At 44.7% G+C, this 56,827-nt stretch carries 56 protein-coding genes, 1 tRNA gene, 1 rRNA gene, 1 pseudogene and 1 riboswitch (1 of these 60 cut by a window edge); of the genes and pseudogenes, 41 read left to right on the top strand and 18 right to left on the bottom strand.

Going from position 1 to position 56,827, the window contains the following annotated elements; translation table 11 throughout:
• Window positions 1-398, top strand: the 3' portion of a protein-coding gene (gene kapD, locus AC1DN5_RS15340) for a 3'-5' exonuclease KapD (protein ID WP_029575323.1). The gene continues 220 nt to the left of window position 1, outside the view; only the last 398 of its 618 coding nucleotides appear in the window; its start codon lies off the left edge, out of view; its stop codon occupies window positions 396-398.
• A 24-nt stretch (window positions 399-422) separates the two neighbouring features.
• Here kapD and kapB read toward each other — a convergent pair whose 3' ends face one another.
• From kapB to AC1DN5_RS15325, 3 genes are all read right to left on the bottom strand, one after another.
• The gene (gene kapB, locus AC1DN5_RS15335; protein WP_016938136.1) at window positions 423-809 is read right to left on the bottom strand and encodes a kinase-associated lipoprotein KapB; all 387 of its coding nucleotides are present in this window, start codon (window positions 807-809) and stop codon (window positions 423-425) included.
• 45 nt (window positions 810-854) lie between these two features.
• On the bottom strand, window positions 855-2,138 hold the full coding sequence (locus AC1DN5_RS15330) for a HAMP domain-containing sensor histidine kinase (protein ID WP_366969715.1): 1,284 nt from the start codon (window positions 2,136-2,138) through the stop codon (window positions 855-857).
• 119 nt (window positions 2,139-2,257) lie between these two features.
• Window positions 2,258-3,424, bottom strand: coding sequence for a MalY/PatB family protein (locus AC1DN5_RS15325; protein WP_366969714.1), 1,167 nt, complete (start codon window positions 3,422-3,424; stop codon window positions 2,258-2,260).
• Window positions 3,425-3,510: 86 nt separating this feature from the next.
• Here AC1DN5_RS15325 and AC1DN5_RS15320 point away from each other — a divergent pair, with 86 nt between their 5' ends.
• On the top strand, window positions 3,511-3,771 hold the full coding sequence (locus AC1DN5_RS15320; protein WP_045925833.1) for a DUF1871 family protein: 261 nt from the start codon (window positions 3,511-3,513) through the stop codon (window positions 3,769-3,771).
• Window positions 3,772-3,794: 23 nt separating this feature from the next.
• On the opposite strand, the gene AC1DN5_RS15315 is transcribed toward AC1DN5_RS15320, so the two are convergent.
• Window positions 3,795-4,616 (bottom strand): alpha/beta fold hydrolase, encoded by an 822-nt coding sequence (locus tag AC1DN5_RS15315; RefSeq protein WP_366969713.1) that lies wholly within the window; start codon window positions 4,614-4,616, stop codon window positions 3,795-3,797.
• A 151-nt stretch (window positions 4,617-4,767) separates the two neighbouring features.
• Here AC1DN5_RS15315 and AC1DN5_RS15310 point away from each other — a divergent pair, with 151 nt between their 5' ends.
• The 3 genes from AC1DN5_RS15310 (at window position 4,768) to yugI (ending at window position 7,028) form a co-directional block, all read left to right on the top strand.
• Entirely contained in the window at window positions 4,768-5,268 is a 501-nt protein-coding gene (locus AC1DN5_RS15310; protein ID WP_016938141.1) for an Lrp/AsnC family transcriptional regulator, read from the top strand.
• Window positions 5,269-6,438, top strand: a complete 1,170-nt coding sequence (locus tag AC1DN5_RS15305; protein ID WP_045925831.1) for an aminotransferase — start codon at window positions 5,269-5,271, stop codon at window positions 6,436-6,438.
• 197 nt (window positions 6,439-6,635) lie between these two features.
• The gene (gene yugI, locus AC1DN5_RS15300) at window positions 6,636-7,028 is read left to right on the top strand and encodes a S1 domain-containing post-transcriptional regulator GSP13 (protein ID WP_003152102.1); all 393 of its coding nucleotides are present in this window, start codon (window positions 6,636-6,638) and stop codon (window positions 7,026-7,028) included.
• Between the two features lie 47 nt (window positions 7,029-7,075).
• Here yugI and AC1DN5_RS15295 read toward each other — a convergent pair whose 3' ends face one another.
• A complete protein-coding gene (locus tag AC1DN5_RS15295; RefSeq protein WP_003152104.1) occupies window positions 7,076-7,312 on the bottom strand; it encodes a DUF378 domain-containing protein in 237 nt (78 codons plus the stop codon).
• Between the two features lie 231 nt (window positions 7,313-7,543).
• Between AC1DN5_RS15295 and AC1DN5_RS15290 the strand changes: the two genes are divergently transcribed.
• Window positions 7,544-8,707: an iron-containing alcohol dehydrogenase gene (locus AC1DN5_RS15290; RefSeq protein WP_366969712.1), complete on the top strand. Its 1,164-nt coding sequence runs from the start codon at window positions 7,544-7,546 to the stop codon at window positions 8,705-8,707.
• A gap of 87 nt (window positions 8,708-8,794) precedes the next feature.
• A complete protein-coding gene (locus AC1DN5_RS15285; protein WP_327814431.1) occupies window positions 8,795-9,967 on the top strand; it encodes an iron-containing alcohol dehydrogenase in 1,173 nt (390 codons plus the stop codon).
• 126 nt (window positions 9,968-10,093) lie between these two features.
• Here the strand turns inward: AC1DN5_RS15285 and ycaC are convergent, their stop codons facing one another.
• Window positions 10,094-10,738, bottom strand: coding sequence for an isochorismate family cysteine hydrolase YcaC (gene ycaC, locus AC1DN5_RS15280; protein ID WP_045925828.1), 645 nt, complete (start codon window positions 10,736-10,738; stop codon window positions 10,094-10,096).
• Window positions 10,739-10,841: 103 nt separating this feature from the next.
• Window positions 10,842-11,408 (bottom strand): NADPH-dependent FMN reductase, encoded by a 567-nt coding sequence (locus AC1DN5_RS15275; RefSeq protein ID WP_049627251.1) that lies wholly within the window; start codon window positions 11,406-11,408, stop codon window positions 10,842-10,844.
• A 329-nt stretch (window positions 11,409-11,737) separates the two neighbouring features.
• Here AC1DN5_RS15275 and AC1DN5_RS15270 point away from each other — a divergent pair, with 329 nt between their 5' ends.
• Genes AC1DN5_RS15270 through AC1DN5_RS15260 form a run of 3 tightly spaced genes read left to right on the top strand, consistent with a single transcriptional unit; the run spans window position 11,738 to window position 13,934 of the window.
• A complete protein-coding gene (locus AC1DN5_RS15270; RefSeq protein WP_016938147.1) occupies window positions 11,738-13,090 on the top strand; it encodes a glucose-6-phosphate isomerase in 1,353 nt (450 codons plus the stop codon).
• 18 nt (window positions 13,091-13,108) lie between these two features.
• Window positions 13,109-13,507: a transporter gene (locus AC1DN5_RS15265; protein WP_366969711.1), complete on the top strand. Its 399-nt coding sequence runs from the start codon at window positions 13,109-13,111 to the stop codon at window positions 13,505-13,507.
• 22 nt (window positions 13,508-13,529) lie between these two features.
• A complete protein-coding gene (locus AC1DN5_RS15260) occupies window positions 13,530-13,934 on the top strand; it encodes a YugN-like family protein (RefSeq protein ID WP_366969710.1) in 405 nt (134 codons plus the stop codon).
• Here AC1DN5_RS15260 and AC1DN5_RS15255 read toward each other — a convergent pair.
• Both AC1DN5_RS15255 and AC1DN5_RS15250 read right to left on the bottom strand, forming a co-directional pair.
• Window positions 13,931-14,917 (bottom strand): potassium channel family protein, encoded by a 987-nt coding sequence (locus AC1DN5_RS15255; RefSeq protein ID WP_366969709.1) that lies wholly within the window; start codon window positions 14,915-14,917, stop codon window positions 13,931-13,933. The two genes, AC1DN5_RS15260 and AC1DN5_RS15255, sit on opposite strands and share 4 nt — an antisense overlap.
• The gene (locus AC1DN5_RS15250; protein ID WP_366969708.1) at window positions 14,914-15,168 is read right to left on the bottom strand and encodes a protein mistic; all 255 of its coding nucleotides are present in this window, start codon (window positions 15,166-15,168) and stop codon (window positions 14,914-14,916) included. The genes AC1DN5_RS15255 and AC1DN5_RS15250 overlap by 4 nt, the downstream gene beginning before the upstream one ends.
• A 132-nt stretch (window positions 15,169-15,300) precedes the next feature.
• Here AC1DN5_RS15250 and AC1DN5_RS15245 point away from each other — a divergent pair, with 132 nt between their 5' ends.
• The 7 genes from AC1DN5_RS15245 to AC1DN5_RS15215 all read left to right on the top strand — a co-directional run bounded on the left by AC1DN5_RS15245 (window position 15,301) and on the right by AC1DN5_RS15215 (window position 21,214).
• On the top strand, window positions 15,301-15,564 hold the full coding sequence (locus AC1DN5_RS15245; RefSeq protein ID WP_045925825.1) for a YuzI family membrane protein: 264 nt from the start codon (window positions 15,301-15,303) through the stop codon (window positions 15,562-15,564).
• Window positions 15,565-15,610: 46 nt separating this feature from the next.
• Window positions 15,611-16,288: a zinc metallopeptidase gene (locus AC1DN5_RS15240; RefSeq protein ID WP_007408641.1), complete on the top strand. Its 678-nt coding sequence runs from the start codon at window positions 15,611-15,613 to the stop codon at window positions 16,286-16,288.
• A gap of 42 nt (window positions 16,289-16,330) precedes the next feature.
• Window positions 16,331-17,620, top strand: a complete 1,290-nt coding sequence (locus AC1DN5_RS15235; RefSeq protein ID WP_269774397.1) for a hemolysin family protein — start codon at window positions 16,331-16,333, stop codon at window positions 17,618-17,620.
• 90 nt (window positions 17,621-17,710) lie between these two features.
• Window positions 17,711-19,369 (top strand): glycoside hydrolase family 13 protein, encoded by a 1,659-nt coding sequence (locus AC1DN5_RS15230; RefSeq protein ID WP_366969707.1) that lies wholly within the window; start codon window positions 17,711-17,713, stop codon window positions 19,367-19,369.
• Between the two features lie 121 nt (window positions 19,370-19,490).
• A complete protein-coding gene (locus AC1DN5_RS15225; protein WP_366969706.1) occupies window positions 19,491-19,913 on the top strand; it encodes a secondary thiamine-phosphate synthase enzyme YjbQ in 423 nt (140 codons plus the stop codon).
• Window positions 19,906-20,937: an NAD(P)H-dependent flavin oxidoreductase gene (locus tag AC1DN5_RS15220; protein ID WP_366969705.1), complete on the top strand. Its 1,032-nt coding sequence runs from the start codon at window positions 19,906-19,908 to the stop codon at window positions 20,935-20,937. Before AC1DN5_RS15225 ends, AC1DN5_RS15220 begins: the two co-directional genes overlap by 8 nt.
• 25 nt (window positions 20,938-20,962) lie before the next feature.
• The gene (locus tag AC1DN5_RS15215) at window positions 20,963-21,214 is read left to right on the top strand and encodes a hypothetical protein (protein WP_016938157.1); all 252 of its coding nucleotides are present in this window, start codon (window positions 20,963-20,965) and stop codon (window positions 21,212-21,214) included.
• A gap of 17 nt (window positions 21,215-21,231) precedes the next feature.
• On the opposite strand, the gene AC1DN5_RS15210 is transcribed toward AC1DN5_RS15215, so the two are convergent.
• A complete protein-coding gene (locus tag AC1DN5_RS15210; RefSeq protein ID WP_047477019.1) occupies window positions 21,232-21,969 on the bottom strand; it encodes a protein-glutamine gamma-glutamyltransferase in 738 nt (245 codons plus the stop codon).
• A gap of 125 nt (window positions 21,970-22,094) precedes the next feature.
• Between AC1DN5_RS15210 and tlpB (AC1DN5_RS15205) the strand changes: the two genes are divergently transcribed.
• The 5 genes from tlpB (AC1DN5_RS15205) (at window position 22,095) to AC1DN5_RS15185 (ending at window position 31,096) form a co-directional block, all read left to right on the top strand.
• Window positions 22,095-24,098 (top strand): methyl-accepting chemotaxis protein TlpB, encoded by a 2,004-nt coding sequence (gene tlpB, locus AC1DN5_RS15205; protein WP_445819403.1) that lies wholly within the window; start codon window positions 22,095-22,097, stop codon window positions 24,096-24,098.
• A gap of 184 nt (window positions 24,099-24,282) precedes the next feature.
• A complete protein-coding gene (tlpB, locus tag AC1DN5_RS15200; protein WP_366969704.1) occupies window positions 24,283-26,271 on the top strand; it encodes a methyl-accepting chemotaxis protein TlpB in 1,989 nt (662 codons plus the stop codon).
• Between the two features lie 127 nt (window positions 26,272-26,398).
• A complete protein-coding gene (gene tlpB / locus AC1DN5_RS15195; RefSeq protein WP_016938161.1) occupies window positions 26,399-28,384 on the top strand; it encodes a methyl-accepting chemotaxis protein TlpB in 1,986 nt (661 codons plus the stop codon).
• A gap of 19 nt (window positions 28,385-28,403) precedes the next feature.
• Window positions 28,404-30,506, top strand: a complete 2,103-nt coding sequence (gene tlpB / locus AC1DN5_RS15190; RefSeq protein ID WP_476961510.1) for a methyl-accepting chemotaxis protein TlpB — start codon at window positions 28,404-28,406, stop codon at window positions 30,504-30,506.
• Window positions 30,507-30,571: 65 nt separating this feature from the next.
• Window positions 30,572-31,096, top strand: a complete 525-nt coding sequence (locus tag AC1DN5_RS15185) for a type 1 glutamine amidotransferase domain-containing protein (RefSeq protein ID WP_016938163.1) — start codon at window positions 30,572-30,574, stop codon at window positions 31,094-31,096.
• Between the two features lie 32 nt (window positions 31,097-31,128).
• Here AC1DN5_RS15185 and AC1DN5_RS15180 read toward each other — a convergent pair whose 3' ends face one another.
• A complete protein-coding gene (locus AC1DN5_RS15180; RefSeq protein WP_366969702.1) occupies window positions 31,129-32,115 on the bottom strand; it encodes a Gfo/Idh/MocA family protein in 987 nt (328 codons plus the stop codon).
• A 179-nt stretch (window positions 32,116-32,294) separates the two neighbouring features.
• Between AC1DN5_RS15180 and AC1DN5_RS15175 the strand changes: the two genes are divergently transcribed.
• The 9 genes and pseudogenes from AC1DN5_RS15175 (at window position 32,295) to AC1DN5_RS15135 (ending at window position 40,739) form a co-directional block, all read left to right on the top strand.
• On the top strand, window positions 32,295-33,455 hold the full coding sequence (locus AC1DN5_RS15175) for an AI-2E family transporter (protein ID WP_016938165.1): 1,161 nt from the start codon (window positions 32,295-32,297) through the stop codon (window positions 33,453-33,455).
• 91 nt (window positions 33,456-33,546) lie between these two features.
• Entirely contained in the window at window positions 33,547-34,377 is an 831-nt protein-coding gene (locus tag AC1DN5_RS15170) for an undecaprenyl-diphosphate phosphatase (protein WP_047477030.1), read from the top strand.
• Between the two features lie 126 nt (window positions 34,378-34,503).
• Window positions 34,504-34,576: transfer RNA gene (locus AC1DN5_RS15165), tRNA-Ala, on the top strand.
• A 282-nt stretch (window positions 34,577-34,858) separates the two neighbouring features.
• Window positions 34,859-35,509, top strand: a pseudogene (locus tag AC1DN5_RS15160) (DUF7361 domain-containing protein); the annotation flags it as partial.
• Window positions 35,510-35,599: 90 nt separating this feature from the next.
• The gene (locus AC1DN5_RS15155; RefSeq protein WP_366969700.1) at window positions 35,600-36,532 is read left to right on the top strand and encodes an SH3 domain-containing protein; all 933 of its coding nucleotides are present in this window, start codon (window positions 35,600-35,602) and stop codon (window positions 36,530-36,532) included.
• 831 nt (window positions 36,533-37,363) lie between these two features.
• A complete protein-coding gene (locus AC1DN5_RS15150; protein WP_156524429.1) occupies window positions 37,364-37,798 on the top strand; it encodes an SMI1/KNR4 family protein in 435 nt (144 codons plus the stop codon).
• A 30-nt stretch (window positions 37,799-37,828) separates the two neighbouring features.
• Window positions 37,829-39,580: a T7SS effector LXG polymorphic toxin gene (locus AC1DN5_RS15145; protein WP_366969699.1), complete on the top strand. Its 1,752-nt coding sequence runs from the start codon at window positions 37,829-37,831 to the stop codon at window positions 39,578-39,580.
• Window position 39,581: 1 nt separating this feature from the next.
• Window positions 39,582-40,178: an SMI1/KNR4 family protein gene (locus AC1DN5_RS15140; RefSeq protein ID WP_064778713.1), complete on the top strand. Its 597-nt coding sequence runs from the start codon at window positions 39,582-39,584 to the stop codon at window positions 40,176-40,178.
• Between the two features lie 51 nt (window positions 40,179-40,229).
• A complete protein-coding gene (locus AC1DN5_RS15135) occupies window positions 40,230-40,739 on the top strand; it encodes an SMI1/KNR4 family protein (protein WP_366969698.1) in 510 nt (169 codons plus the stop codon).
• A 118-nt stretch (window positions 40,740-40,857) separates the two neighbouring features.
• Here AC1DN5_RS15135 and AC1DN5_RS15130 read toward each other — a convergent pair whose 3' ends face one another.
• Window positions 40,858-41,061: a hypothetical protein gene (locus tag AC1DN5_RS15130; RefSeq protein WP_366969697.1), complete on the bottom strand. Its 204-nt coding sequence runs from the start codon at window positions 41,059-41,061 to the stop codon at window positions 40,858-40,860.
• A 316-nt stretch (window positions 41,062-41,377) separates the two neighbouring features.
• On the opposite strand from AC1DN5_RS15130, the gene AC1DN5_RS15125 reads away from it, so the two are divergent.
• Window positions 41,378-42,508, top strand: a complete 1,131-nt coding sequence (locus AC1DN5_RS15125) for a Rap family tetratricopeptide repeat protein (RefSeq protein ID WP_327814403.1) — start codon at window positions 41,378-41,380, stop codon at window positions 42,506-42,508.
• Between the two features lie 1,159 nt (window positions 42,509-43,667).
• Entirely contained in the window at window positions 43,668-43,988 is a 321-nt protein-coding gene (locus AC1DN5_RS15120) for a hypothetical protein (protein WP_064778717.1), read from the top strand.
• A gap of 57 nt (window positions 43,989-44,045) precedes the next feature.
• On the opposite strand, the gene AC1DN5_RS15115 is transcribed toward AC1DN5_RS15120, so the two are convergent.
• Window positions 44,046-44,687 carry a cupin domain-containing protein gene (locus tag AC1DN5_RS15115; RefSeq protein WP_045925814.1) on the bottom strand — a complete coding sequence of 214 codons (642 nt, stop codon included), beginning with the start codon at window positions 44,685-44,687 and terminating at the stop codon, window positions 44,046-44,048.
• A gap of 214 nt (window positions 44,688-44,901) precedes the next feature.
• Here AC1DN5_RS15115 and hmpA point away from each other — a divergent pair, with 214 nt between their 5' ends.
• Both hmpA and AC1DN5_RS15105 read left to right on the top strand, forming a co-directional pair.
• Window positions 44,902-46,077: an NO-inducible flavohemoprotein gene (gene hmpA, locus AC1DN5_RS15110; protein ID WP_366969694.1), complete on the top strand. Its 1,176-nt coding sequence runs from the start codon at window positions 44,902-44,904 to the stop codon at window positions 46,075-46,077.
• A gap of 140 nt (window positions 46,078-46,217) precedes the next feature.
• On the top strand, window positions 46,218-47,063 hold the full coding sequence (locus tag AC1DN5_RS15105) for a glucosaminidase domain-containing protein (RefSeq protein WP_016938174.1): 846 nt from the start codon (window positions 46,218-46,220) through the stop codon (window positions 47,061-47,063).
• Between the two features lie 32 nt (window positions 47,064-47,095).
• Here AC1DN5_RS15105 and ktrA read toward each other — a convergent pair whose 3' ends face one another.
• The 3 genes from ktrA to cudC form a co-directional block, all read right to left on the bottom strand.
• The gene (gene ktrA / locus AC1DN5_RS15100) at window positions 47,096-47,764 is read right to left on the bottom strand and encodes a potassium uptake protein KtrA (RefSeq protein ID WP_016938175.1); all 669 of its coding nucleotides are present in this window, start codon (window positions 47,762-47,764) and stop codon (window positions 47,096-47,098) included.
• Between the two features lie 159 nt (window positions 47,765-47,923).
• Window positions 47,924-48,463, bottom strand: a complete 540-nt coding sequence (gene bslA / locus AC1DN5_RS15095; protein WP_016938176.1) for a biofilm surface layer hydrophobin BslA — start codon at window positions 48,461-48,463, stop codon at window positions 47,924-47,926.
• 164 nt (window positions 48,464-48,627) lie between these two features.
• Window positions 48,628-49,188 (bottom strand): choline uptake/conversion transcriptional regulator CudC, encoded by a 561-nt coding sequence (gene cudC, locus AC1DN5_RS15090; RefSeq protein ID WP_016938177.1) that lies wholly within the window; start codon window positions 49,186-49,188, stop codon window positions 48,628-48,630.
• Between the two features lie 200 nt (window positions 49,189-49,388).
• On the opposite strand from cudC, the gene betB reads away from it, so the two are divergent.
• The 3 genes from betB (at window position 49,389) to AC1DN5_RS15075 (ending at window position 52,740) form a co-directional block, all read left to right on the top strand.
• Entirely contained in the window at window positions 49,389-50,861 is a 1,473-nt protein-coding gene (gene betB / locus AC1DN5_RS15085; protein ID WP_366969693.1) for a betaine-aldehyde dehydrogenase, read from the top strand.
• 17 nt (window positions 50,862-50,878) lie between these two features.
• Window positions 50,879-52,087, top strand: coding sequence for a choline dehydrogenase (gene gbsB / locus AC1DN5_RS15080; RefSeq protein WP_016938179.1), 1,209 nt, complete (start codon window positions 50,879-50,881; stop codon window positions 52,085-52,087).
• Between the two features lie 71 nt (window positions 52,088-52,158).
• A complete protein-coding gene (locus AC1DN5_RS15075; RefSeq protein WP_366969691.1) occupies window positions 52,159-52,740 on the top strand; it encodes an MOSC domain-containing protein in 582 nt (193 codons plus the stop codon).
• Between the two features lies 1 nt (window position 52,741).
• Here the strand turns inward: AC1DN5_RS15075 and AC1DN5_RS15070 are convergent, their stop codons facing one another.
• Complete coding sequence (locus AC1DN5_RS15070) at window positions 52,742-53,230, bottom strand: DinB family protein (protein WP_016938181.1); 489 nt, start codon at window positions 53,228-53,230, stop codon at window positions 52,742-52,744.
• A gap of 145 nt (window positions 53,231-53,375) precedes the next feature.
• On the opposite strand from AC1DN5_RS15070, the gene AC1DN5_RS15065 reads away from it, so the two are divergent.
• Both AC1DN5_RS15065 and AC1DN5_RS15060 read left to right on the top strand, forming a co-directional pair.
• The gene (locus AC1DN5_RS15065; protein WP_366969690.1) at window positions 53,376-53,906 is read left to right on the top strand and encodes an NfeD family protein; all 531 of its coding nucleotides are present in this window, start codon (window positions 53,376-53,378) and stop codon (window positions 53,904-53,906) included.
• Between the two features lie 19 nt (window positions 53,907-53,925).
• Window positions 53,926-55,455 (top strand): flotillin family protein, encoded by a 1,530-nt coding sequence (locus tag AC1DN5_RS15060; protein WP_441397069.1) that lies wholly within the window; start codon window positions 53,926-53,928, stop codon window positions 55,453-55,455.
• A 30-nt stretch (window positions 55,456-55,485) separates the two neighbouring features.
• Here the strand turns inward: AC1DN5_RS15060 and thiT are convergent, their stop codons facing one another.
• Window positions 55,486-56,067: an energy-coupled thiamine transporter ThiT gene (gene thiT / locus AC1DN5_RS15055; RefSeq protein ID WP_366969689.1), complete on the bottom strand. Its 582-nt coding sequence runs from the start codon at window positions 56,065-56,067 to the stop codon at window positions 55,486-55,488.
• 99 nt (window positions 56,068-56,166) lie between these two features.
• Window positions 56,167-56,267: riboswitch (TPP riboswitch) on the bottom strand.
• A gap of 428 nt (window positions 56,268-56,695) precedes the next feature.
• Between thiT and AC1DN5_RS15050 the strand changes: the two genes are divergently transcribed.
• Window positions 56,696-56,827, top strand: a 16S ribosomal RNA gene (locus AC1DN5_RS15050); the annotation flags it as partial.

Below are 56,827 nucleotides of genomic sequence, written 5' to 3'. Positions count from 1 at the left end.
ACGGCGGAATCACGTTTAATGAATTCATCCGCAAATTAAATGAGCTTGACCCTGATAAAAACTGCACGATCGTCACCTGGGGCAATATGGATATGAAAGTGTTAAAGCAAAATTGCATGTTTAACCACATCCCCTTTCCATTTAAAGGAGAACTCCGGGATTTGTCCCTTGAATATAAAAACTTCTTCGGAGACAGAACTCTGACCGGGCTTTGGAAAGCGGCTGAAGAGTATGGCGATAAAGGGACGGGCACACATCATAAAGCGCTTGATGATGCGCAGACGACTTATAAATTATTCAAGCTTGTCGAACGGGATAAACAATACCTTGAAAAACCGAAACCTCCGACGATCGGCGATCGCGTCGATCTGACTGAACTGTTTCGCCGGGCCACATAAAAAAACCCAATCATGCCGACTGGGTCATAGTCTTTTAAAATAGTCGCGCTCTAACACGGCCAAGTTGGCGAGCGAACGTTCCGCCCATTCTGAGCCGTCCGCTGTGAGCTGATCTTTCAGCCGGGCAGCCGCCGCTTGTAAGGAAGCCGTATAATCAGGAACTTCGCCTTCAAACGGTTTGACCATATGATGCGGTATGTTTGTCTGTTCTCCGAATGCCAGCGCTCTTCTTTCATGAAAAAACGGAACATCCGCCTGCTTCGGATGATGAAGATCTCCTTGAGCGGGATGCGTCAGAACGGCTTTAATTTTTACTAAATAGTGATTGGGCCTGACGTCTGTCACTTCCCCTATGTATACTCCTGTTTTATAAAACCCTTTTACGATTGTGCCGATTTCAAATGAATTCATTGCGTTCACCTCTCTGTTTATTCTATATAAGATCAACGCGATTGGCTAGAGAACAGCTGCCGGAAGCCTGACAGAGGCCGTGGTGCCCGAGTGCTCTCCGCTGGTGAAATAGACGGAGCCTTCATGATGCTGAATAATGGAGAATGTCACAGTAAGCCCAAGTCCGGTGCCGTTAGTCTTCAGCGTATAATACGGCTTGCCGAGTTTTTGAAGTTCTTCGTCGGACATGCCGATCCCATTATCCGTAATCTGAATGAGAATCATCTGTTCCTGTTTTTGGACGGAGACCTCGATATGGCCGTTTTCAGAAGGCACGGCTTCAATACTGTTTTTAATCAGATTAATGAAGGCTTGTTTCAGTTTTTTCACATCCCCGAACACATATAAATCCGGCTCGCTTCGAACAGTAACGGTCACCGATTTAAAATTGGCGTATGACTCCATTAAGGAACCAGTTTCCTTCACAAGCAGAGAAATATCAAACTTTTCTTTTTCATAATCATCCTGCTTCGCCATATCCAGATAATTCGTTATGATCGTCTGAGCCCGGTCAAGTTCGGACAGCACAAGCTTCTGATACCCGGCGTGTGATTTTTCCTGAAGCTGATCGCCGCTGAACAGCAGCTGCACGAAACCTCTGACGACCGTGAGCGGATTGCGGACTTCGTGTGCGACGCTTGCCGCAAGTTCGCTGACGACAGCCATTTTCTCTGAGTGAATCAGCCTTGCCCGCATGGACGCATTCTCATCAATGATTTCAATCAAATAAATGCACAGCACAAGAGCGCTGATCTGAAAAAAAACGGATACTCCCGCCTCATAATATACGGAAGATAGATTTTGAAAGTTGAAAATATTGGTCACGGAATAGATGAAGACAGATGCGGTTAATAAGGCGGCTTCAGTACAGCCGATGAGAAGAGCGAAAATCAGTTTCTTCCGCTTTGAAAAAAAGGGCCATTTCGTTTGGAGCTGGATAGAGATGATGATTAAAAAAGGAATTAAGGATAAGAAAAAAAGAGCGGAAGGTTCAAACCATATGAGCTGGAACAAAACAGACGCTGCTCCTGCGGCAAGTCCTGCGGCAGTTCCGGAATAAAGCAGGCAGACGATAATGGGAATCAGCTGCAATCCGTAACGGACGGAATGAAGCTCCTGGATGGGAAAAGCCGTACATAATAATGAAGATGCCGCTGCAAATACGGCGACCAGCAGGCGGTTCGCTCTCGGCACAAGCAAATCGGGCTTGCTGAGCCAGAAGACTTGATAGAGAAAAATAGGAAATAAAAGAAAAGAGAAGTGAAGCAGATAATCCTTTACAATCTCCATTTATGCGAAATCCTTTCTTATGTAAATATGAACCTATTATAACATCTTTACCGGCAAAAAAAGTATATATTTCTCTAAAGAGAACGCCCTCATCTCTTCTGATAAAGGCGTCCTTTACATTATGAAGCAAGCGCTGCTTTGATTCTCTCAAGCCCTTCTTTTACAGCTGCGGCTGAACAGCCGACATTGAGTCTCATAAATCCTTCGCCGCCCGGCCCGTATTTCGTTCCCGGTTCTAAAATGATTTTCCCTTTTTTGAGCATTCTTTTTTTGAGCTCGGCGTCTGAAAATCCGTATTCGCTGAAATCCATCCAGATCAAATAGGAAGCATCAGGCTTCATCATGCGGACTTTCGGCAATTCTTTTTTAAAAAAGTCCTCAGCTAATTTCATATTTCCCTCAATGTAAGGAATCAGCGCGTCAAGCCAAGGGCCTCCCTTTGTATAAGCCGCTTCGATTGCTGCAACCGCAAATGTGTTGAGATTGGAGATCCCGTTCCGATGCAATGCCGCGGAGAATTTCGCCCGCTTATACCGATCAGGAATGATAATGGCCGATGCCTGAAGGCCGGCAATATTAAACGTCTTGCTCGGCGCGACACAAGTAACGGAAATCCGCGCAAAATCCTCAGACAGAGAAGCAAAAGGCGTGTGCGGTTTTCCGTACAGCATCAAGTCGGAGTGAATCTCGTCAGAAACGACGGTGACGTTATGGGCGGCGCACAGTGATCCGAGCTTCAAAAGCTCATCCCGGCTCCACGCTCTGCCGGACGGATTGTGCGGATTACAGAGAATCATCAGCTTAACTCCTGAATCGCTCAGCTTTTTCTCAAGGTCCTCAAAATCCATGCGGTAGATTCCATTTTCTTCCCGTAAAGGATTATGTAAAACCTGCCGTTTGTTTTCTTCGATCATCTGATAAAAAGGCGTATATACCGGTGACTGGATCAAAACCTCATCTCCCGGTTCGGTAAAGGCCTGGACGGCCATGCTGAGCGCCGTCACAACTCCGGGGCTGAACGTGATGCTTGCGGGATCTGGCCGGTAGCCGTGCCGTGTATCAAGCCATGAAGCGACGGCTTCTTTTGTGTTTTCATCAGGAGACGTATAACCGAATATGCCATGGTCAAGACGGGCTTTTAATGCGTCTGTGACTGCTTCGGGAGCGCGGAAATCCATATCGGCCACCCACATCGGAAGTGCGTCCGATACGCCGAATAACGCTTCCGCCTTGTCCCATTTCACCGATTGAGTGCCAAAGCGGTTTTCTCGAAGGTCAAAGTTCATGTATGTCACTCCTGTTGTATCATTATTTTTCACATCGTATCTATGATAAAATAGATTTTCAAACTTTATTATAAGCGGTGATGAAAATGGAAGAAAGCCAAGCGGTCATGGAAATGATGAAAATCATTGCCAAGTGGGACCCGTTTAAATATGGAGAAGAATTTTATGAGACAGAAGCTGTCGATATCGTTCAGGCCGTATATCGTGAAGACAGCGCCGGCAAGCTGGCAGAAGCCATACAGGACATCTTTGAAGTTTCATTTGAACAAAAGCTTCCGATCGAAGACTGTCAAAAGGCCGCCGCGCAGCTTCTGCTCATAAAAGAAAGCAGCTCCTGCACCCCTTAAAACCGGCGGAAACGCCGGTTTTTTTATTGGACAAATTCAAAAATCCGCTTCGAAACAAACTCAGGACGCTCTTCGGGGACGAGGTGCCCCGTATCTTTAAGCGAATATAAAATAGAATCCGGCAGGTCGTGATGAAGCCGTTTTCCAACTGAAACCGGCACGACCCGGTCTTCTTCCCCCCATATTAAGAGCGCGGGGTTTTGTATTTTCTTCAAATCCTCGGAGTCCAAATCGCCCTCCCTGTGTCTGATGAACCTTGTCATCGCTTTGAAAATCTGGCGGTCTGTAAATGGTTTTTCATAGCCGTCAATCATTTCCTGGTCGATAAGCGTCCGGTCGTGCACGACATTTAACAGGTTTTTCAGCACGCCGTCTTTTGAAAGCCAATACTTAAGATACAGGTCAAAACAAGGGAGGTGCGTTCCGACTATAATCGACGGATGCGAGCGTTTTAAATACCCCGAGCTGCACAGCAGGACGATTTTAGTAAAAAGCTCGGGTTTAAGCAAAGACGCGGATAAGGAAATCTGGCCGCCCATCGAATGGCCGACGAGCGCGGCCCGGCTGATATTGAGCTTTTCCAAAAGTCCGATCAGAAGCTTGGCGAGGTTTGCATAAGTGTATACGAACGTCCGTGACTTTTCCGATTGTCCGAAAGGAGGCAGGTCAACGGCGATAATATCATAATGGTTTCTGAGCAGCGGAATCAGTTTTCTGAAGCTGAAAGCCGAAGATAAAAAACCGTGTACGCAGACGAGCGTCTGTCTGCCGGGATTCTCATAATGCTCGTAATACAGCTCAACTCCGTGTATCGCGGCCCGTTTAATCGGTGAAACAGCTTCCATGAGCGTCTTCTCCGTCCTTTCTGTGTTGTAGTGTAATGGCTTTTTAATTGTCAGATTTTAGCTCTGGTTTCTTGCGGGTTTTTCTTAGCATTTGTCGAAAATCATGATATAATGTCATGAAGATTTTTGATTAAGCAAAGGTGTGAAACGTATGAAGCTGACCGAAAAAGAAACAGAAATATTAGAAATTTTAGACGAAAACAGCCGCGTTGATGCGGAAACGATCGCCAAAATGGCGAACATTCCCGCTGATGAAGTCAAAAGCATCATTGAAAAGCTTGAAAAGGAAAAAGTCATCATTGATTATGCGGCGATGATCGACTGGCGCAAAGTTGACGGGCTGGAAGGCGTCACGGCGATGATTGACGTAAAAGTCACTCCGAAACGAAATGTCGGCTTTGATGAAGTTGCTGAACGGATATACAGATTCCAGGAAGTCGAATCAGTGTACCTGATGTCAGGGGTGTATGACTTATCTGTCGTCATCCGCGGCAATACGATGTCAGACGTGGCGAGCTTCGTTTCTGAAAAACTGTCCACCCTTGAGTCTGTCGTTTCCACGACAACGCACTTCATCCTGAAAAAATATAAGCATGACGGCAAAGTCTTTGAAAGCGGAGACGATGACAAAAGAATCGTGGTGTCTCCGTAAATGGAAACGAAGACTTCTTATTTATCGGATTATGTGCAGCAGATTAAACCGTCAGGCATCCGCAAATTCTTTGATCTGGCCGCTACGATGGAAGGCGTCATTTCACTGGGAGTGGGAGAGCCTGACTTTGTGACGGCTTGGAACGTGAGGGAAGCGAGTATTCTTTCTTTAGAACAGGGCTACACGGCTTATACCGCAAATGCGGGTCTTTATGAATTGAGAGAAGAGATCAGCCGCTATTTAGATCAGCGGTTCGGCCTGAATTATTCGCCTGACAGTGAACTGATTGTTACGGTAGGGGCAAGCCAGGCGCTTGATCTCGCTGTCCGCGCCATTATGAATCCCGGAGAGGAAATGTTAATTCCCGAACCGTGTTTTGTCGCATATGAATCACTCGTGACGCTGACGGGGGCGAAGCCGGTGCCGATTCAGACTGTCGCTGCAAAAGGTTTCAAAGCATCCCCGGCCGATTTTGAAGCGGCCCTGACGGACAAAACGAAAGCGCTGCTTCTTTGCTCGCCGTCAAACCCGACCGGTTCCGTCTATTCGAAAGAAGAACTTGAATCGATCGCTGCCTTCGCTGAAAAACATGACTTGATTGTGCTTGCCGATGAAATTTATGCCGAGCTGACGTATGATGAGCCATTCACGAGCATGGGGGCCATCCGCGGCATGAAGGAGCGGACGATTCTGATTTCAGGGTTCTCCAAAGCATTTGCCATGACGGGATGGAGACTCGGATTTACGGCGGCGCCTCCCGTAATCAGAGATGCCATGCTCAAAATTCATCAGCACGCGATGATGTGCGCGCCTTCTATGGCGCAGTACGCAGCGCTTGAAGGTTTGAAAAACGGTCAGGAAGACGTCGAACGAATGAAAAAAAGCTATCGGAGACGCCGAAATCTGATTGTGGAAACATTGAACGAAATCGGACTCGGCTGCCACCATCCCGGCGGAGCGTTTTACGCTTTTCCTTCCATTCAATCGACAGGCATGAGTTCAGAAGAGTTCGCGGAACAGCTGCTTCTTGAAGAAAAAGTAGCCGTCGTTCCGGGGAATGTATTCGGCCCGAGCGGCGAAGGGTACATCAGATGCTCCTATGCAACATCTATTGAGCAGATTCAGGAAGCGCTCGTCAGAATCAAACGGTTTGTTGAAAAAAGGGCATAAAAAAAGATACGAACCCGGTTCGCATCCAAATAAAAGGGGGGGAATACTAGAAAGCCTTCGTAATCATAGTATACCCACCTTTTTCTGTGCTTAAACATCATCATACAAAAAAGTTCCCTTTGCGAAAAACAAACTTGTATGATATAATTTTAAATTGCGTATAAACTGTATTTAATTTAACTTAGGAGTTGTTATGAATGGCAGCAAAATTTGAAGTGGGCAGTGTTTACACTGGTAAAGTAACAGGATTACAAGCGTATGGTGCGTTTGTTGCATTAGATGAAGAAACTCAAGGACTTGTTCACATTTCTGAAGTCACTCACGGTTTCGTAAAAGACATTAACGAGCACCTTTCTATCGGTGACGAAGTACAAGTAAAAGTTCTTGCAGTTGACGAAGAAAAAGGTAAAATCAGCCTTTCTATCCGTGCGACTCAAGCAGCGCCTGAAAGAAAAGAAAGCAAGCCAAGAAAACCGAAAGCGGCTCAAGTTTCTGAAGAAACATCTGCTCCGCAAGGTTTCAACACACTGAAAGATAAGCTTGAAGAGTGGATCGAACAGTCTAACCGCAAAGACCTTATCAAAAAATAAGCATCAAAAAAAGCACCGGATATGTATGTTCGGTGCTTTTTTTATGTTTATCTGACTTCTGGATTTGCCGCTTCCTCGCGGGATGTTTCTTCGTTCGGCTTAAACAGCAGGCCGAGATTGATGAGACCGGCGATGCCGACAAGGCCGTAAATAATCCGCGACAGAGCTGATCCTTGGCCGCCGAAGATGGCTGCTACTAAATCAAATTGGAAAAATCCGATCAGTCCCCAGTTAATCGCGCCGATAATTGTTAAAACGAGACAGATACGCTGAATAACACTCATGTAAACAACCTCCTCTATGAATTCGTGAAACAGTTATAGATTGTGACAAAGCAAAGAAACTATGCATGTTTCATTCTCCGCCGTGTAAAAACACACACTGTCTCATGCTGTACCAGTGCCTTTCCCGTGAACCCGCTGTCATGAAACTGTGTGATGTGCCGTCAAAAAAGCGGATTGCTTTACATTGAACGTCAACTTTCTGCATAATATAAATCCAAAGGAGGAGATGTCATGCAAAACTTTACATATTGGAATCCGACAAAATTGATTTTCGGAAAGGGAGAGGTTGAAAAGCTTCCAGAAGAAATCAAGCCGTACGGAAAAAACGTGCTGCTCGTATACGGAGGCGGCAGCATTAAGCGCAGCGGTCTTTATGATCAAGTAACCGAGCTGCTGAAAAAAGCAGGAGTTACGGTACATGAATTGGCAGGCGTAGAGCCGAATCCGCGTGTCTCAACGGTGAACAAAGGTGTTGCGCTCTGTAAAGAAAACAACATCGATTTCTTATTGGCCGTCGGCGGCGGAAGTGTCATTGACTGCACGAAAGCCATCGCCGTGGGCGCTAAATATGATGGTGATGCGTGGGATATCGTCACGAAAAAACACCAGCCGAAAGAAGCGCTGCCGTTCGGAACAGTGCTGACACTTGCGGCGACCGGTTCGGAAATGAACGCCGGATCAGTGATCACAAACTGGGAGACACAGGAGAAATACGGATGGGGAAGCCCGCTCGTTTATCCTAAATTCTCTATTCTTGATCCGGTAAACACATTTACCGTTCCGAAAGACCACACCATTTACGGCATGGTCGATATGATGAGCCATGTGTTTGAACAATATTTCCACCACACGTCAAACACGCCGTATCAGGACCGGATGTGTGAATCACTTCTGCGCACGGTGATTGAAACAGCGCCGAAGCTGATCAATGATCTGGAGAACTATGAGCTTCGTGAGACCATTTTATATACAGGCACCATCGCATTAAACGGAATGCTGTCAATGGGCGCAAGAGGGGATTGGGCTACACACAACATCGAGCATGCGGTGTCAGCGGTGTACGATATCCCGCACGCCGGAGGTTTGGCGATCCTGTTCCCGAACTGGATGAGACATGTGCTCAAAGAAAATCCGGCCCGCTTTAAGCAGCTTGCCGTCCGTGTTTTTGATATTGACGAGGCAGGCAGATCAGATGAAGAGATCGCGCTTGAAGGGATCAGCAAGCTGTCTGCTTTCTGGACGAGCCTCGGCGCTCCGAACAGACTCGCTGATTATGATATTTCAGATGAAAAGCTGGATACGATTGCAGATAAAGCGATGGCAAACGGTGCATTCGGACAGTTCAAATCACTTCAGAAAGAAGATGTGCTTGCGATACTGAAGGCATCATTGTAATAGAATAAAGGGGGCGGCCGAACTGGCAGCTCCTTTTTTTCTGTGTTATAGTAATTCCCTTACGATTTTTTTTGGAGGTTATGATAAATGGAGAACTTTACGTACTACAATCCGACGAAACTGATTTTCGGAAAAGGTCAAATCGACCAATTGAAAAAAGAGCTGAAACAATACGGGAAAAACGTGCTGCTTGTATACGGAGGCGGCAGCATTAAGCGAAACGGCCTGTATGACCAAGTAACAGGCATCTTAAAAGAAGAAGGCGCAGCCGTTTATGAGCTTGCGGGCGTTGAACCGAATCCGCGTCTGGCAACGGTGAATAAAGGAATTGAGCTGTGCAGACAGCATGAAATTGATTTTCTTCTTGCAGTCGGCGGCGGAAGCGTCATCGACTGTACAAAAGCGATTGCGGCCGGAGCGAAGTATGACGGAGACGCATGGGACATTTACAGCAAAAAAGTAACGGCACAGGACGCGCTTCCGTTCGGCACGGTGCTGACGCTTGCGGCGACAGGCTCTGAAATGAACCCTGATTCCGTTATCACAAATTGGGAAACGAATGAAAAATACGTATGGGGCAGCAATGTCACTCATCCGCGTTTCTCTATTTTAGACCCTGAGAATACATTCAGCGTTCCGGAAAACCAAACCGTTTACGGCATGGTGGATATGATGAGCCACGTATTCGAACAATACTTCCACAATGTTGAAAATACGCCGCTTCAGGACAGAATGTGCTTTGCGGTCCTTCAGACGGTGATTGAAACAGCGCCGAAACTTTTGGAAGACCTCGGGAATTACAAGCATCGCGAAACGATTTTATACGCGGGTACGATCGCTTTAAACGGCACGCTGCAAATGGGCTATTTCGGCGATTGGGCTTCCCACACGATGGAGCACGCCGTATCAGCGGTTTATGACATCCCTCACGCGGGAGGACTTGCGATTCTGTTCCCGAATTGGATGAGATACACGCTTGATACAAATGTAGACCGTTTTAAAAACCTCATGCTCAACATGTTTGACATTGATACCGAAGGCAAAACAGATAAAGAAATTGCTTTAGAAGGAATCGATAAGTTATCAGCGTTCTGGTCAAGCCTCGGCGCGCCGTCCCGTCTTGCGGATTATGACATCGGCGAAGACAAGCTTGAGCTGATCGCAGATATCGCCGCAAAAGAAATGGAACACGGCGGATTCGGCAATTTCCAAAAACTGAACAAAGATGACGTGCTTGCCATCCTGAAGGCGTCTCTGTAAGATCACATCCTGCAGATCTATCGGATTTTCTATGAGTGAATCAGGAGCAAGTGAAACACTCCTTGCACTGAAACAACTATGGAAAGTAAGAATAAAAAAGAGCGCTGATTAAATCAGCGCTCTTTTTTATGCATTCTGTGTACTAAGATCTCGCTGCGCCCCCATATAGCTCCCCATTAAGTTTTGGTAACCAGGAAGATGACTGGAAATTAATGCGCCAAACCCTTCAACATCGTTGCGCCAATCACGTTGTAACTCGCATGCTACACTAAACCAGTTCATAAGCTGTGCGCCCCCATGAGCCATACGGGTTAATGATGCATCTGCTACTTGCTTACTGAATGTTCCCGAAGCATCTGTCACAACAAACACTTCGTAACCTGCTTTGATTGCGGAAAGTGCAGGAAACGCAACGCAGACATCTGTAACTACACCTGCGATAATAAGTTGTTTTTTTCCAGTCGCTTTAATGGCTTTCACAAAATCTTCGTTATCCCATGCATTAATTTGTCCTGGACGCGCTATTTTTGGTGCATCAGGAAAGAGATCCGTCAATTCCTGCATGAGTGGGCCATTAGGTCCGTTTTCGAAACTCGTTGTTAAAATAACCGGTAAATCAAAGAATTTAGCCGTATCGCCAAGAGCCAATACATTATTCTTAAATTCATCAACACCATAGTCACGTACTAGACCGGAAATAAGGCCGGTTTGATGATCCACCAAAAGAACAGCAGCATCATCTTTTGAAAGACGGGAATAAAGATCAGACATTTTATCATCCTCCTTAAATTCATTAAGTAAGTTTGTCAAAGGCATCTAAGAATTATGTAGAAAGCTTCTGAGGTGACTTTTAGTGAGGGTTATGATCCTTCTATTAATCTAGAACGGGAACCGGAGCATGATCAATCCAATGGATGAACTGTTGTAAATAGCGTTGAAGATAACGGTTTGTTTGTTCATCCGTAAGTATATTTTGAGTGGAATCAATTTTCTTATGGACTTGCGAAATCAGCATTTTTTGAAAGGGCAGCACATTGACTTGCATAGCTTCGAGTACTTCTCTCATTTGCATTTGGCTAAAGGCAGTACCGAACCCTCCGGGGGTTGCTCCGATTAAGCCAACCGGTTTTCTGTTGAACACAGAAGAGGTCCGAGGCCTCGATGCCCAGTCCAATGCATTTTTTAATACCCCCGGCATTCCGGAATTGTACTCTGGACTTACAATGATGACGCCGTCAACGTCTTGTATATCTGCTCTAAAGGATGTTACGGATTCTGGCGCTCCGGCCATTTCTAAATCTTCGTTAAAAAAAGGAAGACGGTCTATTTCAATCCAACGAAATTGCGCCGAATGATCCAAGTCAATCAATGATTGAGCAATTGCTCGATTATACGAGTTTTTTCGTAAACTTCCACAAATAAGACCAATGGTTTTAGTCATAAAGTCACCTCCCGGTTTGAAATTATTTTCATCTTAACATGATAACCCAAATATAGACACTATTTTTAAAAATGGAAGTATTTGATTTATCGTGCGTGCATTCACCTTTACTGCATTTTTCGTCATCTGATTAGTGATCCTTCTCACCATGCATACAAATATAACGTTCTGTACAATACCTATCTCAAAACCGAGATATTGTATGAAAAAATGAATGCGTCTTTAGCGCAAATCCCGTACCCGTCAGGCCTTCTTCATGACTTGATTTAGAGGTAGAGTTCATATAAAGTGGAAGAGAAAACAATTCACCGTGATGGAGGGACAAGCAAATGACGCATGTACGCTTTGATTACTCAAGAGCGTTACCTTTTTTCAATGAACATGAACTTACATACGCACGTGATTTCGTAAAAACGGCACACCATAATATCCATGAAAAAACAGGCGCCGGAAGCGACTTTTTAGGCTGGGTGGACCTCCCTGAAAACTACGATAAAGAAGAATTTGCGCGCATTAAAAAAAGCGCTGAAAAAATCAAATCAGATTCAGACGTGCTTCTCGTCGTCGGAATCGGCGGTTCATACTTAGGCGCCCGCGCGGCGATTGAAGCGCTCAACCATTCTTTCTATAACGTCTTGCCGAAAGATAAACGCAAAAACCCTCAAGTCATCTTTATCGGCAACAATATCAGCTCAACTTATATGAAAGACGTTATGGATCTTTTGGAAGACGCTGATTTCTCTATCAATGTCATTTCTAAGTCAGGAACGACGACGGAACCTGCCATCGCTTTCCGGATTTTCCGCAAACTTCTTGAAGAAAAATACGGAAAAGAAGAAGCGAAAGCGCGGATTTACGCGACAACTGACAAAGAGCGCGGCGCTTTAAAAACGCTTTCTAACGAAGAAGGATTCGAATCATTCGTTATTCCTGATGATGTCGGCGGACGTTTCTCCGTTCTGACTGCGGTGGGTCTTCTGCCGATTGCGGTAAGCGGGGCTGATATCGACGAAATGATGAAGGGCGCGTTTGATGCAAGCAAAGACTTTTCCAGCTCGGAATTAGAAGAGAATGCGGCTTACCAATATGCCGTCGTCCGCAACGTTCTGTACAATAAAGGCAGAACCATTGAAATGCTCATTAACTATGAGCCAGCCCTGCAGTACTTTGCAGAATGGTGGAAGCAGCTCTTCGGTGAAAGTGAAGGAAAAGACGAGAAAGGAATTTATCCTTCCTCCGCTAACTTCTCAACAGACCTTCACTCTCTCGGCCAATACGTGCAGGAAGGCAGACGCGATCTGTTTGAAACTGTATTAAACGTAGAAAAACCGAAGCATGAGCTGACAATTGAAGAAGCGGAAAATGATCTCGACGGCTTAAACTACTTAGCCGGCAAAACGGTCGATTTCGTCAATAAAAAAGCGTTCCAAGGTACGATGCTGGCTCATACAGACGGAAAAGTGCCGAACTTAATCGTCAACATTCCGGAGCTTAACGCATATACATTTGGATATCTCGTCTATTTCTTTGAAAAAGCAGTGGCAATGAGCGGTTATCTGCTCGGAGTCAACCCGTTTGATCAGCCGGGTGTTGAAGCCTACAAGGTGAACATGTTCGCGCTTCTCGGCAAACCGGGCTTTGAAGAGAAAAAAGCAGAGCTTGAAAAACGCCTTGAGAAATAAAAAGAATGGCTGGCCCGCATGACGGGTCAGCCTTTTTTAAACCGTGAAAGGTGTGATGATGAATTGACACGGCTCTTATGTAAGCATACCGTCATTTCCTTCTGTTCCGCTGCTATTGTCTTTTTTGCGCTGAACCCGTCCTCTGCTTCCCTCTTACAAACGATCTTTTTTTTCGCTCTTCCCCTCGGCTTGTTTACGGATATGGTCCGGCTGAAACTGAAGATGGGCCGGATGCATTCGCTCATTACGAAGTGCTGTCTGTATGCCGTCGTTTTCCTCATTTCGCCGGATGCCGCTCTCTCCGCAATTGTGACGTATGTTCTGATTGAATGCGCCGTTACCTCTTTTCAGCGTCTGTCTGCTGCTCCTGATTCTTTGCGGAAGCCGTATGAAGATATCGCAGACGGGGGACGCTAAAGACTAAAAGGAGCGTATTTACATGATCAGCATACCATCTTCACTTGAAGGACAGTCTTTTTTACTCCGCGAATTGGAACAGGTGCTGAAACCGATCGGTTATACCATCGGAGGCGGCTGGGAATATGACCGGGGATTCTTTGATTACAAAATTTCCGATCAGGACGGCTATTTGTTTCTCCGTATCCCTGTTGAAGCAAATAAAGGACGCCTTGATGAACGGGGAACGGCCGTTACAATCGGCACACCCTTTTTGCTGAGGCACGTCTATCAGCAGGAAACGGATGATGCAGCAGGGGGCGGAGTTTTTGAATCATTATTCAACCAATTCTCCGAGCCGAAACGCCGGGGTGCGGCAATTGACCGCTCATATATAGATATCGGCATCTCGCTCGTGAAAGAGCTGGAAGATGTCCTGCTGCATTAAAGCGCCAAAAAAAGATCAGTACTGAGCACCTGGTATGACAGAGGAGGGGTCAGCATCGGCCCCTCTTCTTTTTGTATGCCGATAATCGTTGTATTCCGTTTGAGATAATAGCGCGCACAATCATGATAAGAGGAGCCCTTTAATTCCTCGGGGACGGGAATGATGCGAACCTTTTTCTCCAGCGTCAGGTCGGACAGCGTCTGCGGCTTGGCAAGCTGCATCTTGACCCGGTAATGCTCAAACATCACCCGGCTCGACAGGCGTGATGTGCACAGAATCTTATTGGCTCCTGCACGTTCGGCGTTTTTGACATACCGTTCCGTTAAAATTTCCACGATACAATAAACGGACGGATGCAGCCCTTTGATGGCGAGAAGCGTTAATACCGAAAGCATATCAGCTTCGGATTCATTTTTCTGCTGGTCTGCTGTCAGAATGACGGTATCGGCTTCCATAATATTCGCTTTATTGAGCGTGCTGTCATCAGCGGCATGTCCGCGGATGAAATGGACATTTTCAATAAGCGGCCCTTCCCTTAATGAATCATCAATCAGGACGACAGTTTTTGACGGTGCGATGTGCTGCAGTTCTTTCAGCAGCATATGCGACTTCTCATTCCATCCGATAAGAATGACGTGCCCCTTGCCTTTAAAGGCGACCTTCCCTTCGATATAACGGTGCTGTTTGCTGAACACGGCTGAAGAAAGCGTAGCGAAATAGGCGGTCACAAAACTCGCTCCGCTTAATACAAGCACCATGGCGGCAATCTGCCCGAGCGGAGTCTGCGGAACATAATCGCCGTAACCGACCGTGGCTACCGTAATAACCGCCCACCAAACCCCTTCAAACACAGACGTGAATTGCTTCGGTTCAAGCATGTAAATCAATTGGCCGAACAATAAGATCAAGGCGATAATGATCAGTCCGATCCGGATATATAACGGCCATCTCAGCCAGGAAATAAAGATACGGTTTGATTTCATTCGGCCTGCTCCTCTTTCGACAAAGAGATGGACAAAATCTGCTTAATAATGGTGTTTAATTTTTCATTCAGCTGTTCCTGCCCGTATGAGTCACGCGCCTGTTTGATTAAATCGGCCGTCTCCTCTTCAAACTGAATGAGAGGTTCGTCGTTTTCCGATTCATTATAGAGCTGGATGAAGGCGTCAAGCCCCTCATTCATTCTGTCTATCGCATTGCTCAGCTGTTCTTTTTCGCCATTTGTCACTTTCATGATGGATCACACCTGTATCTTTTTTATACAGTATGTCCCAGTTCGTTTGATGTCTTTCAAAAATCAGCGAAAACATATTCACCTTCATTTTTTCATATGATAAAGAAAGCGGACCGAAAAAGGGTGAGTCAGATGACAGTCATTCAAAAACTGCTGGCGGCGCTGGCCGGAGCGCAGCTGCTCGCTTCAGCGGCCGTATTGCTTATTTTCGATTTAAATGGATATGATCATATGTCCGGCAGCTTTTCATGGCTCGCTTTCGCAAAAGGGACTGTCGGCACGTTTCCGTTTTATACCGCAATGGCCGGATGTGTTCTGATTTTGCTCGGAGGATTGATTCCTGTCAGAAAAAAGAAGCGGATTTCTGTACAGGAAAGCGGGCAATCATTAAAATAATATATAAGCAGATCGTACGATATAAGAGAAAAAGGAAGAGGATAATATGCTGTTTGTCTTTTTAACAATTGCTGCATTGGGATTGTCGTTTTGGGCACAATTTAAAGTGAAAAGTAATTTTCAGAAATACTCAGACGTGGAAGCTTCCAGTCAGCGGACCGGGGCGGAAACGGCAAGACGGATTCTTGATATAAACGGTTTATATGATGTGCCGGTAGAACCGGTAAGAGGCACTTTAACAGACCATTACGACCCGACGGAGCGGGTGGTGCGTTTATCTGAGCCGGTATATTACGGCCGCTCCATTTCCGCCATTTCCGTCGCTTCCCATGAAGTCGGACATGCTTTGCAGCACCAGGAATCATACGGCGCGCTTGTGCTGAGGCACAAAATTTTTCCGGTCGTCAATTTTGCCTCAGGGGTCGCCCCTCTGCTTTTCTTGGGCGGAATGCTCCTTGGCAGCTTGAATTTAATCGGGCTTGGCATTATTTTGTTTTCTGCCGCTGTTTTTTTCCAGCTTGTCACACTGCCTGTCGAGTTTAATGCCAGCGCGAGGGCGAAGCGGATTATCGTGTCGGAAGGATTCATTCGCAACAGTGAAGAACACGGCGTGAATAAAGTGCTGAACGCCGCTGCGCTGACGTATGTGGCTGCGGCGCTCGTTTCATTATTCGAGCTGCTTCGTTTTGTGATGATTTTCTTAAATGGTCGTGATGAGAATTAACACGAAGGAGGTGGCCCCTTACCGTTTGCGGTAGGGGTTTTTTTGCTTATATTAAAACTGATTCTCATTATGCTGTTAATCGGATTAACGGCCATCTTTGTCGCTGCGGAATTTGCGATTGTCAAAATCCGCGGTTCAAAAATTGCGGAGCTGGTTGAAACCGGAGACAGCCGGGCGCTTGCGGCGCACCGGGTGATTACAAATCTCGACGAGTATTTATCAGCGTGCCAGCTCGGCATTACGATTACGGCGCTCGGACTCGGCTGGCTCGGCGAACCGACGATTCAGCGGCTTCTTCATCCTGTTTTCAGTCTGATCGGAATGCCGTCATCCATTACGCACGTCGTCACGTTTATTGCGGCGTTTATCGCCGTCACGTATCTGCACGTCGTCATCGGGGAGCTTGCGCCGAAAACGATATCCATTCAAAAAGCTGAAGCCGTCAGTCTGTGGACGGCAAAACCGCTCATCCTCTTTTATAAAGTGATGTATCCGTTTATCAAGCTGTTAAACGGCTCAGCCGGATTTTTGGTCAAGCTGTTCGGATTTCATTCGGTGAAAGAACATGAAGTCGTGGTCAGTGAAGAGGAATTGCGGCTGATTTTGTCTGAAAGCTATAAAAAAGGTCAAATCAATCAATCCGAATTCCGTTACGTCAACAAAATATTTGAATTCGATAACCGTGTCGCCAGAGAAATCATGGTGCCGCGCACCGAAATCGCCGCCATCTCGCTCGAGCAGTCAGTTGATGAAGCCATTCATCTGATCATCAACGAGCGGTATACGCGATATCCGGTCATTAAGGAAGATAAAGACCACATTCTCGGCATTATTAACAACAAGGATTTATTTAAAGCGTATTTTCTCGGCCGCTCCATCGAGTTAAAAGAAATTATGCGTCCGGTCATCAGAGTCATTGAAAGCATCCCTGTTCAAGAGCTGTTGATCCGCATGCAGAAGGAGCGGATTCATATGGCGATTCTTGTTGACGAATACGGAGGTACGGCGGGACTTGTGACTGTCGAAGACATATTGGAGGAAATCGTCGGCGAAATCCGTGATGAATATGACCAGGATGAAATGCCCCACATCGTCAAAAAAGGCGAGCATCATTATGTGATGGACGGAAAAGCGCTGATAGAAGAGGTGAATGATCTTCTTGATATCGCGATCGAAAATGAAGACATAGACACGATTGCGGGCTGGCTCCTCACACAAAAAATGGAGCTGAAAAACGGTGATGTGTTTCATGCTGAAGGGTGCGAATTCAAGGTGCTTGAAGCAGAAGACCACCATATCCGCTTTGTTGAAATTAAAAAAACAGATTTCTGAGCCTCCTGCTTTTGCAATGAGGCTTTTTTTGCGAAAAAAATGCTTCTTCATCCCGCTCCTTCATATGCTGTAAAGAAAGGAGTGGACGGTATGAAAACGGATTGGTGGAAAACGGCGTCCGTCTATCAAATTTATCCCCGCAGCTTTATGGATTCGAACGGGGACGGAATCGGCGACATGAACGGCATCAGAGCAAAGCTTCATTACATAAAAGAGTTGGGGGCTGATGTGATCTGGCTTTGCCCCGTTTTTGACTCGCCGGGCGCCGACAACGGCTACGATATTCGAAATTACAAACAAATTGCTGAAGAATTCGGGACGATGGAGGATTTTGACCGGCTCCTCGCGGATATCCATGCGCTCGGCATGAAGCTGATTATAGACCTCGTCGTCAACCATACGAGTGATGAACATCCTTGGTTTATCGAATCGCGCTCAGCGAAAGATTCTGAAAAACGGGACTGGTACATTTGGAGAGACGGAAAAAACGGCAAAGAGCCGAACAATTGGGAAAGCATTTTCGGCGGATCGGCGTGGGAATATGATCAAAAGACAAACCAGTATTACCTTCACCTGTTTGATAAAAAACAGCCTGATTTAAATTGGGAAAACGAAACGATGAGGCAGTCCGTTTATGAGATGATCCGCTGGTGGCTTGATAAAGGCATTGACGGCTTCCGGGTGGATGCCATTTCTCACATCAAGAAAAAAGAAGGGCTCCCTGACATGCCGAATCCGGACGGTCTCCCGTATGTCCCGTCCTTCCCGTATCATATGAATACAGAAGGCATCGTGGATCTCTTAAAAGAGCTGAAGCGTGAAACATTTTCACATTATCCGATCATGACGGTCGGCGAGGCGAACGGGGTGACGGCTTGGGAGGCAGCTGATTGGGCCGGTGAAGAAAACGGCGTCTTCCATATGATTTTTCAATTTGAACACCTCGGCCTTTGGGATACGGATGATGATCAAGGCATTTGCATCCCGGCGCTTAAGCGCATTTTGTCCGACTGGCAGAACAGCCTTGAAGGAAAGGGCTGGAATGCGTTATTTATGGAAAATCACGACCAGCCCCGATCCGTTTCGGTATGGGGTGACGAACGGTTTTTGACAGAAAGCGCTAAGGCACTTGCCGCGATGTATATGCTGATGAAAGGCACGCCGTTTATTTACCAGGGACAGGAGCTCGGCATGACCAATGTGTCGTTCCCATCCATTGAAGATTACGACGACGTCACAATCAAACAGCTGTATGAAAAAGAGACGTCCCGCGGCGTTCCGCATGAAAAAGTGATGAAGACGATCTGGAAGAAGGGCCGGGATAATTCACGGACACCGATGCAATGGAGCGGGACGGCGAACGGCGGGTTTTCTGATGTTTCTCCGTGGCTCGGGGTGAATCCGAACCACACATGGCTGAACGCTGCATCGCAAATGAAGGATGAAACTTCCGTATACCATTTCTACAAACGGCTGATCGCCCTCAGGAAAGAACATGACGTATTGATCAGCGGAACTTATGAATTGCTGCTTCCAAAAGACCGGCAGATTTATGCCTACTTAAGAAAAAACGGAACAACAACCGCCCTGATCATCACCAATCTGTCTAAAACTCCCGCATTATACAGGCACCCCGGTTATCCGCTTGCCGCCGATGCGCTCGTGCTCGCAAACATGGAAACACCGCCGCATCGGCATGTGACATCCTTCCTTTTAAAGCCTTATGAGGCCCGCGTATATATATGGTGAAAAACTTCAGTTTTGGGGCTGAAGTTTTTTATGATCTGCGTTTATCATCGCGATCCGACAGGAAAAGACAAATACAGAAACGAATATGGGAAAGGGAAAGAAAAAGAGAGGAGGCATTCATATGCTGAAACAATTGCAGATTCAAACAAACAGACGGGATGAAATGATCGACATCACACATGAAGCCGAAGCGTTTCTCCGCGAAACAGGCGTGAAAAACGGTTTGGCGCTCATATACTGTCCCCATACCACCGCCGGCATTACCATCAATGAAAATGCCGACCCGGATGTGAAAAAGGATATGCTCCGCAGGTTTGACGAAGTGTATCCGTGGAAGCACGAACTGGACCGGCATATGGAGGGAAATACGGCGGCACATATGAAGGCGAGTACAACGGGCGCATCCCAGCATGTCATCATAGAAGGCGGGCGCCTGATCCTCGGAACGTGGCAGGGCATTTATTTTTGCGAATTTGACGGTCCGCGAAACAGAACATGTTATATCAAAATCCACGCTGAAGCGGAGGCAGCCGCAAATGAGTGAATGGATGGACGCATTATCATTAACAAAGCCGGTCATTCAGGCGCCGATGGCCGGAGGGCTTGTCACGCCGCGCCTGGCTGCGGCGGTATCAAATGAAGGGGCGCTCGGAAGTCTCGCTTCAGGGTACGTCAGCCCGCCGGCGCTTGAAAAACAGCTTATCGAGATGAAAGACCTGACCGGCCGCTCCTTTCAAGTGAATCTGTTCGTCCCGGAAGAAAGGAAGATGCCCGAGGAGGAACTGGTTGAACAATGGAAAGCGCGCATCCCGAGGGCAAAAGACGCCAAGCCGTTCTCCGATCTGAAAGAAGAGTGGAACGATTTTGAAGAAAAAGCGGAGCTTCTGATCCGTTACGGGGTCAAAGCGTGCTCATTCACCTTCGGCCTGCCGCCGGAAGAAACGGCGGAAAAGCTGAAGAAAAACGGCTGCTTCCTGTTCGGCACGGCGACAACGCCGGAGGAGGCGAAGGCTTTTGAAGAGCGGGGAATGGACGCCGTTATCCTACAAGGAATAGAAGCCGGGGGACATCGCGGATCGTTTCTGCCGGTTAAAGGAGAACCGGCTCTCGGTCTTATGGCGCTCATTCCGCAGGCTAAAGACGCGCTGAATATCCCGGTCATTGCGGCAGGCGGCATTTTTGACCGCCGCGGGGTGCAGGCGGCCCGATGTTTGGGTGCGGACGGCGTTCAAGTCGGCACGCCGTTTCTCCTTTGTGAAGAAAGCAGCGCTTCACCGGCATATCAAAAAGCCATTGCCGAATCAAAAGGAGCCGACACACGGCTGACCACCTTGTTTTCGGGAAAACAGGCGCGCGGAATTGTGAATCAGTTCATGAAAACATATGAAGCTGACGAGGGAAAAACGCTGCCTTATCCGCTGCATAATACGCTCACAAAGCCGATGCGCGGGCATGCGGCTCAATCGGGAGATGCGGAGTACATGTCTTTATGGGCGGGCCAGTCCGCCGCGAAACTTGAAGGGCCGACAGATGTGAAAGCCGTTTTGGACCGCTTGTGCCGATCATAATCAAGATGCTGTGAGGTGATGGAAGATGAAGATTCTTCAAATGTCCTATAAAAAAAGAGGAAATATTGAATTTGTCTTTGAAGATTTTCCGCATTCCAAAGTCACCATGGCGCCGATTAAAGGGTATTACTTTGTCCGTGCCATTAAATGGAGCAGACGGGACAGAGCCGTCACCAGCCATGATTTAGAGAAGTTTGAATGGGCGGCAAACCAAGCGCTCGGCACGACGGCTTTTTACCGAAAAAGAAAAGCATTTCACATCCCATCGTCACATTGACAGACGATGGGATTGTTTTAATGCATCATCCGATATAGCGCGGGCGCATCAAGCCTTGTCGCCTGAGAAAGCAGATAAGCTGACTGCACGGCATCTCTTTTTCTTAAAGAATTCAATTTCTGGATAATCTGTTCAGCGGTCAGAATCCCGAGACCGTGGGCGAAATATTGGTCATTCCCCATCACAATGACATTTTCTCCCCGCCACTGGGCCTTTGCAGGATTAAAATCAGGGTTTTTAAAATATAAACAATCTCCCCTTAAAAAGTGGCTGCCGGTTTCTGTGTAGATCGGCAGATGCTCATAGTGCCAGTCATACAAAGTAATATCCCGGAAAAGGCGGTCAAACCGTTCTTCACCAATGGTCTTTAAAACGGCCAGATAATAAATCACGACAATGGCCGTCGCGCATTCAAATGCATAAAACGCCCCGTTTTCAACAATATCCCGAATCGCTTTTGAAGCGGGAATTCTGTACTTCAGCTCCAGGGCTCCTTCCGGCGTCAGTCTCCAATAAGCCGTATTTCCGTATGTTTTGGCGAAAGTTGCAAATTTTGCACCTGATCCGTGCAGTTCCCTTGCGGCTTCCACAATATGGCGCCGCACCCGGGCTTCAAACATCAGTTCAGCAATCGATCCGTAATCAAATTGTACGGGAGAATGGGTCAGTTCATTTAGATACGGAACAAGGCTTTCTTCCGTCTGCCAGTTCGCAATGTCCTGGGGCCGAAGCACTTGGCCGGAAATGATAATCATCTGCGCGCCCCCCCTATCTTTTTTTATAAGATATGCAGGAAGCTTGGGAAATGAAAATCAAGTCATAAAAAAGGAGGAAATGTTAACAAAATGTGAAGTCTGAGCCGATATATAAGGTATCACACATGAGGGAGCAGCTTAATATGAAAAAATTCATCAATTGGTGCACAAAGGCATCGATTTCACGTAAATTAATCATTTCATTTATCGTGATCTTAATCATACCGATTCTCGTGTTAGAATTCAGTTCATACCATACGGCGAGCAATTCGCTGGATGATCAGATTTCAGGCAACGCGAAAAACAACATCGAATCTTTTAACACAACCATTACAAATGATATCGGCGCAAAAGCAAAGGCGATTGAATTTTTCAGTGAAACCTTAAAAGGGTCATCATTCTCAAAGAAAAACATGTCCGCTCTTGAAGAAAAGTTCGGGCAATACACGTCTATTCATAAGGACGTAGCCCGTATTTACGGAGGAACGGAAGACGGCAGCTACACACAGGCGCCGAAGGAAAATATTTCGGCTGATTACGATCCGAGAACACGCACATGGTATAAAGACGCTGTAAAGGCCGGCGGCACGCTCGTTGTCACCGATCCTTACACCGCGGCAAGCGACGGCAGCATGGTCGTCACTGTGGCAAAGCAGATGCAGGACGGAACAGGCGTAGTGGCCATGGATATTACGATTGACCAGCTGCTGAAACAGATGCAGGGAATCAAAATCGGGCAAAAAGGCTTCGTGTTTATCACATCTAAAAATAAAACCTATGTCGCGCATAAAGACCACAAACCGGGCGATAAAGTCTCAACCCCGTGGCTGAACGAGGTATACAGCAAAGACAGCGGGATTATTTCATACAAGCTTGATGATGAAAATAAAAAAATGGCATTTACGACAAATAAACTGACCGGGTGGAAAATAGAGGGGAGCATGGAGCTCAACGAAATTAAAGACGCCTCACAACCGGTGCTGACGATGGGAATGATCGTCCTTGCAGCATCCATTATCATCGGGGGAATTTTAATTCTGTTTATTGTCAGATCCATTACATCACCGCTGAAACGTCTTGTCCGCTCGTCTAAACAAATCAGCGGCGGAGACTTGACTGAAACCATTGAGATCCGCTCGAAAGATGAACTGGGCGAACTGGGCGCAAGCTTTAATGAAATGGGAGAATCTCTGCGCGGACTGATCAGCGCGATCCAAAGCTCGGTCGACAACGTGGCTGCGTCATCAGAAGAGCTGACTGCTTCAGCTTCGCAGACAAGCAAAGCGACAGAGCATATTACGATGGCGATTGAGCAGTTTTCAAACGGGAACGAAGAGCAGAGTGAAAAAGTCGATTCAAGCTCAGCCAAGCTGAATCATATAAATGACGGGCTCGCCGCCGTTTCCCGCACATCATCATCCATTACGGAAGCATCTAAGCAATCGAAAGAAGCTGCCGGCACCGGGGAAGAATATGTGCAGCAAACCGTCGGGCAGATGAATCTCATCAATCAATCCGTCCAGCAGGCGGAAGCTGTTGTAAAAGGTCTTGAGGCCAAATCAAAAGACATCGCTCATATTTTAAGAGTCATCAACGGCATTGCCGATCAGACAAACCTGCTTGCATTAAATGCAGCCATTGAAGCGGCAAGAGCCGGTGAATACGGGCGGGGCTTCTCAGTAGTAGCGGAAGAAGTGAGAAAGCTTGCCGTCCAATCCGCCGGTTCTGCAAAAGAGATTGAAAAACTCATTCAGGAAATCACGTCTGAAATTAATACGTCGCTTCACATGTTTACATCCGTTAATGAAGAAGTGCAATCAGGACTTGCGGTGACGGACCGAACAAAAGAAAGCTTCCAGAATATCTTCGGCATGACAAATGACATCGCCGAGAAGCTGCAATCCATGAACGGCACGGTTGAACAGCTGTCAGACAGCTCTCAGCACGTCTCAGCCGCGGTAACCGATATTGCGGACGTTTCACGGGAAAGCGCAGCAAGCATTCAGGATATTGCCGCATCCGCAGAAGAACAGCTTGCATCTATGGAAGAAATCAGCACATCCGCCGACACTTTGGCGCAAATGGCCGAAGAACTGCGGGAATTAACGAAACAATTTAAAATCAACTAGTAAAAAAGGACGCTTTCCGGATGGAAGGCGTCTTTTTTTATGGCTTCATCGGGAAAATTAAATAAAAAGTCTTGCTTGTAAAAAGAGCATATAGAACTATTTTTCATTTATGACTAAATTTTCAATGTAATAAAAAGGGAGATTGCCGATATAAACAGTAAATGATTGAAAGAGGTTTACAAAATTGAAAAAAACAGCAAAAAACATCGCAAAAAAATCAATAGCCAGAAAACTCATCATTTCATTTTTACTGATCTTAATCATTCCGGTAGCAGTGCTGGCTGCCAGTGCCTATCGTTCGGCTGCCTCATCCGTTGAAAATCAAATGATGGAAAGCGCCGAAGGGAATGTGCAAATCTTAAACAATATGATTGATGACCGGATCGGGACGTTTACAAAAAGCTCAGCATATTTCAGCGAATGGGCGACAAGCGCAAAATTTAAAGAAAAAAACCAAACGGAAATGAAAGACAGATTCAAGCAGTTCATAGAAAGCAATGATAAAGCTGCCGCCGTATTTTCAAGCAGCAAGGATGGCACGTTTACACGTTATCCTCATGCCGATATGCCGGCCGATTTCAATCCGCTTGAGAGAAACTGGTACCAAGAAGCCATGGAGAATAAAGGCCAAACGATCATCACGGACCCTTACCAGTCCATTTCAAACAAAAAGATGGTCGTCACCATGGCCCGTGCGGCTCAGGACGGCTCAGGGGTCGTCGCCATTGATATTAAAATCGACGATCTCATTACCATGACAAAAGAAGTCAATATCGGAAAAGAAGGATACGCCTTTATCCTCAGCAAAAATAAAAAAGCCGTTGCCTACAGCAATGAAAAATCCGGCGCGGCGGTATCGGGAAAATGGGTTGATACATTATACAGCGGGGAAAAAGGCGATTTTGAATATACGATGAACGGAAAAGCGAAAAAAATGGCGTATGTCACCAATGAGGCGACAGGCTGGAAAATCAGCGGAACCATGTCCGTTGATGAAATCAAGGACGCGGCAAGACCGGTTTTGATTACAGCCATTATCATTTTGGCCATAGCGGTTGCCGCAGGAATGGTTTTCATTTATTTTGTCATCCGCTCTATTACAAAACCGTTAAAACGTCTCGCAGCGTCAGCGGAAAAAATCAGAAGCGGAGATCTGACGGAAACCATTGATGTCAGCTCTCAAGATGAGCTTGGCGTGCTCAGTAAAAGTTTTAATCATATGACAGATTCACTCCGGACGCTTATTCAGGGAATTCAGGACTCTGTTGAACATGTCGCTTCCTCCTCAGAGGAGCTGACGGCTTCCGCCGAGCAGACGAGCAAAGCAACGGAACATATCACCCTTGCGATTGAACAGTTTTCTAATGGAACGGAAGACCAAAGTGAGAGCATTGAAAAAGCGACAGCCCAGGTGAATGACATGAAAGACGGGCTCAGCGATCTGGCGGAAGCGGCAGCCGTTGTAACGGAGACTTCTATTGAATCGGCGGAGGTATCCGGTGCCGGAGAGCGGCTTGTTAAGAAAACAGCAGGCCAGATGGACACCATTGATCAATCCGTAAGTAAAGCGGAACAAGTCGTAAAAGGGCTTGAGCACAAATCGCAGGACATCACCAGCATTTTGCGCGTCATTAACGGCATAGCCGATCAAACGAATCTTCTCGCTTTAAATGCAGCCATTGAAGCGGCAAGAGCGGGAGAATACGGACGCGGTTTTTCAGTCGTTGCCGAAGAAGTGAGAAAGCTTGCCGTTCAATCAGCCGATTCGGCAAAAGAAATCGAAACCTTAATCCATGAAATCGTTAAAGAAATTCATACATCGCTCGGAATGCTGGAATCCGTCAATCACGAGGTGAAAAGCGGACTTCAGCTGACGGACGAAACGGAAAAAAGCTTCCGGGACATTTCCGTCAAAACAAATCAGATTGCCGGTGAACTGCAAAATATGAATGCAACCGTAGAACAGCTCTCCGCCGGATCTCAGGAAGTATCGAACGCTTCAGAGGATATCGCGGCCGTCTCCAGACAAAGCGCGGCCGGCATTCAGGACATTGCGGCTTCTGCTGAAGAGCAGCTCGCCTCTATGGAAGAGATCAGTTCATCCGCCGTCACGCTCGAAAAAATGGCGGAAGAATTACGCGAGCTGACAAAACGCTTTAAAATAAGTTTTTAATTAAGTCTAAAAGACTACTTTTGTAATAGGAAAAAAGTATGTTTTGTTATATTTCTTCTTTTTGGATATGTATATTTACCCATAATCGCCGATATGAAGGGTAAACACGTAAGAGGAGATATAGCAGATGAAAAAAATCATGCAAATCATCAAGCAGAGATCGCTTACAAGAAAACTGCTCATTTCTTTTTTGGCCATTCTTATTCTGCCGATTTCAACGCTGGCTTTTATCGCATATCAATCGGCGGTAAGCACGCTTGACAAGCAGATGATGGGAAGCGCATTAGATAATGTGCAGCAGATTAATGATATGATCAATACCAGCATCAGCCAGAAGGAAGACGGAACGGCATATTTCAGCGATTGGCTCACCAAGGATCGGTACAAGCCGAAAAACCAATCGCAAATTACCGATAAATTCACAGAGTATATGAAAATCAATAAAGATGTGGAATCCATCTATACGAGTGACACGGAAGGCCATTTCACACGGTATCCCGATCTGCAGATGCCTAAAGGATATAATCCGCTTGAAAGGGACTGGTATAAAAAAGCCGTGGAAAACAAGGGGAAAGTTGTTGTAACAGATCCTTACCGCACGGCTTCCACCAATACGATGGTCGTGACGATCGTCCAGCAGACGAAAGACGGCTCAGGGGTCGTCGCCATCAATATGAAAATCGAAGAACTTCTGAAAACGACAAAGAAAGTAAAACTCGGAAAATCCGGCTATGCTTTCATCCTGACGAAAGACAAAAAAGTGGTCGCCCACCCGAACCGCACGTCAGGCACAGCATTAGACGGAGATTGGGCTGAACAGCTGTACGGCAGCAAAAAAGGTGATTTTCAGTACAAATACGACGGCCAGGAAAAGAAAATGGCTTATGATACGAACGAGCTGACAGGCTGGAAAATCAGCGGAACGATGTATCTGGACGAAATTCATGAAGCGGCGCTGCCGATCCTTCATCTGTCCCTGCTCGTTCTGGTGTTAGCAATTGTCATCGGAACCATCGTCATGGTGCTGATTATCCGTTCAATCACAAAACCGCTCAAGCAGCTTGTGACATCATCGAAACAGATCAGTGAAGGCGATTTAACCGAAACGATCGAGATTCAGTCAAAAGACGAATTAGGAGAGCTTGGCAAAAGCTTTAACAATATGGCAGCTTCACTCAGGTCTCTCATCCATGCCATTCAGGATTCCGTGAATAACGTCGCGTCTTCCTCAGAGGAGCTGACGGCTTCAGCGGAGCAGACAAGCAGGGCAACCGAACATATCACACTGGCAATCGAACAATTTTCTAACGGAAATGAAAGCCAGAGTGAAAAAATTGAAAGCGCCGCGGAACATATTTACCAAATGAACAGCGGGCTCAAAGATATGGCGAAAGCATCTGCTGTCATTACCGAATCCTCTGTCACATCAGCGGAAGTCGCCAATTCAGGCGGAAAGCTCGTTCATCAGACAGTCGGTCAAATGAACGTCATTGACCGGTCAGTGAAAGAAGCTGAACAAGTGGTGCGCGGGCTTGAAACAAAATCAAAAGACATTACAAACATTCTCCGTGTCATTAACGGAATCGCCGATCAGACAAATCTGCTTGCGCTGAACGCGGCAATTGAAGCCGCGCGTGCCGGTGAATACGGCCGGGGCTTCTCCGTCGTCGCAGAAGAAGTGAGAAAACTTGCGGTGCAGTCTGCCGATTCAGCGAAAGAAATCGAAAGCTTAATTATAGAAATCGTCAACGAAATCAATACATCTCTCGGCATGTTCCAATCCGTCAACAAAGAGGTGGAGAGCGGGCTGGATATTACGAATCAGACCGAAACGAGCTTCAGGCGGATTTCGGAAATGACGAACCAGATCGCCGGAGAAATTCAAAACATGAATGCCACGGTAGAACAGCTGACAGCCGGTTCGCAGCAGATTTCAGGTGCTTCCGAGCAAATCGCGTCCATCGCAAAAGAAAGTTCAGCCAGCATTCAGGATATCGCGGCATCCGCCGAAGAACAGCTGGCTTCCATGGAAGAAATCAGTTCGTCTTCAGAAACGTTATCCCAGATGGCGGAAGAATTACGTGATATGACGAAACAATTTAAAATAGAATAATAGTCCATAGAACACCCAAATGTGCTGTTTGGGTGTTTTTTTTAGTTTTTTTAATAAATCTTTTGTCCTAGCTGTCGATAATAGATTTAGCTTTTCAAAGAAGGAGACTGAAAAAATGAAACAACTGATACATTGGATCAAACAGCCATCCATCAGCAAGCCGCTTATCGCGGCATTTTTAGCCGTATTGGTGCTTCCAGTCGGCATACTTGCCTATTTCAGCTACCAAACGGCAGGAAGTACATTAGAAAACGAACTGACCCACAGCGCGCAAGGAAATGTCAGCGAACTGAACAGCGTGCTGGAAAACATGCTCGAAGGCAAGCTGAAAGGACTTGACTATTACAGTGAATTAATCACAAAGGACAAAATGAACAAAAAAAATAAATCCGACCTGCTTGAAAATATGAAGCAGTATGTCACCGTAAATGACGATGTCACATCAATTTATGCCGCGTCCGCCGACAAAGCGTTTGTGACATATCCGTCCGCTGACGTGCCGTCCGATTTCAATCCGCTCACACGCGAGTGGTATACAAAAGCGGTTGAAAAAAGCGGACAGCCGGTGTTTACCGAGCCTTATAAGGACGCTGCAACCGGACAAACGGTCGTTACGATTGCCCAGCAGACAAAAGACGGCTCAGGCGTTGTAGCGCTGGATATGAAACTGGGCGACCTTTTGAACGCTTCCGAACGCGTACAGATCGGTCATAAAGGATTTGCTTTCATTACAACGGGAGATAAAAAATACATCGCCCATCCGACCATCAAAGCGGGAACGGAAGGCTCCGGAGAGTGGACGAAAGAAGTATTTTCTAAATCAAGCGGATCGTTTGAATACACGTTTGAAGGACAGCAAAAGAAAATGGCCTTCACGACAAATAAACTGACGGGCTGGAAAATCGCCGGCACATTCTTTGTCAGTGAGATACATGACGCAGCCGCGCCTGTCATGAAAATGGCGCTGATCATTCTTGCGGTTTCTCTTATCGTCGGCGGGATTTTAATCTTCTTTATCATTCGCTCGATTTCAAAACCGCTCAAAAAACTTGTCTCGACATCAGCTAAAATCAGTGACGGCGATTTAACCGAAGTGATTAACATCAGGTCGAAAAATGAATTCGGTCAGCTCAGCCAAAGCTTCAATGAGATGTCGGCATCACTCCGGTCTGTCATCGGCGTCATTCAATCATCCGTCGAACATGTCGCTTCTTCATCCGAAGAGCTGACGGCATCTGCCGGTCAGACAAGCAAGGCGACCGAGCATATCACACTTGCGATTGAACAATTCTCAAACGGAAACGAATCACAAAGCGAGAAATTGGAAGAAAGTGCTGATCACCTGTCCCAAATGAATACGGGCATTGCCGAGACGGCGAATGTATCGGCGGAAATCACCGAATCGGCCATTCAAACCTCTGATACGGCCGGAAGCGGAGAAAAATTAGTGGCGAAAACGGTCGGCCAGATGAAAACAATTGATCGTTCCGTACAGCAGGCGGAAGCCGTCGTAAAAGGACTGGAAACGAAGTCGCACGACATTAAGAGCATTCTGAACGTCATTAACGGCATTGCCGATCAAACAAACCTGCTTGCTCTAAACGCGGCTATCGAAGCAGCCAGAGCCGGCGAATACGGACGCGGTTTCTCCGTCGTTGCGGAAGAAGTGAGAAAGCTTGCTGTCCAATCAGCCGACTCCGCCAAGGAAATCGAAACGCTGATTCAGGAAATCGTCAAAGAAATCGCCACATCGCTTTCTGTATTCCAAGCAGTGAATCAAGACGTGAAAGAAGGCCTTGATATTACGGACCAAACGGCCGAAAGCTTCAAAAAAATCTCGGAAATGACGACTCAGATTTCAGGCGCTTTGCAGCATATGAACGGAACGCTTGAGCAGCTTGCGGCCGGGTCGCAAAACGTGACAAACGCGGTGGAGCACATTACCTCAGTCGCCAAAGAAGGGTCCGCCGGCATTCAAGACATCGCCGCGTCAGCCGAAGAGCAGCTGGCTTCCATGGAAGAAATCAGTTCCTCTGCTGAAACGCTTGCGCACATGGCAGAAGAACTGCAGCAGGTCACACGGAAATTTACGATTCAGTCTGAAGGCGAAGAACAGCTGTAACGAGCTGTTTCTTTTCCTCAGCTGAAAAAAGCGATACACTTGAAAAAAAGAAGGGAGTGGCAGTGATGAGATTAGAAGGCAAGAAAGTCATAGCGCTTGTCAGTGACGACTTTGAAGACTTAGAGCTTTGGTATCCCGTCTACCGGATGAGGGAGGAAGGCGCGATCGTCCATTTAATAGGAGAAGAAGCCGGCCGTTCATACAAAGGAAAATACGGCGTGCCCGCGACGGCGGATTACGATTTTAAGAGCCTGATTATTCAGGAGTATGATGCCGTGCTCGTGCCTGGCGGCTGGGCTCCTGACAAACTGAGAAGATATCCGGAAGTTTTGGACATCATCCGTACGATGAACGAGCAGAAAAAGCCGATCGGCCAGATCTGCCACGCTGGCTGGGTGCTCATATCTGCCGGAATTCTCGCAGGAAAAAAAGTAACGAGCACGCCCGGCATCAAAGACGACATGACAAATGCCGGGGCACAGTGGCTGGATGAAGCTGTCGTAACTGACGGCCACATTGTATCAAGCCGCCGCCCGCCCGACCTTCCGCAGTATGCAAAAGCGTTCGCTGACTTGTTAGCGTCCAAATAAAAAACATCCGCCCGAAACCCGGGCGGATGTTTTTAGTTTTGATCGGCGGGAAAGACAATTCCGATTTGTTTTCTCGCTTCTTCCATAATGCTTGCCGTAATGAAAGAACGTTCAAAGGTATTTTCGGAAGACTCCTGCTGTCCGTTCCGAAGAAGGCTGATGAATTCAGCCGTTTCATAATACATCGCCGGTTTCAGATCAGGAACGGAAATGTCCTCCATCCGTCCGTCACGATAGCGGATTTCCGCCCGCTCCGGCCCGTGAATGCTGTCCAGCACGATTGTACCGTTTTCACCCTGGATTTCCGCCGGGGCAAACGAATTTGAAATTTTTGAATGCATCAGCACCGCTTCAAACCCGTCGTATGACAAAATAACCGTGCCTTCGCCGTCAACGCCGGATGCTAGTTTGTGACCGGTCGCAATGACGTTTTTCGGTTTGCCGAACAGGACGACGGCCGGATAAATGCAGTATACGCCGATGTCCATTAACGAACCGTTCGATAATTCAGGCTTAAACGCATTAAGCACCGTTCCGTTTTTATATGCATCATATCGTGATGAATATTGGCAGTAGCTTGCTGTGAATCTCCTGATCGGCCCGATTTTATGTAAGTGGTGTTGAAGCATGCTGAAGTTCGGCAAAAACGTCGTTTTCATGGCTTCCATCAAGAGAACGCCGTTTGATTTGGCTGCGTGAATCATGTCTTCCGTTTCCCTTGCGTTAGACGCAAACGGTTTTTCGCACAGCACATGCTTGCCGTGTTCCATAAAAAGGATCGCCTGCTCTTTGTGAAATGCATTCGGGCTGGCGAGATACACCGCGTCATAGGCTTCGCTTTCCGCCATTTCTCTCAGGCTGGTGAAATAATGAGCTGCGCCGTGCTTGCCGGCAAATTCCGCCGCGCGTTCCTCAGTTCTGGAATAAACCGCCGTTAATTGAAAATCATCAATAGCAGAAGCCGCTTCCAGAAATCGTTCTGTAATCCAATTCGTTCCGACTGTTGCAAATCGAATCATTGCTATCGCTCCTTCTATGTATTGGCTTACATTATAGCTTTTTTTCAAAGAAACATAAATGGAAAAAAGACTGTCCGCCAAAAGTATAGGAAAAATTCCCATAGAGACCGGTTATTATTTTTCATTACAGGAACGATAGTGTACAATTTAAGTAAAATACATATGATGGAGGAACAATAGTGGAAACATTGCAAACATGGGGCGGCAGATTTAAACAGTTTTTCTTAGACAATAAATTTGTCTTGTTTTTGCTTGTATTGCTGCTCATCGGTCTCAATATCCTTGTCTTTATGAAGACATCTTTTATTTTCACACCCATTATCGTCCTGCTCAAAACGATTGCGCTCCCCGTTATTTTGACAGGAATTGTTTATTATCTGCTTAATCCGATTGTAGATATATTGGAAAAAATAAGAGTGAAAAGAGTCTATTCCATCCTGCTCCTTTACCTCGTTATTATAGGGCTGATTACAATTACGATCGTTTCTATTATTCCGTTTTTAAAGGAACAGATCATGAGTTTGATCGACAATCTGCCGAAATATGTGGACATCGTTGAAGATCAGACGAAAAGCCTGATCGGAAGCGATTTTGTAAATCAGGCGCAAAAGACGATGAATATCAACATTTCCGATCTTGCCAATAAAGTATCGGCGCAGGCGGCGACAATTGCAAACAGCACATTTACCGGAGTCGGGAATTTTATCGGTGCGCTGACGGAAGTGATTATTTCAATTGTGACCGTGCCGTTTATTCTCTTCTATTTGCTGAAAGACGGCAAAAAACTGCCAATCTATATCTTGAAATTTGTGCCCACCCGTCTGAAAGAACAAACGTATACGATGCTGAGCGAAATGAACCACAGATTAAGCTCCTATATCAGAGGACAGGTCATCGTCAGCTTCTGCATCGGGTTTTTATTATTTATCGGCTATCTGATTATCGGACTTGATTATGCGTCACTGCTTGCGGTCATTGCCGCTTGTACGAGCGTTGTTCCGTATTTAGGGCCGACCATTGCCATTACGCCGGCGATTATTATCGCTTTGGTCACTTCGCCCCTTATGCTGCTGAAGCTTGCGATTGTATGGACCGTTGTCCAGCTCGTGGAAGGAAAATTAATTTCTCCGCAGATCATGGGGAAAAATCTTCACATTCACCCGATTACTATCATTTTTGTTCTTTTAACCGCCGGAAAGCTGTTCGGGGTTGTCGGCATTATTTTAGCCATCCCGGGCTACGCGGTCATCAAAGTGGTCACGACCCATCTGTTTGATTGGTTCAAAATGCGCTCGCATTTATATGAAGAAGAAAAAAATGATGAAGTATCGAAGTCATAAAATCGGAACCGACATGATATTTATTATAAGACAGGCTTTCCTTCAGAGGAGAGCTTCTCTTTTGTAAATGATAAATGAAGGGAAGAATAGGATGACACTATGGGAGATGTTCACAGCAGCCGTTTTGGGAATCGTGGAAGGGCTGACGGAATACGCGCCGGTTTCTTCCACGGGACATATGATCATAGCGGATGACATCTGGCTGAAATCCGGAAGCCTGATGAATCCGGAAGCCGCCAATTCCTTCAAAGTGGTGATTCAGCTCGGTTCGATCCTGGCGGTGGCCATTGTGTTTAAGGATCGGATATTAAATTTACTCGGCCTCAAAAAAAACGTGACGCGCGACCAGCAGAAAGGATACAGGCTGACCATTGCGCAAATCGCTGTCGGTCTTGTTCCGGCCGCAGTGCTCGGCTTTTTATTTGAGGATTTCATTGACCGTTATCTATTCTCCGTCAGAACGGTCGCTTACGGACTAATTGCCGGAGCCGTGCTTATGCTGATTGCGGACTGGATCAATAAAAGAAAAGATACGATCAATACGGTAGACAGAATCACCTACAAACAGGCTTTCTGTGTCGGTTTATTCCAATGTCTCGCCTTATGGCCCGGCTTTTCCCGATCAGGCTCAACGATTGCCGGAGGTGTCATTCTAGGCTTAAATCACCGGGCAGCCGCAGACTTTACATTTATCATGGCCATTCCGATTATGGCGGGTGCAAGCCTTCTGAAGCTGGTGAAATACTGGAGCAGTCTTTCTCCTGACATGATTCCGTTTTTTCTTGTCGGTTTTATCTGCGCCTTTGTCGTCGCTCTCTTAGTCGTCAAATTTTTTCTTCGGCTTATTAATCGGATTAAGCTTGTCCCGTTCGCCATTTACCGTGTCATCCTCGGCATCATTTTAATCATGCTCGTGCGGTAAACGAAGAGGCCCCTCGGAGGGTCTTTTCTATGTTTGAAAAACGTCTCGGAAAAATGTAAGCAAACTGAATTTTCGGCTTGAAATTCGAAGGGAACTCGTCTATAATAAAACATGACGTTACCGCACGGGGCCATAGCTCAGCTGGGAGAGCGCTACGCTGGCAGCGTAGAGGTCAGGGGTTCGAGCCCCCTTGGCTCCATACTAATAAATCTTGATCTAAAGCCATTCTTGAGAATTTCAAGAGTGGTTTTTTATTTGCTCTAATCTATAATTGGCAACAAAACGGAAACATTTGTGTCTGAGTTTTTAAAGTGGCAACACGGTATCTTATATTAAGAAAAGAAACAAAAAAATAACCCCCATCACAGGAGGTCACAGTTTTATTGATCGCTGCAGGTTATCTATAAGTTTCTTCTTGGTCTTAGACATGATGTGTACATAGGTGTCGTAGGTAAAGCTTGATTTTGCATGTCCCAGTCCAGAAAACTCCTACCTCCCCTCTCATTCTGTTGAAGTGAAAGGAAGTCTCGATGGAAAAGTTAACGGACTTTATACAATATCTACAGAGACAAAGCCTATTGCGCCAGAAGCGGGAACAATTTGGATCGATCCAAAGACTAATAAACAAGAACTTTTTAATGGTGAAGAGTGGATTGTGTCTTCTGCGGGCTCGGCTGATTCATTAAATGGTTATACGGGCTTCACCAGTATCCACGCCTAATTCAATACCTGTACGTAATGACCAAGGAATCATTACAGGTTCCATAGATGGCAACGCTGAGTTTCTTGGTGGTAAACTACACTCAGAATATGCGTTATCCTCTGATGTTCCTCAGATGGCAAAAGGAACGTATGTAGGCGATGGAACAATTAGTAAACAAATATTGCTGCCTTTCACTCCAACACATGTGAAAGTGTGGCCAGTCTCTTCTAATGATTCCATGTTATTTTAATTGATGAGACAGAAGGTTATACGTATCAGGTAAATGAAATGGGAATATCCCTGGTTGGGGAAACTCTACATATGGAAGTATAAACGAAATTGGATTTATAACAGGCTCAGACAGCAATCAAACAGGGAATAAATTAAACGTCAAGTATATAATGGGAAGCATATAGGCATGTACATTAAACAGGCGTATCCTTATTGGATACGTCTGTTTATCTATTAAAACCCACTTTGTGGTAAAATTATAAATAAAAAACAAAGGGGCAATCTTTATTGACTACATCATCTTTACAATCTCAAATTAATATCAACACTCGTCCTTTGCAAGATGCCATAAATGCAGCTTTCAAAACACAATTAGAGCTAATTGAAACTCTAAAAAAACAAAATGTTGCTTTAAACAGAATTAATCTCCTACCTAAAATCTACACTTTGGATGTCTTAAAAGCAACAAGGGTTGAGACTGCAAAGATTGAAGCTGCAATGAATCAGATGAGAGTGATGTTCAGCCCCAAGTACAATGGGAAATATATTCAACACTTAAGAAATAGTTTAATGCATGACTTAGGTTCCAATAGATTTCAGATAGCAACATACATGCAGCAACTTAGAACAGTATTCAATGACCAAGCTATTCTAAATTCAAGCATATATGTTACAAATGATGAAATCTCTTCTGAAACCATAAATGAGATCGAAGAAATTTCTGATTATGTTGAAGAAACAGTAATATCTTTAACAAATGATAATTCAATTACAAGAAGAGAATACTTTGAAAGATTTAATGATTATTGGGTTATCCTCATATCAATTATTAACAATAATAAAAACACAGCAGTCAAAGCACTGCTTTCGGTGTTTGTTGCTACGGTATTATATCCTGTTGGTGAAGCACTGACAAACAAGTATATAGTAGATGAATTCATTGACAAAAAACCAGAAACAGTAATCGAAGCTAAAAACGTTTTAAAAGACATCCCAATGAATAAAGAACTTAAAACCAATTACAGAATGGTTATAAAAGATACATTAGTAGTTAGAACACGTCCCAAAACAAAATCAAATGTAGCGTACGTCTTAGACAAGTCATCAATTGTCTTTGTTGAAGAAAAGAAAAAGAATTGGAGCAAGGTTCTCTTTCGTAATGAAGCTGGTGAGGATCAAAGCGGATGGGTTTATACCCGCTATATTAAAAAGCTTGATTAAAACTGATTCCCTTTTTTGTTTCAACTTTCTTTCTAAATAAAATTCTTCTTTTATGCCAAGACTTGACCGTTTTCATACGATAATAAAAATACCTTGTAAATTATAAATTATTTTACCGCTTTATTCCATAGTAGAAATTGTGTCATGATGGATTTTGGTAGATAAAGTGTTTAACAGAAAGAGTGAGGGGATCAGCAATGAGTGACAAAAAATATGAATCTATACACTGGTTTACGTCAGTACTAGCGTTTTTATTAATAATTTTGAATAGTTTTTTTATAAAAATTGAGGGTGTAACTGTTGGTATTGCGATTGTATACATAGTGATCATTGGAATTGTTAGGAGTACATGGAAAAAAGCTTAGTGTGAAAAATATTTCTCTACCCAAAGGAAGTGTACCCATACCCCATTTGTTTATGGGAGCTTAAGTGCATTCATTTGTTTTATTACTGCCGTGGTTTTAGCTAATCATGACAACATACCTGGAATGTGGCTTGCTTTATTCGGAGTTTTAGCTGACATCATTAACCGCTTATTTGCAAAGAGTCAATATAACCATTTCTTCATTATAATTCCCCCAATTTTGTTTGTTCTGTCTCTATATATCGGACAAACCTTCCTAATTATAATTATAAAACCAAAGATTGTAAAATTCATTTTGGCATTTTAGGACAATCAAATACAGTTGTGTGGTGAAATTTGGTAGTATAACCTTAGAGGAGGGAATTTAAATGGAAGAAGGAAAGTTAATTCGCATGACTCTTAATGGGATAATGGAAGCTGTTTCGAAATACGGAACTTTTCCTATGTTCCAACATGGAGGGCATGTCATGGAAGATGCTGCTTTTCAATTCAGAGATCCAGCCAGTCCTCTAGAAGTTAGCAGTTTAGAAAAAAAGTTTGGGGTAACTTTACCTAATGATTATAAAGAGTTTCTATTCAATCACAATGGAATGGAAATGTTTAATGGTGTTGAGCTTCTTAGCACAGAAGGGATAATTGAATTTAATGAAGTTCAAGACTTCCCTAAGGGCTATATCCTAATTGGATACCACTATGATGGCAGGTATGTTGTTGACACAAACAAATCAAATAAGGGATTAGGATATATGATGTATCTAGATTCAATTGATGACATTGAAGATGCGGTATATTTAGACTCTAACTTTGAGATTTGGTTTGACATGTTGGTGTCTTCAAATGGAACAAAATATTGGGAAGTGACCCCGAAAACTCAAGAATACTATAAATATGTTTCAGAATAGGAAATAAGATTAAGTGGAAAGGAGACGTAAATGAAGGTTTTTGAAGCATCCTCGTTAATCTCAGCAGCGGAAAAGCGAGCAAAAGAATACGATAAGGTCAGGGAACAATTTATCAATCTCAGAAAAGCATTTCAGGGAATGGCTGATCTAGATGACAGTGAGTTTTCGGGCAAAGGTGCTGATAACATCAAAGCATTCTTTCAAGATCACGCTAGTGTCACAGACAGCTGGCTTGATCTGATCGATATGAAAATTGCGTTTCTAAACAGTATCTCAGGAAAAGTAGCTGATGCAGGATTAGTCGATTCGTTTGTGGAAGAGTCATTTTTAGAACATGAGTTGATTCATGCGAAGAATAAATCAAAAGCCATCATGCAAGAGCAGTGGAATGAAATGAGGGATATTCTTAATGAGATAAGCGATATTGTTCATCTTGAGGTTTTCTCGACAGAGGATGTCGATCAAAAGCTGGATTCAGCTGATAAAAAAAGAAGCGAAACGATACATAAACTCGGCAAGCTTGATCACGATCTAACCAGAGAATACGCAGAAACCGAAGCGAACGAACAGTTCATCCAAGCCGACTTTCAGCAGCTCCAAAACGCCACAGGCAAAGGAAAAAGYGCCACGCCGCTTCACTACAATGCCAAGGCGTTCCGTGAAAGCGACATCCATAAGAAAAAAGGCGAGATTGAAAGACACTCCGATGCTTATCTGACGATTAAAAAGGAAGAAGCGAAAGAGCGGGAAATCAAGGATTTGAAGAAAAAGCTCGCTGACGGTGTGACCGATCCGGATGAATACTTAGAGATTGCGAAGAAAATCGGTTACGAGAACCTTGAACCTTCCCAGCAGCAGTATGTGATTCAGCTCGAACAAGCAAAACAGATGGAAGAAGCCGGAGAAGTGACTTGGGATATTTTAAAAGGAGCCGGCGTTGGTTTATATGATGTTGGGAAAGATACGGTAACCGGCTTATGGCAGCTGATCAGCAAGCCTGATGAAGTTGTTGAAGGTATCGTAGGGGCAGTTGCTCATCCGATTAACACGTATAATGCCATTTCTACAGCTATTGAGGAATCGTATCAAAAAGATATGGTAAATGGAGATGCGTATTCCCGATCAAGATGGGTGACATATGCGGTCGGTACAGTAGTTACCTCTGTAGTAGGCACAAAGGGAGCCGGTTCACTTACAAAAACAGATGTAGCTGGAAAAGTCAGCTCTAGAGTCAGTAAAACAAGCCAAAAGATGAAAGATGTCTCAATTGCTGATTTATTGCCTTATAATCCCCGTTACGATGTTGTTCCGGCTGGAGGAGTTCCTTATAATGTAGTTAATAGTGAAAATTTAAAGGATCGTCTGCTTAAATTAATTGAATCAGCAAATCCTAGAACGGTATTACCAAGGAATAAAGGTCAGTGGGAAGGTACACCTGGTGACGGGAAATGGTATTCCGACATACCTGAAGTAAAAGCAGCAACTAAGGGAGAACCAATTACTTTTAAAGATGGACGTCCTGATTTTACTCCATGGACTGTTGCAAACATTAAGTTTAAACCTGGTGAATTAAATGGAACCAAAAAAGATTTTAGGCTTGTATATAAGAAAATTAAAGAGATCAAGGGATTTAAGTCCCAGGCACAGGCGAAAAAATGGCTGTCACAACAGGGACTTACCCCGCACCATTTGGATAGTATCACAATACAACTAGTGCCTAGTGTGATTAATAACAAAATACCTCATATTGGAGGAGCTTCTGATTTAAGGGGAGGGTATTAGCATGAGTTTCAATAAAATTGAACAAAAGTTAAAAGAATTTACGATAGATGCTGAAATAGATTTCAACATTAATACAAACGAGCAACTCAAAGAAATTGAAAGAAATATAGGTAATCAATTGCCTTCCGACTATAAAGATTTTTTGAAGAGATATGGAGGCTGTTATTTAGAAAGTAAAAAAACAACAGATGAAGTTGAGTATGACGTTTGCTACAAACCTATAGAGAAAGATCCTTGGATGGGCAAGGAAGATGATACACAATTATTAGAGAACTTCTATGGTTTAGCTAACGATCATAACAGTCTTCAAGAAGCAATCAACACCTATTCTGATCGCTTTCCTAGGAATATTATTCCTATAGCAAGCTCAGCAGGTGGTAATGAAATATGCATGGACATCGACAATGAGAAGGTTTTGTTCTGGGATCATGAATTAAGTCACCCTGATAAAGACTTTTTCTTAATTGCCAACTCTTTTGAAGAGTTTATTCTAAGTTTAGTAGATGAACCAATTGAATCTGATGAACATGGGAGTGATGTGGAAGTTGAGATTTTAGACAATGATTTTGGAAAATTGCTCTTTGGCAAGGACAACTAGGCCTTATTTTTTAAAAAGCTCCTTAAATAAAAGTAATGCAAAGGTGTGGACTTGAGTATTGAAATGTTAATCAAGAAGATTGCTTCTACACCGGACTGCCGGCTGTTTGAAGCTGATGGTCTCCCGACAATAGATGAGAAGCATCGACTGCCAAAAGATATTAGGGAATTTTATGAACAATGTGGTGGAGCAGTTTTATATGAAAATGCGGATTATCAAATATATATATTACGACTAGCTGAGTTTAAATTGGCTAATCTCGTTATTGTTGGGGAACTTTGTGAAGAAGATATTTCATCCGAGTGGTATATTGTTTGTACGGATGGAAAAGGAGAATATCTGACAATTGATTTAAATGAAGATCGTAAAGGTAAGTGTTACGACAGCTTTTTTGATCGACATGGAATTGTTGGTGAAACACAGGTAATAGCCACTTCATTTACTGATTTAATTCAACGGTTGCTTGATAATAAGGGACGGCATCGGTATTGGCTAAGTGATAATTTTAGTACATTGGGCAAGTCCTTCACCATGCCGAAAACCGCCAATCATCGCGCCTAAAAAGTATAAACGCCATATTATAACTCCCGCTTTTGGAAAGTTGTGCAAGTAACAAATTAGGGTACATTTATCTGGTTTTAATCTGTTTAGACAGGATAAGTCGAATATTGACAAAAAATTATGACCACAAATTCAAAGCAAGAGTCGAAAACCCCCAAGCTAATATACCGAACATCACAGAGAACCTAAGACAAGCTTCAAATTTTGTAAGCCCTCGCTCTCTTTTTGTTTTACCTAATTTCCAATAAACAGCATATCCGGAGAACACCAAAATGATTACTCCGAGTCGTGTCATATTTTCTAAAAATTCTATACCATCCATTGATTTTCACCTCGTTTATTTATGAGAAAAAAATAAAGTAGACTTGTAGAGAGTCTACTTATAAACCAATTCCAAAGTACACATTTTCATAAGCTTAAAACATTTGAGTGATAAAGTAAGGCGCATTTTAAAATGACACATCCTTAATCCTCCCAATTATATTCCCCATGCATTAGTTTTATTATCGCAAATGGAATGGACGATTCCAACAGTTATGTGAAAATAAGTAATCTGGCAGACCGTAAACAAATTGCGGTTTTTTATCCAAACATAATTTGGAAATGTTAGAATATTATATAAAAGGAGGAGTGGCCTTGTGAGTTCTGTTTTACCATCATCGGAGGTAGGCGTTAAAATTAATGAATGGTACAAAATGATACGTCAGTTCAGTGTTCCGGATGCGGAAATTTTGAAAGCGGAAGTGGAGCAAGAAATAAATGAGATGGAAGAAGACGAGTATCTACTGATTTACTACACCCTCATGAAATTCCGCCATCAGCTCATGCTGGATTATTTAGAACCGGTGACTACCCGCGTGAGACCGACAATTGACGAGCTGCTGGAAAAAATCGAAGCATCAAATAAAGGAATTTCCGGACTGCTGTGCTATTACTCTTTATTTTTCCGCGGCATGTATGAATTTGATCAAAAGCAGTATGTAAAGGCGATCGGCTTTTATAGAGAGGCTGAAAAACAACTTGTTCATGTGCATGATGAAATTGAGAGAGCGGAGTTTCATTTTAAATTGGCTGAAGCATATTACGGTATGAAACAAAGCCACGTCTCCATGCATCACGTAAAGCAAGCGCTCGATATTTACGATCAGTATGAGTTGTATAAAGTCCGGAAAATTCAATGTCTATTCGTCATATCGGGGAATTATGTTGACTTTAAACGCTTTGAAAAAAGTTTGCCGCATTTAGAAAAAGCTTTAGAGTTGTCGAAACAACTAAATAATAATGAAAGGCTGCTCAGTTCTGCTTATTACAACATAGGAAAGAATTACGGAGACCTAGAAGAATACAGTAAAGCTGAAATCTACTTAAAAAAAGCAGCGGAGATATCTGAAAAGTATAAATTGGGTAACCTCCCGCATTCCTTGTTTACATACGCAAAGCTTCTATTTAAACAAGGGAAAACAAATGAGGCGATTCAAATCAGCAAAAAGGGACTTTCATCAGCGATACATCACGGGGATAAGCTGTTTGAATCTCTGCAAAAATATTTGGATGCTTTATATATTAATGCAATAGACCAAATGCGAATCAAAAAAACAATTGATTACCTTGAGAAAAATAAAAACTATTCGTATGTGGAAGATATTGCTCTTGATACGGCTGCTGTTTATGCAGAGTCAAAACAATATGACAAATCTTATGTTTATCATCAAAAAATGATTCAAACGCAAAAACAAATTCAGAGGGGGGAATGCCTGTATGAATTTTAGAAAAGGCGTATTTATCATTGTATCGGCTGTCGTTTTAATGTCAGGGGTCGGTCTAACGGCCTCGGCTGTTTCATTTGATGGATCATATCAAGTTTCATCTGATCGTAATCAAACCTAAGAAGGAGAGTGCCTGTATGAATTTTAAAAAGAGCATCTTCATCGTCCTGGGTCTGACATTGACTTTAGTATGTGGATTGGGTATGAACTCGGTAGAAAAACAAGCACAAGATACAATCAAAGTAGCTTCTGATCGCCTTCAAACTTGAACGTATAACGCCTTTTCTTCGGAAAAGGCTTTTTTAGTTTCTTCTTTAGTTTCAAAACATCCACCTGGTTTTTCTTTTCAATGTTCCATGGAGGGAATTTTCCCAAAGCGGGTCATATTAAAAATAATCCGATACACTTTTCGTTCAAAATCAGTCATTTGATCATCTCCCAACTTCATAAGTCTCAACGGATAATAGAGAATCAAATACAATAAGCCATGTATCCCCCTTTAAGTCCCTCACACGAAATCCTTCCGTAGGTGGTCCCGTAATGAACTGCGCAGATAACTTTGCGTATGTATCGGTCGCCATCAGCTCGAACGATAAATCTATGCTAATATTTAAAAAATATGGCACTCAATATTTATAAGTTCAATTTTCTTTTCAATTTATCAATTTAATGGAGGGAAAATAGAAAGGAGAGAAATGAGAAAGTATTTTGGGATCGTCTCGCTTATCATCCTTTTATTCACATTGTGCTTTCTGCCTCATATTCATTGGGCGCTTGGAATGCTAGGAATTGTCGCGGGGAGTATTCTGGCAATCAAATCGCCTAAAGGAATCGCAAAGAATATTTCTTTTGTTATCCTGGCACTTTGTTTACTTTTACTATTATTATTGATTGTGATGGGCGTTTTGATGGCAGGTCTAGTGGGGAATTAACCTTTAATTTATCATTCTATTTGGGGACCAACTTGTTCATTTTTCGCCAAACAGAAGATTTTTTATCAGAAAGATTCGTCAGCAAACCCTATCATTTCCACACTGGCAGCGTAGAGATCAGGGGTGCGAGCCCCTTGGCTCCATACCTTTATAAGTTTTTAATCCTCTGCAGCAACCTCTGTGTTCTGCTTACTATTTCTAACAACTAAATAAAAGGAATGAGAGGAAAAATGAAAAAGAAAATCTACCTTATACTAACTCTTTCAGCGGCAGTGGCACTTCTTTTAACAGCGCTCCCCGTTCTTTCTCCTGTCGTCTTCACGTCTGCTTCAGAAAAAGGAGCCATCAGGCATGACATTTATAAAAAAGGCTATCCGTATCAAAGCTACTTTGCGATTCTTCGAAAAGAAGAAAACAACAATGAGGCCGGGAACCTTTATGATGTAAATTGGTTCGATTGGAAAGATGAAACCGGACAGACGCCGCACTTATGTTATTCGAAAAAATTGCCCGAAGGTGAGTACAAAGTAAGCTGCGGAACCGGACCGTAATGATTAAGAGCCCCTCTTTCATGAGGGGCTTTTTTTAATGCCGCTCCTGCTCTCCGTTTAATACCCCCAATATAACGGCGGATCATAATGCCGATACGGATCATTCGGATAATGCGTATTTGGCTGATAAGGTTTATTCATATCGTGAATACCCGTATTTTCAGACTGCCCGCAGTATTTATCGGGACCTATCACAGTTGATTTGCGGATCGGTGAAACAGCTTTTTCCCATTCCTGTTCATTCAGACAGTACGTATGCGCCATGATCTCGGGCGGTGTGAGGCGGAGAATATCCGAGCCGTAAATCACTTCAGGCGTATGGGCGTCAAATATGGCCAAAAGATGGGTATTATCTGAAGTCGCGATCTCATAATGCCACCACCCCTGCGGAATATTCGCCACTTGCCCGGGGGTGATCGGGTAATTTCGTATTTTCTGGGTGAACGGATTCAGCATCGACACGGTTGCGGAACCCGAAATACAGTACACCAATTCAGCGGCATTTTGATGGGTATGCGGTTCAATCACATTTGTCTTGCTCAAAAAGATATCCAATAATGAAATATTTTCAAGCGTGTTTAACTGTTTAATCCCCAATACATTGATAAAGTTCCGATGATCTTTAGTGAAAAAACGGCTCTCATTCACATCATATGTGAACTGTGTATTCGGAGACGTGTAATCCATATAAGAAACCATCCAATCCCCTGCTTTCATGTGTAAACGTATAATTTCTAGAATATGTGTCCCGGTTCCAATAGGTGAAAAAGGGAATAAAAACCAATGATTCCAAACTGACCACAATATTGTGACGACTTTTCTAAAGATTCATTTAAGATATATCTTTTATTCGAAATATCTCTTACTATAAAGATATATTGAAAATACATCTTTAGAAGGGTTGAGGATTAACATGCTGGATGAGAGAACAATAGACATCATCAAAAGCACAGTACCCGTATTGAAAACACATGGAGAAAACATCACAGGACGCTTTTATAACCTGATGTTTCAAGATCATCCCGAACTGTTAAATATGTTTAACCAAACGAACCAAAAGAAACAGACGCAGCGCGCAGCATTGGCAAATGCAGTCATTGCGGCTGCGGCGAATATTGATCAATTAGAACAAATCATTCCGGCGGTCAGACAGATCGGCCATAAACATACTAGCATCGGGGTAAAGCCGGAGCATTATCCGATTGTCGGAAAATATTTGCTTCTGGCGATCAAGGATGTGCTGCAGGATGCCGCAACCCCTGACATTATGGAGGCTTGGGAAAAAGCTTACGGCGTCATTGCAGAGGCTTTCATCGGCATTGAAAAAGATATGTACAATACGGCCGGATGGCAGGGATATAAAGAATTTACGGTGATAAAGAAAACCGAAGAAAGCAAAGACATCACATCATTTTATATCAAACCGAGCGACGGCTCTGCGCTTCCTGAATTTGAAGCGGGGCAATATATCAGCATTAAAGTGCGGATTGCAGATTCTCCTTATACGCACATTCGCCAATACAGCCTGTCTGATGCTGCCCGAAAAGGCGAATATCGGATTTCTGTGAAAAAGGACGGGGCGGTTTCTTCTCATCTCCACAATGAAGTTCAAGAAGGAGATAAACTTGAAGTCAGCGCACCCGCCGGGGATTTCAAACTGTCTTCCGCCGAAAAACCGGCTGTCCTTCTCAGTGCCGGTTCCGGAATCACGCCGATGATAAGCATGCTGAAAACAGCCGCCGAAAAACAGCCGGAGCGTTCCATTACTTTTATTCATGCCGCGAAAAACGGAGAGTACGCCGCGTTCCGCAAAGAAGTTGAGCAAGCTGCGGCAGGCAATCCGAATATTAACGTCATTTATGTATACAGTGAACCGTCAGAACAAGACCGCTTAGGAGACAAGCCTTTTTACAGCGGCCGGATTGATCAAAGCTTTTTAGAGCAGCTTCATCTGAATCAAGATATTGAATTTTACTTGTGCGGTTCAGCACCGTTTATGACGCAAATGAAAGATATGATTCTTGCACTCGGGTTTAACTCTGATTCCGTACAATTTGAATTGTTCGGTCCTCAGCTGAGCATGGCATAACAAAAAAAGACCCCTCTTTGAGGGGTCTTTTTGTTTGCACACATGTTCTTTCTCCGTCTTTTTCCCTATTTTATTGAAATTTTCATCAATGACCAGTAAAATTATAAATCTAGTGATTCCGGAATTAAAGGAAGGTTGATATGAAAAAGAAAGCAAAGACCAAAAGGGTGCTTGGATGCCTTTTTGCTGTATCTCTTATATTCGGATTATTTCTGGTATCAATGGTGTTTTCGAAATTCATAGCGACGGAAGAAAAACCGCCTGAAGAGGTGGACGGGCAGCAGGTCTTTATTGACAGCCTTTCCGGGCATGCTCAGATTTTATATGAGAAATATCATGTCCTTCCGAGCATCACCCTTGCACAGGCCATTCTCGAATCGGATTGGGGGAACAGTGAGCTTGCGGGAAAAGCGCGCAACCTGTTCGGTGTAAAAGGTGATTATAAAGGAAAACACGTCACGATGAAAACAGATGAATTTGAAAAAGGGAAACGAAAAACGATTCGGGCAAAATTTCGTAAGTACAACACGTTTTTTGAATCCATGGATGACCACGCCAAATTATTTGTCAAAGGAACGTCTTGGAATAAAAAGAAGTATAAACCCGTCATAGAAGCGGACGATTATAAATCAGCTGCGGCAGCCCTTCAAAAATCCGGCTATGCCACAGATCCCGACTATGCGGAAAAAATTAAAGATGTCATAGAAACCTATAACCTGAATGAATTTGACAAAATCAATGCCTCTCTTAAAGCAGTTGATAAGAAAGGCGCCATCAAAGACTACGCCATGGAAGACATTTGGTCCAAGCCGTCGAAAGAGCAGCATTCTATTAAACTGGCATCGGCGCAAAAGTTTACCGGCCAGCATATTAAAGTTGTCTCTGAGAAGCAAAACGGCGGATCTGTCTGGTATCAATTTCAGGTGAAAGACAAGCTGATCGGCTGGGTTGACCAAACCGCCGTCCAGTTAAATGAAGAAACATAAGCATCACAAAAGCCGGCCGCAGCCGGCTTTTTTTACATTCCCTCTGTTTCAAACCTTTTAATATCACGTTTATGCCCCATCAGCACAAGGCAGTCACATTCATGGATGACAGACTCCGGAGAAGGGGACAGCTGAATGTCTCCATTATGTTTCACGGCGAGAATGGTGCAGCCGAATCTGGCACGGACGCCGAGGTCAAGAATGGTTTTTAAATGGAGTTTTTTCGTGGCTGACAGTTCTACGATGCTGTATTCATCTGACAGATCAATATAATTTAAGACGTTTTCATCCGAAAGGCTTTGCGCAATCCTCACGCCCATATCCTTTTCCGGATGAATAATACGATCAGCGCCGATTTTCTCAAGCACTTTGTGATGATAATAATTTTGCGCCTTCACCCAAATGTTAGGGATGTTCAGTTCTTTCAATAACAGCGTCGTCAGCGTGCTTGCCTGAATGTTGGCGCCGATTGCCACGATGACATATTCAAAATTTCTGATGCCGAGCGATTGAAGTTCGCTTTCTTCCGTCGCATTTGCCCGCACGGCATGAGTGGCATAAGAGGAGTATGCGTTGACCCGCTCTTCGCTGATATCGACGGCCAGCACCTCATGCCCCATTTTAAAAAGCTCTTTGCAGATGCTTCCGCCGAAACGGCCGAGTCCGATGACGGCAAATTGTTTATTTTTGATTTTTCCCAAACCTCATAACTCCTTAAGAAACTGTTTTCGTCACTCCAAATACAACAAACAAGAATGTACTCCTGTTTCAAAGGTTTGTCAATGTGAGAGCCGGAAGATAAAACGGCACAAAAAAAGACCGGCTGACAAGCGGAGCTTGTGCCGGTCCGTTTTTCGCAATTATTTGCAGTTGCAAGGCTGTGTCGGCGGTGTGCTGCGTTTTTGAACAACAATTGTGTCCTCAGCATAGAATTTAGAGCCGATGCTTAATGATTTATTTTCTGCACGGAACTTATATGTACCTGCAGCAGGCAATGTTTTATTATTAAGAGAAAGCTTAAATTCCGCTGCGCCGAGCAAATCAATGTTTAACGGAAGTCTGACTGTTTTGCCGTTATTTAGAATCTGTCTTTCACGCAAAGCGTGTCCGTTGATTGTATCTTTTGTTGTAGCCGCAAATCCGCTAGGAAGGGTAAATTCCATAACGCCTAAGCTTAGGATCGTGTTCGGGCGGTACGTCAATTCGATATCAGAAAATGACCATTCCTGCTGGCTGGCACCTGTGTATTTTGCAAATAAAGTAGCAGTCGCCTTTGTGGACATTTCCGGCTCGTGAACGGTTGAACCTGATTCAGCGGCGAATGACGCTGTCGGCAGAGAAAGCAGTAAAGCCAAGCCGAATAAACTTGCCATGACAGTTGAGAAAAACTTTTGTTTCATATCAAAATCCCCCTTAAAAAAATTTGCCGATCGTTCTTAAAAAAGAACGACCGTACCTATAAAAATTTACCATCAATTTTAATGGAAGTAAATGGGGTTATGTTCCTATATTTCCTCGAAAATAATCAAATCGCGTCGAAAAATGACGAAGAAAAAACGCCTGATTACGATTCAGGCGTTTTTTCGTCTGTTTCTATCGGAATAAAGTTAAAAATCTCTCCGCTCCGGACTGAATCGGCGAGCCGCTTCAGCCAATGATAATAGGCCTTCGAGCTTTCAAGCTGATCATATAACTGCCGCGCTTCTTCCTGTAATTCCGCGCTGCCTTCCTCTGCCAGCAAAACGGCCTGCAAATCCGCCTGGGCCTGTACGATGGCGGACAAATTCACCTGAACTTCCCGATCCCATTTCGGCGGGAAGAAATTCGTGAAAAACGTAAAGAAATCCTTTTCCGCTACAAATGTATGCTTCCGCGTGCCGCGGTGAAAGGTTTTTTTGACCACATTTAAATCCTGCAGCTTTTTGACGCCTGTGCTCATACTCGGTTTGCTCATCTGCAGTTCCTCACGCATTTCATCAAGCGTCATTTCATCCCTCATATACATTGTTCCGTATAAAATCCCGACACTCCGGGTAATTCCGTACAGATCCATCGTCTCAGCAATGGAATCAATGACAAGATCCCTTGCTTGTTCTATAGCTGCAAATTCTGGATTCTCATCCATACTGTCCCTCTTTTCCTCTTGAAGATTAAATTGATTAAGTCATTTCTTTATGTTCTTAATCTTAACGAATCATGGCAAAATGTCAAAACCTAAGCGGACAAACAAGGTTTTGACAGGTTAAAAAACATGTGTTAAATTAACATTGTTAAAAACATTAAATTTTTATTTAACAAACTTACTTTTCGGTAAGGAGGACTCTCATGAGCAAAACGCTTTATATCGGCGGCGAATGGATCAGTGCAGAAAAAAAGCAGACCCGCCGTATCATCAATCCATTTAATCAGGAAGAAATTGCAACAGTATGCGAAGGAGACCGGGACGATGCGGTGAAAGCCATCGCCGCAGCCAGAAAAGCATTTGATGAAGGGGAGTGGCCGGTGCTTTCCGGACTGGAGCGCGGTCAATTTGTTCTGAAAATTGCGGAATTAATCAGACGCGATCTGAACGAATTAGCTGAGCTGGAATCGCTGGACACAGGGAAAACCATTGAAGAAAGCAAAGCCGACATGGATGATATCGCAAATGTTTTTCAGTATTATGCCGGTTTGGCGGATAAAGACGGAGGCGAGGTCATCTCATCTCCTATTCCTGATTCCGTAAGTAAAATCGTCAGAGAGCCAATCGGCGTATGCGGACAAATTACGCCGTGGAACTATCCGCTCCTTCAGGCGAGCTGGAAAATTGCTCCCGCTCTTGCGGCCGGAAACACGATCGTTTTAAAGCCGAGCGAGATCACTCCGCTGACAACGATTAAAGTCTTTCAATTAATAGAAGAAGCCGGTATTCCGAAAGGAGCCGCCAATCTTGTGCTTGGACCGGGCGCTTCTGTCGGGGATGAGCTGGCGAGAAACCTTGACGTCGATTTGGTGTCCTTTACGGGCGGAATTGAAACAGGCAAAAAAATCATGCAGGCGGCAAGCGGCAATGTGAAAAAGATTGCCCTTGAGCTTGGCGGCAAAAATCCGAATATCGTGTTTAAAGATGCGGATCTCGAAACAGCTGCAGATCAAGCGCTCAACGCCGTGTTTTTTCATGCCGGCCAAGTTTGTTCTGCAGGCTCGCGCCTTTTAGTGGACGAAGCCATTCATGATGAATTTTTAGCCGAGCTGATCAAGCGCACGAAACGCATCAAATTAGGAAACGGTTTTCATGAAGATACGGAAAGCGGTCCGCTGATTTCCGCCGAGCATCGGGCCAAAGTTGAAAAATACGTAGAAATCGGCATCGAAGAAGGGGCAAAGCTGGAAACAGGCGGCAAACGTCCTGATGATCCCGCCCTTCAAAACGGTTTCTTCTATGAACCTACTATTTTCTCAAACTGCAAGTCTGACATGAGAATTGTCCAAGAGGAAATCTTCGGCCCCGTTTTAACAGTCGAGTCATTCTCTTCTGAAGAAGAAGTCATCAGACTCGCCAACGATACCATTTACGGGCTGGCCGGAGCGGTATGGTCAAAGGATATTGAAAAATGCGAACGTGTAGCCGCAAAACTGCGGATGGGTACGGTTTGGATCAACGATTTTCATCCGTATTTCGCGCAAGCGCCGTGGGGCGGGTACAAACAATCAGGCTTCGGCCGTGAACTCGGCAAAATCGGTCTGGAAGAGTACACGGAAATCAAACATATTTACCGCAACACGAAACCTGCACCTGTGAACTGGTTTCAAGCATAACGAGGAGGAGATATAATATGACATTAAATATGAAAGTAGAAAGCATGCATAAATTCCATACATTCGAAATCCCGACAGTTATTAAGCACGGAATCGGCGCGATTCAGCATGCGGGAAAAGAAGTCAGAGCGCTTGGCGTCACAAAAGCGCTGCTCGTAACAGACCCGGGAATTTATAACGCGGGAGTGGCAAACCCGGTTATTGAATCCTTGCAGGAAGCGGGCATCGAAGTCGTCCTGTTTAACAAAGTGGAGCCGAACCCGCCTGTACGTCTTGTGAACGAAGGATCTGAACTGTATAAAAAAGAAAACTGCAACGGCCTTGTGGCTGTCGGCGGCGGAAGCTCCATGGATACGGCGAAAGCGATCGGAGTAGAAGCGACACACGAAGGAAGCGTGCTTGATTATGAAGCCGCGGAAGGCAAAAAGCCGCTGGAAAACCGTATTCCTCCGCTGACAACGATCCCGACAACTGCCGGAACAGGTTCAGAGGTTACGCAATGGGCGGTCATTACGGACGAGGAAAGAGAATTTAAATTCAATACGGGCGGACCGCTTATCGCCGCGCATTTAACAGTCATTGACCCTGAGCTTCATACGTCCATGCCTCCGCATGTGACGGCCATGACAGGTATCGATGCCCTCGCGCACGCCATTGAGTGCTATACGATGAAATTCGCGCAGCCGATCACTGATGCTGTGGCTTTAATGGCTATTGAATATGCGGCGCATTATATTAAGCGTGCGTTCGCGGACGGAGAGGATTTGGAAGCGAGATACGGCATGGCACAGGCGGCGATGCTTGCCGGACTTTCATACGGCAGTGAATCCGCTGGCGCTGCGCATGCAATGAGCCAGACACTCGGCGGCATCATCCCTGTCGCTCACGGACAATGCGTCGCAGCTATGATGGGGCCGGTAATGGAATACAACTGGAAGGGATATCCGGAAAAATTTGCCCGCATCGCCAAAGCATTCGGAATCGATACAAGCAAAATGACAACCGAAGAAGCGGCCAAAGCGTCCGTCAATTGGATGTATGACCTTGTAAAAGATTTAGAGGTGCCGAGTTTAGAAGAACAAGGTGTGTCTCCGGACATGATTGAGCGCTTATCAAAAGAAGCCATGAAAGATCCGCAAACCTTCGGAAATCCAAGAGACTTGAATGAGAAAGCATACAACTGGATTTACAAACGCTGCTTTGACTTAACGCCAAAAACGGTATAATAATTGAACCCCGCTCCTTTACAGAGCGGGGTTTTTTAAGGATAATGTCAAGAAAAAGGCGGTGACGGGTGATGTGGAAGTGCATAACAGCAAAGGCGGAAGGCGTATATATAGCGGATACGGAACAATTTGTTACCAAAAAGATGGACAGGCTTCGTGCGGAATACGGCGGGTTTCCCGGTGACCTTCATTTCGGACTGACAAAAAAAGCCGGTGCGCGGGAGCCGATGTATCAAAGAGGGACGGAAATTTTTAACCGGAGACAAATTTCAATCGTGTCCATGGAGGAATGTGATGAGATTGCGGCGGCGATAGGGGTTTCTCATATCTTTCCCGAATGGCTCGGCGCTAATATTGCAATCAGCGGTTTTTCTGCACTGACGTCGCTTAAAGAAGGAAGCAGAATAATATTTCCAAGCGGTGCGTCTTTGTTGTGCGAGGGAGAAAATGATCCGTGTATTCAGCCGGGAGAAATCATTCAATCCTTTTACCCGGATCAGCCAAAACTCGCTGCGGCGTTTGTGAGGCACGCGATGGGCAGAAGGGGAATTGTGTGTATTGTTGAACGGCCGGGAGACATATGCACGGGTGATTCGGTCGACATTCATTCTTATGAACCGAAACGCGTCAAGAAAAAAATCGAAAAGGTCTGACTCAGACCTTTTCGATTTTTTGTTTGATTTCTTTTATTTGATTGATGTGACGCTTTTCATGATGGCCGATAAAATCAATCCACTGGCGGATCGTCAGTTCTTGAAAAACGGGATGCGGAAGCACCCGTTCAAAGTCTTCCTCGTTTAATGATGAAATAACGGCGGTCAGCTGCTGTCTTGCCGTATCTAGCTCTTGTTTCGCTTCAATGACTGATATTCGGTTTTGCTCAGGTTCAAGCTGTGACGGCGCCGGCCGTTTATTTGTTCTATCCTCTATAAACTCCATCGGTTTTTCTTCGATTTTTTTAAACGGTGCGTCTTTTGCCTGCTTTGTTAAAAGATTCTGCGCTGATTCGTCAATTTTCTTTAAATGGTCAAGGACTTCGCGCACGCTCCATTCATCAGCCGCAGGCTTTTGGTTGAATTCCTCATCAGAGAGTCCTTTCAGTTCTTCCCAAGTCTGCTGTCTGGCTTCATTAAAAATGCTCATTCTATCTCCTCCTTTGGAGTAAACATACCATATCCGGATTGGATAATCATGTAATCAGCCTTTCTTATCAGAAAATTGAAACCATTTCCCTTTACACCCGTATATAAAGTAACACTCCGAGACCCGGCCGAAAGGAGGAAAGTATGTGGACATATTTCATCTGCCGCTTGAAACGATCTATCTTTACACACTGATTATTGCGGGGAGCCTCACGCTCTTGATTCTGTTTTTTCAAGATGTGTTTCACGGCCTCTCGGAAGCTATTCCTGTTTCATTCGTAAATCCAACGTTGATTTTGTCGTTTTTGACTATCTTTTCAGCCTCAGGTTACATTGGCGAAATCGCAACTCCGCTTTCACAACCTGTCATTGCATTACTTTCATTTGTGCTTTCAGTTTTTTTGGTCAGCCTGCTTTACTTCTTCATCCTTGTACCGCTTTCATCTGCGGAAGAATCGCTCGTATATCGGGAGTCGGATTTAAAGGGCAGAATCGGCAGGGTTATTACTTCCGTTCCGAAAGACGGCTATGGGGAAGTGATCATAGAGGGCATCGGAGGCGCCATTTCTAAATCTGCGGTCAGCTTTGATCAAGAACAGATTAAGTACGGAACGGCCGTATTAGTGATTGACGTGAAAGACGGAGTGCTTTTTGTGACGCCGCATGAACCAATCTGATATCTAAGGGGGAGCAGTTATGACTATGCCGATTATCATCGTCATCGGAATCGTATTCTTTTTACTCATCGCACTAATTGTTGTATTTATTACGAAGTACCGGACGGCGGGGCCGGACGAAGCCCTTATCGTAACCGGAAGTTATTTGGGAAATAAGAACGTCCACATTGATGAAGGCGGAAATCGTCTGAAAATCGTCCGGGGCGGGGGAACGTTCGTGCTTCCGGTGTTCCAGCAGGCGGAACCTCTCAGTTTACTTTCAAGCAAACTTGATGTCTCTACACCTGAAGTTTATACAGAACAAGGGGTGCCGGTAATGGCCGACGGAACCGCCATTATAAAAATCGGCGGCTCCATCGGGGAAATCGCAACAGCCGCTGAACAATTTTTAGGGAAGTCTAAGCAAGACCGCGAGCAGGAGGCGCGTGAGGTGCTGGAGGGCCATCTGCGTTCCATTCTCGGCTCCATGACCGTTGAAGAAATTTATAAAAACAGGGAAAAGTTTTCTCAGGAAGTCCAGCGGGTCGCGTCTCAGGATCTTGCCAAAATGGGACTGATGATCGTTTCCTTTACGATTAAAGATGTCCGCGATAAAAATGGCTATCTAGAATCATTAGGTAAGCCGAGAATCGCCCAAGTCAAGCGGGATGCGGACATTGCCACGGCAGAAGCGGATAAAGAGACGAGAATTAAACGCGCGGCGGCTGATAAAGACGCAAAAAAATCAGAGCTGGAGCGGGCGACGGAAATAGCTGAAGCGGAAAAAATCAATCAGCTGAAAATGGCGGAATACAGAAGAGAGCAGGACACAGCAAAAGCCAATGCCGACCAGGCATATGACCTCGAAACAGCAAAGGCCCGCCAGCAGGTGACAGAGCAGGAAATGCAGATTAAAATTATTGAGCGGCAAAAGCAGATTGAATTGGAAGAAAAAGAAATTCTCCGCCGTGAGCGCCAGTATGACTCTGAAGTGAAGAAAAAGGCCGATGCCGATCGTTATTCGGTAGAACAAGCGGCCGCAGCTGCAAAGGCGAAGCAGCTCGCAGAAGCAGATGCCGAACAGTATAGTATTGAAGCGATGGCCAAAGCGGAAGCTGAACGCGTGAGAATTGACGGTCTTGCTAAAGCAGAGGCTGAAAAGGCGAGAGGAGAAACCGAAGCGGAAGTCATCCGCCTGAAAGGTCTTGCGGAAGCGGAAGCTAAAGAGAAAATTGCTGAAGCCTTCGAAAAATACGGGCAGGCCGCAATCCTCGATATGATTGTGAAAATGCTGCCTGAGTATGCGAAGCAAGTCTCGGCGCCTCTTTCCAACATTGATAAAATAACGGTTGTTGATACGGGAGGAAGCGGTGAAAACGGCGGAGCCAATAAAGTCACGGGCTATGCAACCAATTTAATGGCCGGTCTTCAGGAAAGTTTAAAAGCATCTTCCGGAATCAATGTGAAAGAGATCATTGAGAATTTTTCAGGCAAAGGAAACATAAAACAAAGCATAAATGAACTTACAAAAGAACTGAGCGATTCGAAAGAAGAACGCAGCTCTGGATAAAAAAACAGCAGGCATAACCCGCCTGCTGTTTCAATTTGCCCGCTTGGATTCAAGAAGCCGCGGCGCTGTCATGAATAATAAGATAAGGACAATGGCTGAAAGGATAAAAGAAGGAATCATATAAGTCGCGTTGTAGACGAGCGAATAAATCCAGACCGGAGTGCCCTTCGGAGCATAGCTTCCGAAAAAGACCGCACCGGAAATCACATGTGCCGCATACCGCAGTACACTGCCGATAAAAACGCCGCTTACCACATGCACCGTTAATGCGCCTCTTTTTTTAGCCAATGCCGTTTCACGGACACCGGAAGCAAACAAGCCGCTGAAACCGAGAACTGCAAACGCCGCGATATAATCAAGAAATAGCTGCACCGGATGCTGTAAAAACAAATTGCCGATGGCGATCTGGACAATCCCTGTTAAAAAGCCTGTCGTAAGCCCGGCCTTCACTCCCCAGCGGAATGAAATCAAAAAAATCGGAATCATCATAATAGAGACTGATCCGCCTTGGGGCATCCGGAGAAACATACCTGACACAATGTCCAGAATGACGGCCGCTCCGGTCATAATCGCTATTTCTATTAAGCGCACAAGCTGTGTTGAATGATTCATAGTTTTCCCCCTGCTCAGACAACCGTATCAAGGATAAACAAAAAAGCAGCGCGGGGAAGGATGGGAAAAGGTCCGCGCGCTGCTTACAAAACTGCAATTCATTTGGCTTTGCCACATCCCTACGCCAGCGTTAACTAACAGGTTCAAAGGGTCAGAACAAAACGTTCACTCTCAGCTTTAATGCTCCCCTTGTGGTCATCAAGTATTTAGTTCAATCTTACTATACAAGAAAATATACCAAACCACAAGACTGCATTCTTTCTATAGAAGAGAAACTGAAATAAGTAAGAAAGAAAATAAACGGAGACTTTTTTTAAAAAACTATTGTCATACTTTCAAAAGGGTGTTATATTATTAAACGTCGCTGATGAACAGCAGACAACAACAAAAAGCTTCAAAACGACTTAAAAAAAGTTATTGACATAAAAGAAGCTGAGTGGTAAGATAATAAAGCTGCTTCRACAAGCGGTAATGATCTTTGAAAACTAAACAAGACAAAACGTACCTGTTAATTCAAAGTTTTAAATAAATCGCACAGCGATGTGCGTAGTCAGTCAAACTAAGGTCTGCACGATGCAGATCACACAGACGTTACTGCAGGATGCAGTGAACTTAGTCTGTGATCCATTTATCGGAGAGTTTGATCCTGGCTCAGGACGAACGCTGGCGGCGTGCCTAATACATGCAAGTCGAGCGGACAGATGGGAGCTTGCTCCCTGATGTTAGCGGCGGACGGGTGAGTAACACGTGGGTAACCTGC

The sequence above is a fragment of the Bacillus sp. 01N42_2 genome (genome assembly GCF_056399565.1).
This window is presented reverse-complemented; position numbering and strand designations above follow the sequence as displayed.

What these genes read in the sequence shown, in the direction of transcription:
- AC1DN5_RS15325 (WP_366969714.1), bottom strand. Translation starts at nt 3,424, where the DNA reads ATGAACTTTGACCTTCGAGAAAACCGCTTTGGCACTCAATCGGTGAAA.
- AC1DN5_RS15260 (WP_366969710.1), top strand. Translation starts at nt 13,530, where the DNA reads ATGATCAGCATACCATCTTCACTTGAAGGACAGTCTTTTTTACTCCGC.
- AC1DN5_RS15330 (WP_366969715.1), bottom strand. Translation starts at nt 2,138, where the DNA reads ATGGAGATTGTAAAGGATTATCTGCTTCACTTCTCTTTTCTTTTATTT.
- AC1DN5_RS15070 (WP_016938181.1), bottom strand. Translation starts at nt 53,230, where the DNA reads ATGAGCATTTTTAATGAAGCCAGACAGCAGACTTGGGAAGAACTGAAA.
- gbsB (WP_016938179.1), top strand. Translation starts at nt 50,879, where the DNA reads ATGACATTAAATATGAAAGTAGAAAGCATGCATAAATTCCATACATTC.
- tlpB (WP_016938161.1), top strand. Translation starts at nt 26,399, where the DNA reads ATGAAAAAAATCATGCAAATCATCAAGCAGAGATCGCTTACAAGAAAA.
- AC1DN5_RS15170 (WP_047477030.1), top strand. Translation starts at nt 33,547, where the DNA reads ATGACACTATGGGAGATGTTCACAGCAGCCGTTTTGGGAATCGTGGAA.
- AC1DN5_RS15315 (WP_366969713.1), bottom strand. Translation starts at nt 4,616, where the DNA reads ATGGAAGCTGTTTCACCGATTAAACGGGCCGCGATACACGGAGTTGAG.
- AC1DN5_RS15265 (WP_366969711.1), top strand. Translation starts at nt 13,109, where the DNA reads ATGACGGGTCAGCCTTTTTTAAACCGTGAAAGGTGTGATGATGAATTG.
- AC1DN5_RS15150 (WP_156524429.1), top strand. Translation starts at nt 37,364, where the DNA reads ATGGAAGATGCTGCTTTTCAATTCAGAGATCCAGCCAGTCCTCTAGAA.
- kapB (WP_016938136.1), bottom strand. Translation starts at nt 809, where the DNA reads ATGAATTCATTTGAAATCGGCACAATCGTAAAAGGGTTTTATAAAACA.
- ycaC (WP_045925828.1), bottom strand. Translation starts at nt 10,738, where the DNA reads ATGTCTGATCTTTATTCCCGTCTTTCAAAAGATGATGCTGCTGTTCTT.
- AC1DN5_RS15310 (WP_016938141.1), top strand. Translation starts at nt 4,768, where the DNA reads ATGAAGCTGACCGAAAAAGAAACAGAAATATTAGAAATTTTAGACGAA.
- AC1DN5_RS15225 (WP_366969706.1), top strand. Translation starts at nt 19,491, where the DNA reads ATGCTGAAACAATTGCAGATTCAAACAAACAGACGGGATGAAATGATC.
- yugI (WP_003152102.1), top strand. Translation starts at nt 6,636, where the DNA reads ATGGCAGCAAAATTTGAAGTGGGCAGTGTTTACACTGGTAAAGTAACA.
- tlpB (WP_445819403.1), top strand. Translation starts at nt 22,095, where the DNA reads ATGAGGGAGCAGCTTAATATGAAAAAATTCATCAATTGGTGCACAAAG.
- tlpB (WP_476961510.1), top strand. Translation starts at nt 28,404, where the DNA reads ATGTGCTGTTTGGGTGTTTTTTTTAGTTTTTTTAATAAATCTTTTGTC.
- betB (WP_366969693.1), top strand. Translation starts at nt 49,389, where the DNA reads ATGAGCAAAACGCTTTATATCGGCGGCGAATGGATCAGTGCAGAAAAA.
- AC1DN5_RS15270 (WP_016938147.1), top strand. Translation starts at nt 11,738, where the DNA reads ATGACGCATGTACGCTTTGATTACTCAAGAGCGTTACCTTTTTTCAAT.
- AC1DN5_RS15060 (WP_441397069.1), top strand. Translation starts at nt 53,926, where the DNA reads ATGACTATGCCGATTATCATCGTCATCGGAATCGTATTCTTTTTACTC.
- AC1DN5_RS15230 (WP_366969707.1), top strand. Translation starts at nt 17,711, where the DNA reads ATGAAAACGGATTGGTGGAAAACGGCGTCCGTCTATCAAATTTATCCC.
- AC1DN5_RS15075 (WP_366969691.1), top strand. Translation starts at nt 52,159, where the DNA reads ATGTGGAAGTGCATAACAGCAAAGGCGGAAGGCGTATATATAGCGGAT.
- AC1DN5_RS15285 (WP_327814431.1), top strand. Translation starts at nt 8,795, where the DNA reads ATGGAGAACTTTACGTACTACAATCCGACGAAACTGATTTTCGGAAAA.
- AC1DN5_RS15140 (WP_064778713.1), top strand. Translation starts at nt 39,582, where the DNA reads ATGAGTTTCAATAAAATTGAACAAAAGTTAAAAGAATTTACGATAGAT.
- AC1DN5_RS15305 (WP_045925831.1), top strand. Translation starts at nt 5,269, where the DNA reads ATGGAAACGAAGACTTCTTATTTATCGGATTATGTGCAGCAGATTAAA.
- AC1DN5_RS15320 (WP_045925833.1), top strand. Translation starts at nt 3,511, where the DNA reads ATGGAAGAAAGCCAAGCGGTCATGGAAATGATGAAAATCATTGCCAAG.
- AC1DN5_RS15275 (WP_049627251.1), bottom strand. Translation starts at nt 11,408, where the DNA reads ATGACTAAAACCATTGGTCTTATTTGTGGAAGTTTACGAAAAAACTCG.
- bslA (WP_016938176.1), bottom strand. Translation starts at nt 48,463, where the DNA reads ATGAAACAAAAGTTTTTCTCAACTGTCATGGCAAGTTTATTCGGCTTG.
- AC1DN5_RS15105 (WP_016938174.1), top strand. Translation starts at nt 46,218, where the DNA reads ATGAAAAAGAAAGCAAAGACCAAAAGGGTGCTTGGATGCCTTTTTGCT.
- AC1DN5_RS15120 (WP_064778717.1), top strand. Translation starts at nt 43,668, where the DNA reads ATGAAAAAGAAAATCTACCTTATACTAACTCTTTCAGCGGCAGTGGCA.
- AC1DN5_RS15255 (WP_366969709.1), bottom strand. Translation starts at nt 14,917, where the DNA reads ATGAAATCAAACCGTATCTTTATTTCCTGGCTGAGATGGCCGTTATAT.
- AC1DN5_RS15185 (WP_016938163.1), top strand. Translation starts at nt 30,572, where the DNA reads ATGAGATTAGAAGGCAAGAAAGTCATAGCGCTTGTCAGTGACGACTTT.
- AC1DN5_RS15215 (WP_016938157.1), top strand. Translation starts at nt 20,963, where the DNA reads ATGAAGATTCTTCAAATGTCCTATAAAAAAAGAGGAAATATTGAATTT.
- cudC (WP_016938177.1), bottom strand. Translation starts at nt 49,188, where the DNA reads ATGGATGAGAATCCAGAATTTGCAGCTATAGAACAAGCAAGGGATCTT.
- AC1DN5_RS15130 (WP_366969697.1), bottom strand. Translation starts at nt 41,061, where the DNA reads ATGGATGGTATAGAATTTTTAGAAAATATGACACGACTCGGAGTAATC.
- AC1DN5_RS15210 (WP_047477019.1), bottom strand. Translation starts at nt 21,969, where the DNA reads ATGATTATCATTTCCGGCCAAGTGCTTCGGCCCCAGGACATTGCGAAC.
- AC1DN5_RS15295 (WP_003152104.1), bottom strand. Translation starts at nt 7,312, where the DNA reads ATGAGTGTTATTCAGCGTATCTGTCTCGTTTTAACAATTATCGGCGCG.
- AC1DN5_RS15250 (WP_366969708.1), bottom strand. Translation starts at nt 15,168, where the DNA reads ATGAAAGTGACAAATGGCGAAAAAGAACAGCTGAGCAATGCGATAGAC.
- AC1DN5_RS15245 (WP_045925825.1), top strand. Translation starts at nt 15,301, where the DNA reads ATGACAGTCATTCAAAAACTGCTGGCGGCGCTGGCCGGAGCGCAGCTG.
- AC1DN5_RS15290 (WP_366969712.1), top strand. Translation starts at nt 7,544, where the DNA reads ATGCAAAACTTTACATATTGGAATCCGACAAAATTGATTTTCGGAAAG.
- AC1DN5_RS15220 (WP_366969705.1), top strand. Translation starts at nt 19,906, where the DNA reads ATGAGTGAATGGATGGACGCATTATCATTAACAAAGCCGGTCATTCAG.
- AC1DN5_RS15240 (WP_007408641.1), top strand. Translation starts at nt 15,611, where the DNA reads ATGCTGTTTGTCTTTTTAACAATTGCTGCATTGGGATTGTCGTTTTGG.
- AC1DN5_RS15115 (WP_045925814.1), bottom strand. Translation starts at nt 44,687, where the DNA reads ATGGTTTCTTATATGGATTACACGTCTCCGAATACACAGTTCACATAT.
- AC1DN5_RS15180 (WP_366969702.1), bottom strand. Translation starts at nt 32,115, where the DNA reads ATGATTCGATTTGCAACAGTCGGAACGAATTGGATTACAGAACGATTT.
- hmpA (WP_366969694.1), top strand. Translation starts at nt 44,902, where the DNA reads ATGCTGGATGAGAGAACAATAGACATCATCAAAAGCACAGTACCCGTA.
- thiT (WP_366969689.1), bottom strand. Translation starts at nt 56,067, where the DNA reads ATGAATCATTCAACACAGCTTGTGCGCTTAATAGAAATAGCGATTATG.